This is a genomic window from Geodermatophilus sp. SYSU D01180, assembly GCF_054050415.1.
This window is the reverse complement of the sequence record NZ_JBJGZH010000006.1, coordinates 57,672-114,095: the sequence shown is the minus strand read 5'-3', so window position 1 is coordinate 114,095 and position 56,424 is coordinate 57,672. Positions and strand designations below refer to the sequence as shown.

General features: G+C 74.9%; 53 protein-coding genes and 5 tRNA genes (2 of these 58 running past the window's edge). 16 read left to right on the top strand and 42 right to left on the bottom strand.

The genetic code is table 11. The annotated features are described in order from the left end of the window. The 15 genes from ruvB to ACI8AA_RS07930 all read right to left on the bottom strand — a co-directional run. Positions 1-617, bottom strand: partial view of a Holliday junction branch migration DNA helicase RuvB gene (gene ruvB / locus ACI8AA_RS08000; protein ID WP_457043957.1) — the 5' portion only. It extends 508 nt beyond the left edge of the window; 617 of the gene's 1,125 nt are visible here — the first part of the coding sequence; the start codon lies at positions 615-617; the stop codon falls past the left edge of the window. Further along, positions 614-1,252 carry a Holliday junction branch migration protein RuvA gene (gene ruvA, locus ACI8AA_RS07995; protein ID WP_457043956.1) on the bottom strand — a complete coding sequence of 213 codons (639 nt, stop codon included), beginning with the start codon at positions 1,250-1,252 and terminating at the stop codon, positions 614-616. Before ruvA ends, ruvB begins: the two co-directional genes overlap by 4 nt. Beyond that, positions 1,249-1,815 (bottom strand): crossover junction endodeoxyribonuclease RuvC, encoded by a 567-nt coding sequence (gene ruvC / locus ACI8AA_RS07990; RefSeq protein WP_456926739.1) that lies wholly within the window; start codon positions 1,813-1,815, stop codon positions 1,249-1,251. Before ruvC ends, ruvA begins: the two co-directional genes overlap by 4 nt. Positions 1,816-1,909: 94 nt before the next feature. Next, entirely contained in the window at positions 1,910-2,770 is an 861-nt protein-coding gene (locus tag ACI8AA_RS07985) for a L,D-transpeptidase family protein (protein WP_457043955.1), read from the bottom strand. Positions 2,771-2,927: 157 nt separating this feature from the next. Continuing rightward, a complete protein-coding gene (locus ACI8AA_RS07980) occupies positions 2,928-3,680 on the bottom strand; it encodes a YebC/PmpR family DNA-binding transcriptional regulator (RefSeq protein ID WP_457043954.1) in 753 nt (250 codons plus the stop codon). An 88-nt stretch (positions 3,681-3,768) separates the two neighbouring features. Continuing rightward, positions 3,769-4,890 (bottom strand): heparan-alpha-glucosaminide N-acetyltransferase domain-containing protein, encoded by a 1,122-nt coding sequence (locus tag ACI8AA_RS07975; protein ID WP_457043953.1) that lies wholly within the window; start codon positions 4,888-4,890, stop codon positions 3,769-3,771. Between the two features lie 22 nt (positions 4,891-4,912). Continuing rightward, complete coding sequence (locus ACI8AA_RS07970; protein WP_457043952.1) at positions 4,913-5,452, bottom strand: hypothetical protein; 540 nt, start codon at positions 5,450-5,452, stop codon at positions 4,913-4,915. 10 nt (positions 5,453-5,462) lie between these two features. Next, on the bottom strand, positions 5,463-6,674 hold the full coding sequence (locus ACI8AA_RS07965) for a glycosyltransferase family 4 protein (RefSeq protein WP_457043951.1): 1,212 nt from the start codon (positions 6,672-6,674) through the stop codon (positions 5,463-5,465). Then, on the bottom strand, positions 6,674-7,609 hold the full coding sequence (locus tag ACI8AA_RS07960) for a phosphatidylinositol mannoside acyltransferase (protein WP_457043950.1): 936 nt from the start codon (positions 7,607-7,609) through the stop codon (positions 6,674-6,676). Before ACI8AA_RS07960 ends, ACI8AA_RS07965 begins: the two co-directional genes overlap by 1 nt. Continuing rightward, on the bottom strand, positions 7,606-8,238 hold the full coding sequence (pgsA, locus tag ACI8AA_RS07955) for a phosphatidylinositol phosphate synthase (protein WP_457043949.1): 633 nt from the start codon (positions 8,236-8,238) through the stop codon (positions 7,606-7,608). Before pgsA ends, ACI8AA_RS07960 begins: the two co-directional genes overlap by 4 nt. A 2-nt stretch (positions 8,239-8,240) precedes the next feature. Then, on the bottom strand, positions 8,241-8,834 hold the full coding sequence (locus ACI8AA_RS07950; protein WP_457043948.1) for an HIT family protein: 594 nt from the start codon (positions 8,832-8,834) through the stop codon (positions 8,241-8,243). Next, positions 8,831-10,903 (bottom strand): threonine--tRNA ligase, encoded by a 2,073-nt coding sequence (gene thrS / locus ACI8AA_RS07945; protein WP_457043947.1) that lies wholly within the window; start codon positions 10,901-10,903, stop codon positions 8,831-8,833. Before thrS ends, ACI8AA_RS07950 begins: the two co-directional genes overlap by 4 nt. Positions 10,904-11,004: 101 nt before the next feature. Beyond that, on the bottom strand, positions 11,005-11,544 hold the full coding sequence (locus tag ACI8AA_RS07940; RefSeq protein ID WP_457043946.1) for an MOSC N-terminal beta barrel domain-containing protein: 540 nt from the start codon (positions 11,542-11,544) through the stop codon (positions 11,005-11,007). 10 nt (positions 11,545-11,554) lie between these two features. Further along, positions 11,555-11,944, bottom strand: a complete 390-nt coding sequence (locus ACI8AA_RS07935; RefSeq protein ID WP_457043945.1) for an HNH endonuclease — start codon at positions 11,942-11,944, stop codon at positions 11,555-11,557. 44 nt (positions 11,945-11,988) lie between these two features. Further along, positions 11,989-12,420, bottom strand: coding sequence for a hypothetical protein (locus ACI8AA_RS07930; protein ID WP_457043944.1), 432 nt, complete (start codon positions 12,418-12,420; stop codon positions 11,989-11,991). Positions 12,421-12,531: 111 nt separating this feature from the next. On the opposite strand from ACI8AA_RS07930, the gene ACI8AA_RS07925 reads away from it, so the two are divergent. Then, positions 12,532-13,077 (top strand): dihydrofolate reductase family protein, encoded by a 546-nt coding sequence (locus ACI8AA_RS07925; RefSeq protein WP_457043943.1) that lies wholly within the window; start codon positions 12,532-12,534, stop codon positions 13,075-13,077. Positions 13,078-13,452: 375 nt separating this feature from the next. Here the strand turns inward: ACI8AA_RS07925 and ACI8AA_RS07920 are convergent. From ACI8AA_RS07920 to ACI8AA_RS07905, 4 genes are all read right to left on the bottom strand, one after another. Further along, positions 13,453-13,524, bottom strand: a tRNA-Val gene (locus tag ACI8AA_RS07920). Positions 13,525-13,550: 26 nt separating this feature from the next. Continuing rightward, positions 13,551-14,024, bottom strand: coding sequence for a TIGR02611 family protein (locus ACI8AA_RS07915; protein ID WP_457043942.1), 474 nt, complete (start codon positions 14,022-14,024; stop codon positions 13,551-13,553). Positions 14,025-14,038: 14 nt separating this feature from the next. Then, a complete protein-coding gene (locus ACI8AA_RS07910) occupies positions 14,039-14,932 on the bottom strand; it encodes an anti-sigma factor domain-containing protein (RefSeq protein WP_457043941.1) in 894 nt (297 codons plus the stop codon). Continuing rightward, entirely contained in the window at positions 14,929-15,579 is a 651-nt protein-coding gene (locus ACI8AA_RS07905) for a sigma-70 family RNA polymerase sigma factor (protein ID WP_457043940.1), read from the bottom strand. Before ACI8AA_RS07905 ends, ACI8AA_RS07910 begins: the two co-directional genes overlap by 4 nt. 215 nt (positions 15,580-15,794) lie before the next feature. Here ACI8AA_RS07905 and ACI8AA_RS07900 point away from each other — a divergent pair, with 215 nt between their 5' ends. From ACI8AA_RS07900 to ACI8AA_RS07885, 4 genes are all read left to right on the top strand, one after another. Further along, positions 15,795-16,244, top strand: coding sequence for an SsgA family sporulation/cell division regulator (locus tag ACI8AA_RS07900; protein ID WP_457043939.1), 450 nt, complete (start codon positions 15,795-15,797; stop codon positions 16,242-16,244). A gap of 102 nt (positions 16,245-16,346) precedes the next feature. Further along, a tRNA-Gly gene (locus tag ACI8AA_RS07895) sits at positions 16,347-16,419 on the top strand. A gap of 43 nt (positions 16,420-16,462) precedes the next feature. Next, positions 16,463-16,533, top strand: a tRNA-Cys gene (locus ACI8AA_RS07890). A 48-nt stretch (positions 16,534-16,581) separates the two neighbouring features. Continuing rightward, positions 16,582-16,656, top strand: a tRNA-Val gene (locus ACI8AA_RS07885). Between the two features lie 53 nt (positions 16,657-16,709). Here the strand turns inward: ACI8AA_RS07885 and coaE are convergent. Further along, positions 16,710-17,327 (bottom strand): dephospho-CoA kinase, encoded by a 618-nt coding sequence (gene coaE / locus ACI8AA_RS07880; protein ID WP_457043938.1) that lies wholly within the window; start codon positions 17,325-17,327, stop codon positions 16,710-16,712. 158 nt (positions 17,328-17,485) lie between these two features. Here coaE and ACI8AA_RS07875 point away from each other — a divergent pair, with 158 nt between their 5' ends. Next, on the top strand, positions 17,486-17,755 hold the full coding sequence (locus tag ACI8AA_RS07875) for a hypothetical protein (protein WP_457043937.1): 270 nt from the start codon (positions 17,486-17,488) through the stop codon (positions 17,753-17,755). Between the two features lie 228 nt (positions 17,756-17,983). Here ACI8AA_RS07875 and rpsA read toward each other — a convergent pair whose 3' ends face one another. Then, positions 17,984-19,450, bottom strand: coding sequence for a 30S ribosomal protein S1 (rpsA, locus tag ACI8AA_RS07870; protein WP_456902752.1), 1,467 nt, complete (start codon positions 19,448-19,450; stop codon positions 17,984-17,986). Between the two features lie 214 nt (positions 19,451-19,664). Here rpsA and ACI8AA_RS07865 point away from each other — a divergent pair, with 214 nt between their 5' ends. Continuing rightward, a complete protein-coding gene (locus ACI8AA_RS07865) occupies positions 19,665-20,507 on the top strand; it encodes a class I SAM-dependent methyltransferase (RefSeq protein ID WP_457043936.1) in 843 nt (280 codons plus the stop codon). 96 nt (positions 20,508-20,603) lie between these two features. On the opposite strand, the gene polA is transcribed toward ACI8AA_RS07865, so the two are convergent. Continuing rightward, complete coding sequence (gene polA / locus ACI8AA_RS07860) at positions 20,604-23,342, bottom strand: DNA polymerase I (protein WP_457043935.1); 2,739 nt, start codon at positions 23,340-23,342, stop codon at positions 20,604-20,606. Positions 23,343-23,424: 82 nt separating this feature from the next. On the opposite strand from polA, the gene ACI8AA_RS07855 reads away from it, so the two are divergent. Next, positions 23,425-23,829 (top strand): PaaI family thioesterase, encoded by a 405-nt coding sequence (locus tag ACI8AA_RS07855; protein WP_456926715.1) that lies wholly within the window; start codon positions 23,425-23,427, stop codon positions 23,827-23,829. Here ACI8AA_RS07855 and ACI8AA_RS07850 read toward each other — a convergent pair whose 3' ends face one another. Further along, entirely contained in the window at positions 23,830-24,450 is a 621-nt protein-coding gene (locus ACI8AA_RS07850; protein WP_457043934.1) for a GNAT family N-acetyltransferase, read from the bottom strand. It lies immediately after the preceding gene. A 344-nt stretch (positions 24,451-24,794) separates the two neighbouring features. Here ACI8AA_RS07850 and ACI8AA_RS07845 point away from each other — a divergent pair, with 344 nt between their 5' ends. The 5 genes from ACI8AA_RS07845 (at position 24,795) to ACI8AA_RS07825 (ending at position 29,402) form a co-directional block, all read left to right on the top strand. Next, entirely contained in the window at positions 24,795-26,048 is a 1,254-nt protein-coding gene (locus ACI8AA_RS07845; RefSeq protein WP_457043933.1) for a branched-chain amino acid ABC transporter permease, read from the top strand. A gap of 3 nt (positions 26,049-26,051) precedes the next feature. Next, entirely contained in the window at positions 26,052-27,050 is a 999-nt protein-coding gene (locus ACI8AA_RS07840; protein WP_457043932.1) for a branched-chain amino acid ABC transporter permease, read from the top strand. Then, a complete protein-coding gene (locus ACI8AA_RS07835; protein ID WP_457043931.1) occupies positions 27,040-28,053 on the top strand; it encodes an ABC transporter ATP-binding protein in 1,014 nt (337 codons plus the stop codon). The genes ACI8AA_RS07840 and ACI8AA_RS07835 overlap by 11 nt, the downstream gene beginning before the upstream one ends. Beyond that, positions 28,050-28,907, top strand: coding sequence for an ABC transporter ATP-binding protein (locus ACI8AA_RS07830; protein WP_457043930.1), 858 nt, complete (start codon positions 28,050-28,052; stop codon positions 28,905-28,907). The genes ACI8AA_RS07835 and ACI8AA_RS07830 overlap by 4 nt, the downstream gene beginning before the upstream one ends. Before the next feature lie 75 nt (positions 28,908-28,982). Further along, positions 28,983-29,402 (top strand): DUF7712 family protein, encoded by a 420-nt coding sequence (locus ACI8AA_RS07825; RefSeq protein WP_457043929.1) that lies wholly within the window; start codon positions 28,983-28,985, stop codon positions 29,400-29,402. Positions 29,403-29,467: 65 nt separating this feature from the next. On the opposite strand, the gene ACI8AA_RS07820 is transcribed toward ACI8AA_RS07825, so the two are convergent. Together ACI8AA_RS07820 and ACI8AA_RS07815 are read right to left on the bottom strand one after the other, a co-directional pair. After that, positions 29,468-30,805, bottom strand: coding sequence for an ABC transporter substrate-binding protein (locus ACI8AA_RS07820; protein ID WP_457043928.1), 1,338 nt, complete (start codon positions 30,803-30,805; stop codon positions 29,468-29,470). 150 nt (positions 30,806-30,955) lie between these two features. Further along, positions 30,956-31,570, bottom strand: a complete 615-nt coding sequence (locus tag ACI8AA_RS07815; protein ID WP_457043927.1) for an ANTAR domain-containing response regulator — start codon at positions 31,568-31,570, stop codon at positions 30,956-30,958. Between the two features lie 78 nt (positions 31,571-31,648). Between ACI8AA_RS07815 and ACI8AA_RS07810 the strand changes: the two genes are divergently transcribed. Next, a tRNA-Leu gene (locus ACI8AA_RS07810) sits at positions 31,649-31,722 on the top strand. 162 nt (positions 31,723-31,884) lie between these two features. Beyond that, the gene (locus ACI8AA_RS07805; protein WP_457043926.1) at positions 31,885-33,534 is read left to right on the top strand and encodes an aminotransferase class V-fold PLP-dependent enzyme; all 1,650 of its coding nucleotides are present in this window, start codon (positions 31,885-31,887) and stop codon (positions 33,532-33,534) included. Here ACI8AA_RS07805 and ACI8AA_RS07800 read toward each other — a convergent pair. From ACI8AA_RS07800 to ACI8AA_RS07720, 17 genes are all read right to left on the bottom strand, one after another. Further along, the gene (locus ACI8AA_RS07800) at positions 33,512-34,387 is read right to left on the bottom strand and encodes an acyl-CoA thioesterase (protein WP_457043925.1); all 876 of its coding nucleotides are present in this window, start codon (positions 34,385-34,387) and stop codon (positions 33,512-33,514) included. The two genes, ACI8AA_RS07805 and ACI8AA_RS07800, sit on opposite strands and share 23 nt — an antisense overlap. Further along, complete coding sequence (gene pyk, locus ACI8AA_RS07795) at positions 34,384-35,799, bottom strand: pyruvate kinase (protein ID WP_457043924.1); 1,416 nt, start codon at positions 35,797-35,799, stop codon at positions 34,384-34,386. Before pyk ends, ACI8AA_RS07800 begins: the two co-directional genes overlap by 4 nt. A 110-nt stretch (positions 35,800-35,909) precedes the next feature. Then, positions 35,910-37,397, bottom strand: a complete 1,488-nt coding sequence (locus tag ACI8AA_RS07790) for a glutamate synthase subunit beta (protein ID WP_457043923.1) — start codon at positions 37,395-37,397, stop codon at positions 35,910-35,912. Then, positions 37,390-42,054, bottom strand: a complete 4,665-nt coding sequence (gltB, locus tag ACI8AA_RS07785; protein ID WP_457043922.1) for a glutamate synthase large subunit — start codon at positions 42,052-42,054, stop codon at positions 37,390-37,392. Before gltB ends, ACI8AA_RS07790 begins: the two co-directional genes overlap by 8 nt. 316 nt (positions 42,055-42,370) lie before the next feature. Then, positions 42,371-43,321, bottom strand: a complete 951-nt coding sequence (gene lgt / locus ACI8AA_RS07780) for a prolipoprotein diacylglyceryl transferase (protein WP_457043921.1) — start codon at positions 43,319-43,321, stop codon at positions 42,371-42,373. Then, positions 43,318-44,115 carry a tryptophan synthase subunit alpha gene (trpA, locus tag ACI8AA_RS07775; protein ID WP_457043920.1) on the bottom strand — a complete coding sequence of 266 codons (798 nt, stop codon included), beginning with the start codon at positions 44,113-44,115 and terminating at the stop codon, positions 43,318-43,320. The genes lgt and trpA overlap by 4 nt, the downstream gene beginning before the upstream one ends. A gap of 68 nt (positions 44,116-44,183) precedes the next feature. Next, positions 44,184-45,533: a tryptophan synthase subunit beta gene (gene trpB / locus ACI8AA_RS07770; RefSeq protein ID WP_457043919.1), complete on the bottom strand. Its 1,350-nt coding sequence runs from the start codon at positions 45,531-45,533 to the stop codon at positions 44,184-44,186. Between the two features lie 125 nt (positions 45,534-45,658). Then, on the bottom strand, positions 45,659-46,468 hold the full coding sequence (gene trpC, locus ACI8AA_RS07765) for an indole-3-glycerol phosphate synthase TrpC (protein WP_457043918.1): 810 nt from the start codon (positions 46,466-46,468) through the stop codon (positions 45,659-45,661). Between the two features lie 57 nt (positions 46,469-46,525). After that, positions 46,526-47,200 carry a Trp biosynthesis-associated membrane protein gene (locus ACI8AA_RS07760; RefSeq protein ID WP_457043917.1) on the bottom strand — a complete coding sequence of 225 codons (675 nt, stop codon included), beginning with the start codon at positions 47,198-47,200 and terminating at the stop codon, positions 46,526-46,528. Continuing rightward, positions 47,197-48,705: an anthranilate synthase component I gene (locus ACI8AA_RS07755; protein ID WP_457043916.1), complete on the bottom strand. Its 1,509-nt coding sequence runs from the start codon at positions 48,703-48,705 to the stop codon at positions 47,197-47,199. Before ACI8AA_RS07755 ends, ACI8AA_RS07760 begins: the two co-directional genes overlap by 4 nt. Beyond that, positions 48,692-49,066 (bottom strand): phosphoribosyl-AMP cyclohydrolase, encoded by a 375-nt coding sequence (gene hisI / locus ACI8AA_RS07750; protein ID WP_457043915.1) that lies wholly within the window; start codon positions 49,064-49,066, stop codon positions 48,692-48,694. The genes ACI8AA_RS07755 and hisI overlap by 14 nt, the downstream gene beginning before the upstream one ends. A gap of 53 nt (positions 49,067-49,119) precedes the next feature. Further along, on the bottom strand, positions 49,120-49,782 hold the full coding sequence (locus ACI8AA_RS07745; RefSeq protein ID WP_457043914.1) for a hypothetical protein: 663 nt from the start codon (positions 49,780-49,782) through the stop codon (positions 49,120-49,122). Next, a complete protein-coding gene (locus ACI8AA_RS07740; protein WP_457043913.1) occupies positions 49,779-51,431 on the bottom strand; it encodes an FAD-binding dehydrogenase in 1,653 nt (550 codons plus the stop codon). Before ACI8AA_RS07740 ends, ACI8AA_RS07745 begins: the two co-directional genes overlap by 4 nt. A 10-nt stretch (positions 51,432-51,441) precedes the next feature. After that, complete coding sequence (locus tag ACI8AA_RS07735; protein ID WP_457043912.1) at positions 51,442-51,972, bottom strand: hypothetical protein; 531 nt, start codon at positions 51,970-51,972, stop codon at positions 51,442-51,444. Positions 51,973-52,009: 37 nt separating this feature from the next. After that, complete coding sequence (locus ACI8AA_RS07730; RefSeq protein ID WP_457043911.1) at positions 52,010-52,423, bottom strand: hypothetical protein; 414 nt, start codon at positions 52,421-52,423, stop codon at positions 52,010-52,012. 27 nt (positions 52,424-52,450) lie between these two features. Further along, positions 52,451-54,271 carry an ABC transporter ATP-binding protein gene (locus ACI8AA_RS07725; protein ID WP_457043910.1) on the bottom strand — a complete coding sequence of 607 codons (1,821 nt, stop codon included), beginning with the start codon at positions 54,269-54,271 and terminating at the stop codon, positions 52,451-52,453. Beyond that, positions 54,268-56,043 carry an ABC transporter ATP-binding protein gene (locus ACI8AA_RS07720; protein ID WP_457043909.1) on the bottom strand — a complete coding sequence of 592 codons (1,776 nt, stop codon included), beginning with the start codon at positions 56,041-56,043 and terminating at the stop codon, positions 54,268-54,270. Before ACI8AA_RS07720 ends, ACI8AA_RS07725 begins: the two co-directional genes overlap by 4 nt. Before the next feature lie 114 nt (positions 56,044-56,157). On the opposite strand from ACI8AA_RS07720, the gene ACI8AA_RS07715 reads away from it, so the two are divergent. After that, positions 56,158-56,424, top strand: partial view of a TIGR03085 family metal-binding protein gene (locus ACI8AA_RS07715; RefSeq protein WP_457043908.1) — the 5' end (the start) only. The gene runs 375 nt beyond the window's last position; 267 of the gene's 642 nt are visible here — the first part of the coding sequence; its start codon is at positions 56,158-56,160; the stop codon falls past the right edge of the window.

Here is a 56,424-nt window from a genome sequence, read left to right as displayed (position 1 = left end):
AGCTGCAGCTCGGCCGGCTCGTAGAACTCCATCTGCCCGACGAAGCCGAACCGGTCGCGCAGCGGCCCCGTGAGCAGCCCCGCGCGGGTGGTGGCGCCGACCAGGGTGAACGGGTTGATGTCCAGCGGGATCGCGGTGGCGCCGGGACCCTTGCCGACGACGACGTCGACCCGGAAGTCCTCCATCGCCATGTACAGCAGTTCCTCGGCGGGCCGCGCGATGCGGTGGATCTCGTCGATGAACAGCACGTCGCCGGGGCCGAGGTTGGACAGCATCGCGGCGAGGTCGCCGGAGCGCTCGATCGCCGGGCCGCTGGTGATCTTCACCGAGGTGCCGAGCTCCGAGCCGATGATCAGCGCGAGGCTGGTCTTGCCGAGCCCGGGCGGGCCGGACAGCAGCACGTGGTCCGGCGGCCGGCCCCGGCGCCTGGCGCCCTCGAGGACCAGCGCGAGCTGGCGGGCGACCTTGGGCTGGCCGATGAAGTCGGTCAGCGAGTGCGGCCGCAGCGCGGACTCGACCACCCGCTCCTCGTCCCCGGCCTGCGGGGAGACGGCGAAGTCGCGGCTGATGCCGGACTCCACCTCGCCGGTCAGCGACCGGTCGAACGGGGCGCTCACGACCGGCCCAGCAGCTGCAGCGCCTGGCGCAGCAGCAGTGCGACGTCGACCCGGCCGGTGCTGGTGAGCTGCTCGTCGGCGACCGGCGCGAGGGCGGTGAGCGCGGTGTCGGCCTCCTTGGTGGACCAGCCGAGCCCGACCAGCGCCGAGGACAGCTGGTCGCGCCACGGCGCCACCGGGGTGACCGGCGCGAGGCCGGCCGGGGCGGGCCCGTCCAGCTGCGTGTCGGTGGTGGTCGAGCCCAGCCGGTCGCGCAGCTCGAGGATCAGCCGCTCGGCGCCCTTCTTGCCGATGCCGGGCACCTGGATGAGCGCCTTGACGTCGGCCATGGACACCGCGCGGCGGACCTCGCGCGGCGGGTGGATGGCCAGCACCGCCTGCGCCAGCCGCGGGCCGACGCCGTTGGCGGTCTGCAGCAGCTCGAACAGCTGCCGCTCGTCGTCGTCGGCGAAGCCGTAGAGGGTGAGGGAGTCCTCGCGCACCACCAGGCTGGTGGCCAGGCGGGCGTCCTCCCCGACGGTGAGCCGGGCGATGGTGCCCGGCGTGCACTGCACGGCCAGGCCGATGCCGCCGACCTCGACGACCGCGCCCTCGGGGCCGACCGCGGCGACCCGGCCGCTCACCGAGGCGATCACCGCGACACCCCCTGCCAGCGCGGCAGCGTCCGCTGCACCACCGGCGCGCCGATGCCGCCGGCGATCGCCGCGACCCGCAGCCGGTCCTGGGCCGGGCCGCGCCACACGTGGCAGACCGCCAGCGCCAGCGCGTCGGCGGCGTCGGCCGGCTTGGGGGCCGACGCCAGCCCCAGCACCCGGGTGACCATGAGGGTGACCTGCTCCTTGTCCGCGCGGCCGTTGCCGGAGATGGCCGCCTTGACCTCGCTGGGCGTGTGCCAGGCGACCGGCCGGTCGGCCTGGGCCGCGGCCAGCGCCGCGACCCCGGCCGCCTGGGCGGTCCCGGTGGCGGTGCCCTTGTTGTTCTGGGTGAACACCCGCTCGATGGCCACGACGTCGGGCCGGTGCTCACGCAGCAGCGCGGTGACCTGGGTGTGCAGCTCCAGCAGCCGCAGCTCCAGGTCCAGGTCCGCGGAGCTGCGGATCACGCCGACGCCCACGGCGGCGGGGCGCGCACCGGGACGGCCGTCCACCACACCCCAGCCGCACCGGGTCAGCCCCGGGTCGATGCCGAGCACCCGCATGCCCGCTCCCCCTCTCACCGAACGCGTGTTCGACCGCAACCGTAACCGTCCCGGACGACGGCCCCGCGGCGCAACACGCGCGCGCGGCGGCGGGTCACGAGACGCCGATCGCCACCAGCGGCGCCGCGCCCGGGTCCAGCCAACGCAGCAGCTCCTGCAGCCGCCCGCGCTCGAGGGCCACACAGCCCGCGGTCGGGGCGCCGTTCGAGACGTGCAGGAAGAACGCCGACCCCACGCCCGGCGTCCCCGCGGGGTTGTGGCCGATGACCACGGCGTGGTCGTAGACGGCGCCGGCCGCGAGCAGGTTCTCCCCCGCGGCCTCGTCGAACGGGCAGGTGCCGGGGGCGCACCGGGCGTGCCGGTTGTACAGCGGGCTGGCGACGTCGGAGACCCACCAGTCCTGCTCGTCCACCTGCCGGTAGGCCAGGCCGGTGCCCGGGTCCGCGGCGCGGCCGAACGCCTCGGTGAGCGGGAAGGTGCCGGCCGGGGTGCGGGTGCTGCCCTCGCGCGCGACGCCGACGCCGGACGCGCCGACCCGGGCCGGCCACGGGCCGAGCACCGCCGTCCAGCCGCCGGGCCCGAGCTCCCACGCGGTGAGCTGCGCGGAGGTCGCGCCGGAGGAGGGGGCCACGACGGTGACGACCTGGGCCGACCCGCCGGCGTCGACGTCCAGCGGCAGGGCGGCGGGCATCGGCTCCGGCGCGGGCTCCGCGACGGCGGGCACCGTGGCCTCCGGGGTCTCGGACGGCACCGGCTGCGCGGTGGGCCCGGCGGCCGGCGCGGCGGGCGCCGGTGCGGCGGTCACCCGGGGCACCAGCCCCACCGGGGCGCGGCGGCCGACCGGGTCGCCGTCGGCCGGCGCGGCCTGGGCCGCCGGCGGGCGGACCGTCGCCGCGGCGCCGGGGGTGGGCGGCGCGACGACACCCAGCACGACGGCGGCCAGCAGCAGGACCACGCCGGCACGGAGCCCCCGCGCGTTGCCTGCCGCCACCTGCCCACCCGCGTCCACCGGGCGCCGCGGGAGGCGGCGCGTCGCCCCATGCTGGGGCCGGCGGTCCGGATGGGGCCGCCACCGCTGGGGTGTCCGGGACGCGTGGGGCGCCGGAGGCGCCTCAGCCGACCTTCTCGAGCACCTCGTCGGAGACGTCGTAGTTGGCGTAGACGTTCTGCACGTCGTCGAGGTCCTCGAGCGCGTCGATGAGGCGGAACACCTTGCCGGCGCCCTCCTCGTCGAGCTCGACGGTGACGCTGGGCACGAACCCGGCCTCGGCGGAGTCGTAGTCGATGCCGGCGTCCTGCAGCGCGGTGCGGACGGCGACCAGGTCACCCGGCTCGGAGACGACCTCGAAGGTGTCGCCCAGGTCGCGGACCTCCTCCGCACCCGCGTCGAGGACCGCCATGAGCACGGTGTCCTCGTCGGCGCCCTCGGCCTTCGGGACGACGACGACGCCCTTGCGGGTGAACAGGTAGGACACCGAGCCCGGGTCGGCCATCGAGCCGCCGTTGCGGGTCATCGCGGTCCGCACCTCGGACGCCGACCGGTTGCGGTTGTCGGTGAGGCACTCGACGAGCACCGCGACGCCGCCGGAGGCGTAGCCCTCGTAGGTGATCGACTGGTACTCGACGCCGCCGGCCTCGGCGCCCGAGCCGCGCTTGACCGCGCGGTCGATGTTGTCGTTGGGGACCGAGGACTTCTTCGCCTTCTGGATGGCGTCGTAGAGCGTCGGGTTTCCCGCCGGGTCACCGCCGCCGGTCCGGGCGGCGACCTCGATGTTCTTGATCAGCTTCGCGAACAGCTTGCCGCGCTTGGCGTCGATCGCGGCCTTCTTGTGCTTGGTGGTCGCCCACTTGGAATGGCCGCTCACGGCTGTCCTCCCTCGTCCCGGCGCCCGGCACCGGCACCCGGACGCACCGGTCGATCCTACCGGCGGGGCGCCGGCGCCCGTTCCCGAGTCAGGACCCGGCCGCCCGCCGCGAGCTCCAGGCCAGCAACCGCTCCAGCGGCCCGCGGCCCAGCTGGGAGCGCCACGCCGTCGCGAGCAGCAGAGCGGTGAGGCTGAAGCGCGCCCACTGCCCCCAGTCCTGCCCGTGCCCGACGTCGAGCGCGGCGATGGCCACGATCTGTGCGGTGTAGACCGACAGGGCCAGCGCCCCCACCGAGGCGACCGGGTAGGTGAGCCGCGGCAGCAGGTCGGCGACGACCAGGCACACGCCGAGCACCGCGACGGCGACCCCGCCGGACCCGACCACCTCGAACGGCGTGCTGCTGTGCGGCTCGGCGCCGGCGAACCAGGCCGGGTCCCAGCCGCCCGCGGCGCCGAAGCCCTCCTCGATCCCGGCCGTCCGCTCCCCCGGCGCGAACGCCCGGGTGGTCAGGCGGCCGCCGAGGTAGCCGAGCACCGCCGCGACCGCCCCGCCGGCGACCAGGCCCGCCCGCACCCGGGCGGCACCGAGGTCCAGCCGCCCGACCGCGAGCCCGACGAGCAGGAAGGCCAGCCACACCGCCGCCGGGTAGTAGCCGGTGAACAGCAGGAAGGCGAACGCGCTGTCCTCCTCGCCCTGCCCGGTGGCGTACCGCCCGGCCGCGAGGGTGAGCGGCGGCCCGGCCAGGGCGACGACGGTCGCGGCGGCCAGCAGCCGCGCCGGGGACCAGCGCAGGAACGGCAGTGCGAGCACGAACAGGACGGCGTAGACGCCGAGGATGATCGCGACGAACGTGTCCAGCAGCTCCAGGACGCCGCCGATGGCGAACACCCAGGCGGCGCGGACGAGGACGCGGGTCCGGGCCGGCGCGAGCTCGTCGTCCGCGGGCGGGGTGCGGCCGCCGGACAGCAGCGCGATGGAGACCCCGGCCAGGGTGGCGAACAGGATCGACGAGCGGCCGTCGACCACCGCCCGCCAGGTGGCCGGGTCCCAGCCGAGGTACCCGGTCTCGCCGAGGTGCGCGCCGAACATCCCGAGGACGGCGAGCCCGCGGGCCAGGTCGACGCCGCGCAGCCGCCGCCCGGGCGACCGCACCCGGTCCGGGCCGGCGGCGGGACGCGCGTCGCCGGCCCCGTCCCGCCCCGTCGTCATGGGGTCCACCGCCCGGGGACGCTCAGCCGCGGGGCGTCCCGGCGCCGGTCGGGACGGCGTCCAGGCCGTCCTCGACGTCGAAGAACCGCGGCAGCGGCCGGTCGGCGTGCAGCCGCAGCAGCCGGGGCAGCCGCCGCTGGCGCAGCAGCGCGGTGTCCCGGACGGCGTCGTTGTAGAAGCGCCGGGCCAGGGCCATGCGGGCCTCGGCCTCGGCCAGCCCGGCCAGCAGCTCCGCCGGGACCCCCGGCAGGTCCGCCGGCAGCGCGCGCAGCTCCCGGCCCAGGGCGTTCTCGGCCAGTTCCCGGTCGCCGGCCGGGGTCCGCCGCGCCTCGTAGGCGGCGGTCTTCAGCCGGGACGCGCGGTCCTCACCGAGCGCGGCGCTGTACCCGGAGGCCAGGTCCTCGGCCAGCGCCGCGCGGGAGCGCAGCCGGTCCTCGAGCACCGTCCGCGCGCGGGCGACGCGGGCCTCGAGCCGCCGCAGCCGGGTGAGCGTCCAGGCGGTCCACGCCAGCACGAGGACGACGACGACCGCGGCGACGAGCAACCAGGCGCCGGGTGTCACCCGAGGCACGCTAGCGGCGGACGCGCCTCAGCAGGGAGGGCAACACCCCGTCGGTGGTGGCCGTCACCTCCGGCCACGCCTCGTCGTCGCCGGCCGTGACCTCCCCTGCGCCGGGGAGCACGACGGTCTCGTAGACGGCGAGCACCCGGCGGGCGACCACCTGCCAGTCGTAGCCCGCGGCCACCTCGCGGCCGGTCGCCGACAGCACCGCGCGGCGGGCGGGGTCGGCGAGCAGGTCCGACAGCGCCCGCGCCAGCGCCGCGCTGTCCCCGCGGCGCACCAGCACCCCGGCCGCGCCGTCCTCGAGCACCCGCGCGAACGCGTCGAGGTCGCTGGCCACGATCGGCGCGCCGGCGGCCATGGCCTCGATGAGCACCACGCCGAAGGACTCGCCGAGCAGGTTGGGCGCGCAGTAGACGTCCACCGAGCGCAGGAAGGCGGCCTTGTCGGCCTCGGGGATCTCGCCGAGCAGGGCCACGTGCGCGCGCAGGTCCTCCCCCACCGCCTCGCGCAGGGCGTCGGGGTCGCCGCGGCCGGCGACCAGCAGCCGGGCGCCGGGGTGCTCGCGGGCGACGGTCCGCATCGCCTCCAGCAGCACCGGCAGGCCCTTGCGCGGCTCGTCGTAGCGGCCGAGGAACCCGATCGTCGGCCCGTCGACGCCGCGCGCGGCCCCGGGCAGGGGCGGGCCCTCGGCGAAGAACCCCACGTGCACGCCGTTGGGGATGATCACCGCGTCGCCGCCGAGGTGCTCGACCTGCACGCGCCGGGCGAAGTCGGAGACGGCGATCCGGCCGGTGATCTTCTCCAGCCACGGGCGCACGACCGGCCCCCAGGCGGCCAGCCACTTCGACCGCACGGTGGCGGCGTGGAAGGTGGCCACGATCGGTCCGGTGGCGATCATGCAGACCAGCAGGCCGATCGACGGCGGCGCCGGGTCGTGCACGTGGACGACGTCGAAGTGCCCCTCGCGGAGCCAGCGGCGCACCCGCGCCGCGGACACCGGCCCGAACTGCACGCTGGCCATCGAGCCGTTGTACGGGATGGGCACGGTGCGCCCGGCCCAGGTGAGCCAGGGGTCGGTGAGCGACTCCTCGCGCTCGGCGGGGGTGAGCACCTCGACGTGGTGGCCGAGCCCGCGCAACGTCTCGGCGAGGTCGCGCACGTGGTACTGGACGCCCCCGGGGACGTCCCACTGGTAGGGGCAGACCAGGCCGATCCGCATCAGCGACGCTCCCCCGCCGGCGGGTCGGGCGGCACGTCGGCCCAGATGCGGCCGAGGACGTGCCAGTCCTCCGGCTGTCGCGCGATGTCGGCGGTGAACGCGTCGGCCACGCCCTGCATCGCCGTCGCCACCCGGTCCCGCAGCCGGGTCCCGCCGTCGAGCGGCACCTCCTCGCCGACCTGCAGCACCCAGCCGCGCTCGCTGAACCGGCAGGTGACCGGGTGCAGCGAGGCGCCGGTCTGCGCGGCCAGCAGCGCGGGGCCGCCGGGCATGGTGGACGGCCGGCCGAAGAACTCGACGGGCACGCCGGCGGAGCCGAGGTCGCGGTCGACCAGCAGGCACACCGAGCGCCCGGCCTCCAGCCACTCGCGCAGCACCGCCGAGCTCGGCCGCTCCCCGCCGGTCAGGGGCACCACCCGCATGCCGAGGGTCTCCCGGTAGGCGAGGAACCGCTCGTACAGCGACTCCGGCCGCAGCCGCTCGGCGACGGTCATGAACGGCTCGCCGAGCCAGTCGAGGAACCACACCCCGGCGGCGTCCCAGTTGCCGCTGTGCGGCAGCGCCAGGATCACCGGCCGGCCCTGCGCGCGGGCGCGGGCCAGGTGGTCGATCCCGGGGACGACGGTGTCGCGCACCACCCGCGCGGTGCCCAGGCGGGGCAGCCGGAAGGCCTCCTGCCAGTAGCGGGCGTAGGAGCGCAGCGCGCGGGCGGTGAGCGCGTCGAGCTCGTCCTCGGCGAGCTTGCCGCCGGTGGCCACGCGCAGGTTGGCCCGCAGCTGGCGGGTGCCCCGGCCCTGGCGGCCGGCGGCGAAGCGGGCGACCGCGTCGAACGCCCCGCGGGCCACCGGCTCGGGCAGCCACTGCACCGCCTGCCAGCCCGCGGCGTAGCCGAGGTCGGTGGCCTGCGCGGCCGCCCGCGCCCGCAGCCCGCTCACGGGGCCGGCGCCGTCGGCGTCAGCGACTTCCCGCGGGCGCCGCGGTGGACGGCGGCCACCCGCTGCGCGACGGTCACCGCGCCGCCCACCACCAGCAGCCACAGCCCCACGTCGACGGCGTAGGGCAGGCCCAGGCCGGTGAGCCCGGTGCCGGTGAGCACCAGGATCAGCCGCTCGGTGCGCTCGACCAGGCCGACGTCGCACGGGATGCCCACGCCCTCGGCCCGCGCCTTGATGTAGCTGGTCAGCACGCCGAGGACGAGCCCCACCAGGGCCAGCAGCGCGAGCAGCCGGTCGTCACCCGCGCCGGTGTACCACCACACCAGCGCCCCGAAGACCGCGGCGTCGACGGCGCGGTCGCAGGTCGAGTCCAGCACCGCGCCGAACGCCGACCCGCCGCCGCGGGCCCGGGCGAGCGCGCCGTCGAGCATGTCGAGGAGGACGAACAGCGTGACGGCGAACGCACCCCAGAACAGGACGCCGGAGGCGATGAGCGTGACCGCCGCCGCGATCGCGCCGACGGTCCCGGTGACCGTGATCGCGTCCGGCGTCACCCCGGCCCGCGCCAGCCGGGTGACCACCGGTGCCCAGAACCGGCCGACGGCCGCCCGGGCACCCGACCCCAGCACGGTCAGTCCCCCGTCGGCGCGGTCGGCGGTGCCGACGACGCCGCGCCCGGCCAGGCCGCGGCCAGCAGCGTGCGCGTCTCGGCCAGCACCTGCGGCAGCACCCGGGTGAGGCCGATGACCGGCATGAAGTTCGTGTCGCCGCCCCAGCGCGGCACCGCGTGCTGGTGCAGGTGGTCGGCGATCCCGGCCCCCGCCACCGACCCCTGGTTCATCCCGATGTTGAAACCGTGTGCTCCGGTCACCTGCCGCACCACCCGCATCGCCGTCTGCGTGAACGCGCCCAGCTCGGCGACCTCGGTGTCGGTCAGGTCGGTGTAGTCGGGCACGTGCCGGTACGGCACCACCATGAGGTGCCCGGCGTTGTAGGGATAGAGGTTCAGCACCGCGAAGACGGTCGCGCCGCGCGCCACCACCAGTCCCTGCTCGTCCGGCATGGTCGGGATGAGGCAGAACGGGCAGTCGTGCTCGCCGGTGGGCTTCCCCGAGCCCCGGATGTAGGCCATCCGGTAGGGCGTCCACAGGTGCTCGAACACGGCGGCCGGCCCGCCGTCGTCGGCGGAGACGGGGACCGTGAAGCCGTCGGGCCCCACGGTCACCGCGACTCCAGCGGCGCGTCCGCCGTCGGGTCGGCGTTGTGCCGCGCGGCCACCCAGGCGACGACGGCGTCGACGGCCTCGTCGACCGGCACGCCGTTGCGCTGGCTGCCGTCGCGGTAGCGGAAGGAGACCGCACCGGCCTCGGCGTCGGTGGCCCCGGCGATGAGCACGAAGGGCACCTTCTGCTTGCTGGCGTTGCGGATCTTCTTCTGCATGCGGTCGTCGGAGTCGTCGACCTCGACCCGGATGCCGCGGGCCCGCAGCTTCAGCGCGACGTCGGTCAGGTAGCCGACCTGGTCGTCGGTGACCGGGATGCCGACCACCTGCACCGGCGCCAGCCACGCGGGGAACGCCCCGGCGTAGTGCTCGGTGAGGACGGCGAAGAAGCGCTCGATCGAGCCGAACAGCGCCCGGTGCAGCATGACCGGCCGCTGGCGGGAGCCGTCGGCGGCGGTGTACTCCAGGCCGAACCGCTCGGGCAGGTTGAAGTCCACCTGGATGGTCGACATCTGCCAGCTGCGGCCGATGGCGTCGCGGGCCTGCACGGAGATCTTCGGGCCGTAGAACGCCGCGCCGCCCGGGTCGGGGACGAGCTCGAGGCCGGAGTCCAGCGCCGCCTGCCGCAGCGCCTCGGTGGCGACCTCCCAGCTCTCGTCCGACCCGACGGACTTGTCCGGGTTGCGGGTGGACAGCTCCAGGTGGAAGTCGGAGAGGCCGTAGTCGGCGAGCAGGCCGAGCACGAAGTCGAGCAGCCCGCGCAGCTCCCCGGCCATCTGCTCGGGGGTGCAGTAGATGTGCGCGTCGTCCTGCGTGAAGCCGCGGGCGCGGGTGAGCCCGTGGATGACGCCGGACTTCTCGTACCGGTAGACGGTGCCGAACTCGAACAGCCGCAGCGGCAGCTCCCGGTAGGACCGGCCGCGGGACCCGAACACCAGGTTGTGCATCGGGCAGTTCATCGGCTTGAGGTAGTAGTCCTGCCCCTGCCGGCGGACGGTGCCGTCGGCGTCGCGCTCCTCGTCGAGCTGCATGGGCGGGTACATGCCCTCGGCGTACCAGTCGAGGTGGCCGGAGATCTCGAACAGCCGGCCCTTGGTGATGTGCGGGGTGTTGACGAAGGAGTAGCCGCCCTCCTCGTGCCGCTGCCGGCTGTAGGCCTCCAGCTCCCGCCGGACGACGCCGCCCTTGGGGTGGAACACCGCCAGGCCCGACCCGATCTCGTCGGGGAAGCTGAACAGGTCCAGCTCGGCGCCCAGCCGGCGGTGGTCGCGGCGCTCGGCCTCGGCGACCTGCTCCAGGTACGCCTTGTGCGCCTCGCGGCTCTCCCACGCGGTGCCGTAGACCCGCTGCAGCTGCGGGTTCTTCTCGCTGCCCCGCCAGTAGGCCGCGGCCGACCGGGTGAGGCTGAACGCGGGGATGCTCGAGGTGCGCGGCAGGTGCGGGCCGCGGCACAGGTCGGTCCACAGCCGCTCGCCGGTGCGCGGGTCGAGGTTGTCGTACATGGTCAGCTGCGCGCCGCCGACCTCGACGTCGGCGCCCTCGGCGGCCGGGTGGGCCGGGTCAGCAGCAGAGCCCTTGAGGCCGATCAGCTCGAGCTTGTACGGCTCGTGCGCGAGCTCGGCGCGGGCGTCGTCGTCGCTGATCTCCCGGCGCGAGAAGCGCTGCCCCGCCTTGACGATCTGCTGCATGCGCTTCTCCAGCGCCTGCAGGTCCTCCGGGGTGAACGGCTTCTCCGGGTCGAAGTCGTAGTAGAAGCCGTTCTCCACCGGCGGGCCGATGCCCAGCCGGGTGCCGGGGAACAGGTCCTGCACGGCCTGGGCGAGCACGTGCGCGGTGGAGTGCCGGATGACCGCGCGGCCCTCGGGGCTGGCGGCGACGACGGGCTCGACCTCGGCGTCGGCGTCGGGGGCCCAGGCGAGGTCGCGCAGGTCGCCGGTGCCGAGGTCGCGGACGACGACGGCGCCGTCGGGGCCCTTGAGCCCGACCCCGGCCTCCTTGAGCGCCTGCTCGGCCGTCGTCCCGGCCGGCACCCGGATCGGGGCGGTTGCGGCAGGGGTGGGCGCGGCGGACACGGGGGCTCCTGGGGGTCGCGAGGTGCTCGGACGGCGCCCGGCCGGAGGCGGACGCGCACCGGCCAGCCTAACGAGCGTCCGCGGCGGCCCCGGGGACGCGACTACGTGGGGAGGACCTCGTCGCCGACCGCGACCGTCCCCGGCTCGGCCACCTCGGCGTAGACGCCCAGGCAGTGCTTCGGCAGCCGCGTGACCTGCAGCACGGCCGAGCCCAGCCGCAGCCGGCGGCCCACCCAGGTCCGCTCGTCGTCGGCGGGCAGGTCGAGGAGGAGGTTGGCCCGCGGGTCCTCGGTGCCGCAGCCGGCCGGGACGACGCCGGCCGCCGCCCGGTCCAGCGCCTGCCGGGAGACCAGGTGCACCGCCGCGGCGCCCGCGGGGCGGCCGGTCAGCGGCTCGAGCCGCACCGGCCGGCCCAGCGCCGCGGCGACGGCGGCGGCGTCGAGGTCGGGGTGGCCGGTGGGGACGACACGGGCCAGCGCGGGGGCGTCCCTGCCGCGCAGCACCCGCCCGTCGGGGTCGACGACGGCGCTCTCGCGGTCCCCGGCCAGCCCGGCGGGGCCGACGTCGGCGGACCGCAGGGGCGTCCCGGCGCAGCCGCGGACGGGGTAGACCGAGATGCCGACGACCGTCCCCGCGCTCACGCGGGCCAGGCTAGGCGGACCGGGCGACGACGACACCGCGGCGGCGCAGCCGGCGCAGCTGGGACTCCAGGTACGGCCGGGCCCGGCGCTGCCCGCCGCGGACGGCGATCGCCTCGGCCAGCCCGGTCAGGACGCGGGCCAGCCGCTGCTCGTCGGCGGGCCAGCCGCGGCGCAGGCACTCCTCCAGCCACTCGACCGGTGCGGTGTGCCCGCGCTCGCCGTTGCACCGGCGGCAGGCGGCCACCTCGTTCTCCAGCCACGACGGACCGCCCTTGACCCGCGGCACGACGTGCTCGGTGGTCGGGGTGACGTGCCCGGTGAGCGCGCGGCCGCACCAGATGCAGGTGGGGCCGTCCCGCTCCACGGCCGCGTCCAGCCGGGCGACCCTGTCCAGTGCCATCACCCCCATGGTGCGCCCGATCCGGACCCGGGCGGCGGGTGCGCTCAGTCGCGGCGGGCACGCCCGGCCACCCGCGGGGGCCGCGGCAGCAGCGCGGCGGTCAGCGCGGAGTGCCGGCGGCGGCGGACCGCCCGCCGGAACCGCTCCCGGCTCGGGTCGGCACCGGGCGGGGACGCGGACCACACGAGATCGCCCGCCCCGGCGCCGGCGTCACCGGCGCGGTCCCGCAGGTGCGCGAGGACCCGGCCGGCGAGGTCGTCGTCGGCGAGCAGCGCCGCCCAGTCCTCGGGGTCCCGGCCCTCGGCGGCCAGCGCCTCGCCGATCCAGCCGAACATCCCAGGGCCGAAGGCCCGCACCGCCAGGTCCCCGACGACGGCGTGCGCGGCGTCGACCGCCGTCCCCGCCTCGAGCGCCACCTCCAGCTCGACGACGGCGCGCAGCGTGTACGCATCGGGCACCGGCGGGATCGACTCCACTCCCGCATCGTGCAGCACGGCGGGTCCCCCACCGATGAGAAACGGGATCGGCCAGTGTCTGACCCGACGAGACCGGCCGACAGGGGCCGGCCGACCGACCGAGGAGCAGACATGGGCGTCATCCGGGTGCACGAGTTCACCACCGTCGACGGGGTCGTCGACGCACCGATGTGGACGGTCGACTACGGGTTCCCCGACGACCTGGCCGCCTCCATCGGGGCGATCACCGCGCCGGCGACGGGCATCCTGCTCGGCCGCACGACCTTCGAGATGTTCGCGCCGGCGTGGTCCACCCGGACCGTCGAGGACGACCCCGGCGCGCCGTTCTTCAACGACACGACCAAGTACGTCGTCTCCTCGACACTGGCCGACGCCGAGGGCGTGTGGCGGAACTCCACCTCCCTCGGCGGCTACGACGCCGACCGGATCCGGGAGCTCAAGGCCGACCGGGACCTCTACGTCAGCGGCAGCGCCACCCTGGTGCGGGCGCTGGTGGCCGACGGCCTGGTCGACGAGCTGCACCTGTACGTCTACCCGGTCGCCGTCGGCGAGGGCATCCACCTGTTCCCCGAGGGCACGAAGCAGAAGCTGTCGCTGGTCGGCGTCGAGGCGTTGAGCAACGGCGTGGCGCACCTCACCTACGGCCCGGCCGCCTGAGCCGCCGGGACCGGCGCGAGAGGGCCGGGCTCCCCGTCGTCGGGAGCCCGGCCCTCCCGTCGTCTCCGGGGACGGCAGCACGCGGAACTCGTCGCCATCGGGGTCGGCCGGCACCACCCAGCCGACGTCCCCCTGGCCCACGTCGGCCCGGGTCGCCCCCCAGCGCGAGCAGCCGCTCCAGCTCGGCCCGCTGGTCCCGCCGGCGGGCACCCAGGAGCGGGCGAGCCGGGCGGGGTCGGCCGCGTCGACGGTGAGGGCGGCCAGGGGGCAGGGCACCCGCGACGCCAGGGCGGCCGGGCCGGGGCGACGACGCGGTCTCCCCCGGGACGACGAGAGGGCCGGGCCCCCGTCGGGAGCCCGGCCCTCTCGTGCCGGTGGGCGATACTGGGTTCGAACCAGTGACCTCTTCGGTGTGAACGAAGCGCTCTACCACTGAGCCAATCGCCCGTTGCGCCGTCCATGATGCCAGACGGTCAGCGCCACAGGGGCACCCACCCCGGCACCCAGTCCGGGACGCCGGTGATGTGCAGGGTCACGACCAGGACGCCGTAGACGAACGCCGCCGTCAGCACGCCGATGCCGAGGCGCACCCACACCGGCTGGCGGCCCAGCCAGTCGGTCCAGGCCTTGACGTGCCGCTTGGTGAACTCCAGCAGCCGCTCGGCCCAGGTGAACTCGGTGGCGAGCACGAACAGGCCGGCGATGACGGTGAGCCAGCCGGGCCCCGGCAGCGGGATGGTGGCCAGGCCGACGGCGACGACGAGGCCGCCGACGACGCCGACGACCACCCGGTAGGCGTGGTCCACCGAGCGGCGGGCGGCCAGGCGCTGCCGCCACCGGGACTCCGCGACCCGCTCCCGCAGGCTGTGGACGCCGTCGTGGTCGAAGTGCTCCCGCCGCTCCTCCGCGGTCGGCCGTGCCCGCCGCTCCCGCGGGGGCGGCGTCACCGTGTCCTGTCCGCTCAGCTGGTCACCTGCCCGTTCGCCACCACGTCCGACGGTCCCGCCGGAGCCTGCCGCCCGGGCTCGATGCTGATCGCGTACGCCGCGTAGTCGTCGAGACCGGTCGAGGCGGAGCCTACGGTCCGCAGGTCGGTCTGTGGGGAGACGACGTCGAAGGTGCCGAGCGCCACGGGCGCGTCGTCGGCCACCCCCCACACCACGTAGACGCTGTCGCTGCTGTCGTTGACCCGCAGGCCGTGCGCGACGACCTCCAGCTGCGCGTCGCGGGCGACGACGGTGGCCACCGGGTCGCCGTCGCCGTCCTGGACGGGGGCGATGGTCGCCCGGCCCGGCTGCAGCAGCGCCTCGAGGACCTGCTGCTGCTCCGCGGCGGCGGTGCGGGCGTCGTCCCGGGCGGAGCTCAGCACGACGTTCCAGGTGCCGAGCGCCAGGATCGCGGCGACGGCCGCGGCGACCAGGGCGTTGGGCAGCACCCGCCGCCACACCGGGCGCGGGTCCAGCGCGGGCTCGCCCGCCGTGGGCACGTAACCGGGGAAGCCGGTCGCGACGGGACGGTCGGTGCGGCGGCGCCCGCCGGGGGTGTCCGGCACCGGCGGCGGCACGGGCGCCGCGGCCGGTGCGGCGGGGTCGACGCCGGCCGGCGGCGGGAGCTGCTCGGTCTCCTCGACCGCGGCCCGCAGCCGCTCGCGCAGCCGGTCGTCCGGCTCGGCCTGCGGCAGGTCCGCGGCCAGCGCCGCCATCACCTCGGAGGTCTCGGCGACGGTCCGGGTGCACCGCGGGCAGGTGGGCAGGTGGGCGCCGAACAGCGCCTCGTCCTCGGGCTCGAGCGCGTGCAGCGCCCAGCCGACGGCCAACTCGTCGAAGGGCTCGTGGGAGTCGGGGCGCGGGCTCACCGGGCACCTCCGTCGACCGCGGCGGGACCGCTGAGCGCGCCGCCGGCGGTGGGCCCGGCGACCCCGCCGAGCTCCTCCTTCAGCCGGCGCATGCCGGCCAGCATGCGGGTCTTGACCGTCCCCAGGGGCGCGCGGGTCAGGGCCGCGACCTCCCGCTGGGTGTACCCGCCGTAGTAGGCGAGGGTGAGCGCCTCCCGCTGGGCGTCGGGGAGCGCCCCGAGCGCGGTGCGCACCCGCTCGGACACCACCCGGTCCCACGCCTCGTCCTCGACGTCGCGGGCGCTGGTGGGGGCGGTCAGCGCGAGGTCGTCCTCGGCGCGGGCCCGGCGGCGGCGGTGCGACTCCTCCCGGCGGACGGCGTCGACGGCCTTATGGTGGACCATCGCCATCAGCCAGGCGGAGAAGCTGCCGCGGGCGCCGTCGTAGGCGTGCGGGTCGCGCCAGACCGTGAGGAACACGTCCTGGACGACGTCCTCGGCGAGGGTGTCGTCGGCGAGCACCCGCCTGGCCAGCGCGAACGCCGGCCGGCGGAACCGGCCGTAGAGGTCGTCCACGGCACCCCGGTCGCCCGCCCGCACGCGCGCCACGAGGTCCAGGTCACCGGGGTCGCCCTCCGGACGTCGTGCCGGACGCGTCACGGTTCCCATGGTCACACGTCGCATTCGCGACAGCGCGCTTCGCGGTTCACCACGCCGGGTAGGGGCATCCACAGACGGTCCCGCCCCTGAACCCGGCGGGACCGCGCGGACCGGTCGGGAAGATGACCGCCCGCGGCCGGCCCGGCCGCGGCGACACGCCCGGCAGCAGGTCGGCGCAACATCGGACTCCGCTCGTCGTTACACGTGACATGGATCGAGGCGACATGGCACACCGCTCCCCGTCCGGGTACTCCGTCCCGACGACGCTGTACCTGGTCGGACCCACCTCGTGGACCGAGGTGCCGGCCGCCCTCTCCTACGCGGTGCACGACCCCTTCGCGGTGCGGATCGGCTTCGGCGAGGGCGGGGAGGTCGCCGACGACGGCATCACCTGGCTGCTGGGCCGCGAGCTGCTCGCCGCCGGGCTCGAGCGGCCGGCCGGCGACGGCGACGTGCGCATCTGGCCGGCCCGCACCAGCGGTGACGTGCTGTACCTGCACCTGCGCGCCCCGTCCGGGGAGGCGCTGTTCGAGCTGTCCCGCGCCACGGTGGCCGCGTTCCTGCAGCGGACCGAGGAGCTCGTGCCCTCCGGGCAGGAGACGGCTGCGCTCGACGTCGACGACGAGCTGGCCGCGCTGCTGTCCGGCGGCGGGGCCGATCCCGGGGCCCGGTGAACCACGGGGGGACCCCCCGTGAAACCCCGTCCCCGGGTCGGGTATGGTTCTCCCTGCAAGACAGCGACACCGCAGGACAGAGACACAACAGAACACAGCAACGCGGACGTGGCTCAGTTGGTAGAGCATCACCTTGCCAAGGTGAGGGTCGCGGGTTCGAATCCCGTCGTCCGCTCGGGACCTCGGGCGCTGGTCGCGAGACCGGCGCCCGTGTGTGCGGTGGAGTGGCCGAGAGGCGAGGCAACGGCCTGCAAAGCCGTCTACACGGGTTCAAATCCCGTCTCCACCTCGGCTCCTCGCCGAGCGCGTGGAGCGGGCCGGTCGGCAGGCCGGACTCGGGCGATTGGCTCAGTGGTAGAGCGCTACCTTGACACGGTAGAGGTCACTGGTTCGAACCCAGTATCGCCCACCAGCACGCGGAGCCCCGGACCAGCGGTCCGGGGCTCTCGTCGTCTCCGGGGCCGGTCATCCCCCGCCGTCCGGACGGGCGCCCACCGCCGGCGCCACCCGCTCCGCCCAGAACCGCTCCACCTGGGCGGCGAGCGCCTCGGGGGCGCCGCTGTTGTCGAGGACGACGTCGGCCACCGCCCGGCGCTGCTCGTCAGTGGCCTGGGCGGCGATGCGGGCGCGCGCGTCGTCCTCGGTGAGCCCGCGCAGGACCAGCCGGGCGACGCGGGTGTCCAGGTCGGCCTCGACGACCAGCACGAGGTCGTACGCGCCGGCCTGACCGGTCTCCACCAGCAGCGGGACGTCCTGGACGACGACGGCGTCCTCCGGAGCCGCCTGGACGACCTCCAGCGCCCGGGCGCGCACCAGCGGGTGCACGATGCCGTCCAGCCGCGCCCGCGCCTGCGGATCGGCGAAGACGACCGCGGCCAGCGCCGGGCGGTCCAGCGCCCCGTCGGGGGTGAGCACGTCCGGCCCGAACGCGTCGACGACGGCGGCCAACCCCGGCGTGCCGGGCTCCACGACCTCCCGGGCGATGCGGTCGGCGTCCACGACCAGCGCCCCGCGGGCCGCCAGCAGCGCGGCCACCGTGCTCTTCCCCGACCCGATCCCGCCGGTCAACCCGATCCGCAGCACGTACGGACGGTAACGAGCGCGCGGACGGCGGTCACGGACGGGTAACACCCGTCCCCCGTGTCCGGCGCGTCGCACCAGTCACACCCGTCACTCCTCATAACGTCCGCCCCGTCGGTTCCCCATGGAGGGGGACGCAGCCGAGGAAGGCAGGCAGCCCGATGTCGCAGCCCCGTACCGCCGTCGCGACGGTCCCCGCCGGTCCCCGCACCCCGGGCCGGCACCGGGCGGAGCGTGCGGGCGGGGTCCGGGTGGCCGACATCCCCGCCGTCCGCGCGCGCATGGCGCTGCAGCAGGCGGAGTCACCGCGCCGCGGGGCGTTCCTCCGCTGGCTGCTCGACGCCGCCCCGGCCGGCCGCCACACCTGGCAGTCGCTGGCCGCGGCCGGCGGCCGCCCGCGCTCGGCGTTCGCGATCATCCTCAGCCTCTGAGGGAGGGCCTCCTCGCCCCACTGCCCGCACGCTCGCAGCGGGCCCCTGCGGGGAGGCCGGTCCGGCGCTCCCCTCGGAGCGGCGCCGGACGAGACCGGGTGCCCGCCCGGACGGGGACGGCGGGCGGGCACCCCCGGCGCCACCCGGTGCGCGAACGACAGAGGCCCAGGACCTCGCGGGTCCTGGGCCTCTGTCGTTCGTTCAGACCGTCACTGCACGGTCAGCGGGTCACTCCCCGCCGGCGAGCTTGGCCCGCAGTGCGGCGAGCGCCTCGTCGCTGGCCAGCGTGCCGCCACCGGTGGTGGTGTCCGCGGGGGCGTCACCGCCGGAGGAGTAGTTGCCCCCGGCAGCGGCCTCCGCGTCGGCCGCGCGGGCCTCGGCGATCTGCTTCCGGTGCGCCTCGAAGCGGGCCTGGGCCTCGGCGTACTGCCGCTCCCAGGTCTCCCGGGCCTCCTCGTAGCCCTCGAGCCACTCACCGGTCTCCGGGTCGAAGCCCTCGGGGTAGATGTAGTTGCCCTGCTCGTCGTACGAGGCGGCCATGCCGTAGGCGGCCGGGTCGAACTGCTCCTCGTCGCCGATGACGCCCTCGTTGGCCTGCTTGAGCGACAGGCTGATGCGGCGCCGGTCGAGGTCGATGTCGATGACCTTGACGAGGATCTCGTCGCCGACCTGCACGACCTGCTCCGGGATCTCCACGTGGCGCTCGGCCAGCTCGGAGATGTGGACCAGGCCCTCGATGCCCTCGTCGACCCGGACGAACGCACCGAAGGGCACCAGCTTGGTGACCTTGCCCGGCACGACCTGGCCGATCTGGTGGGTGCGGGCGAACTGGCGCCACGGGTCCTCCTGCGTCGCCTTCAGCGACAGGGAGACCCGCTCGCGGTCGAGGTCGACGTCGAGGACCTCGACGGTGACCTCCTGGCCCACCTCGACGACCTCGGACGGGTGGTCGATGTGCTTCCAGGACAGCTCGGAGACGTGCACGAGGCCGTCCACGCCGCCCAGGTCGACGAACGCGCCGAAGTTGACGATCGAGGAGACGACGCCGGTGCGCACCTGGCCGCGGGCGAGCTTGTTGAGGAACTCGCTGCGGACCTCGGACTGCGTCTGCTCCAGCCACTGCCGGCGGGACAGGACGACGTTGTTGCGGTTCTTGTCGAGCTCGATGATCTTCGCCTCGAGCTCGCGGCCCACGTAGGGCTGCAGGTCGCGGACGCGGCGCATCTCGACCAGCGACGCGGGGAGGAAGCCGCGCAGGCCGATGTCGAGGATGAGACCGCCCTTGACGACCTCGATGACGGTGCCGGTGACGACCTCGTCGGCTTCCTTCTTGGCCTCGATCGTGCCCCAGGCGCGCTCGTACTGGGCGCGCTTCTTGGACAGGATCAGGCGGCCTTCCTTGTCCTCCTTCTGGAGGACGAGAGCTTCCACCTCGTCGCCGACCTTGACGACCTCGTTGGGGTCGACGTCGTGCTTGATGGACAGCTCGCGCGAGGGGATGACGCCCTCGGTCTTGTAGCCGATGTCCAGCAGCACCTCGTCCCGGTCGACCTTGACGATGACGCCTTCGACGATGTCGCCGTCGTTGAAGTACTTGATCGTCTGGTCGATCGCGGCGAGGAAGTCCTCGGCGGTGCCGATGTCGTTCACCGCGATCTGGGGGGTGCTGTCGGGACGGACCTGGGTGGAGGTCATGTGGTCGAGTGCTCCGGACGGGGGATGCGTAGGGACAGGTGGACCGCGGCCGGGTGACCGCGGGAGCGGGGAGAGCCGGCGCGCGCCGATCCCTTGCGGGTAACAGCACTGACAGACCTCTGGCGCATCCCCATGGTACGGACGCGCGCGCACCGGGGTCCACCGGGTGGGCGACCTCTGCCGGTCCGGAGCGGCGTGTCACGCTGGGCGTGTCATGATGCCGCCGCCCGCGCTCCCCCTCGGGCCCGACGGCTACCCCGCCGCCGGCGGCGTCGAACGCCGGCCGGCCGGGTCCGCCGAGTCGGTCCGGGCCAACCGCGGCTGGTGGGACGCCGCCGCGCCGGCCTATCTCGCCGAGCACGGCGAGGACCTCGGCGACGTCGATTTCCTGTGGTGCCCGGAGGGGCTGCGCGAGGCCGACGCGCACCTGCTCGGCGACGTCGCCGGCCGCCGGGTGCTCGAGGTCGGCTGCGGCTCGGCGCCGTGCGCCCGCTGGCTACGGCGGGCCGGGGCCGACGTCGTCGCCCTGGACCTGTCGGCCGGGATGCTCGCCCGCGCGGCGGAGCTCGGGCGGACCACCGGCGTCGACGTGCCGCTGCTGCAGGCCGACGTCGGCGCGCTGCCGCTGGCCGGCGGGTCGTTCGACGTCGTCTGCTCGGCGTTCGGCGGGCTGCCGTTCGTCGCCGACGTCGAGGGGGCGCTGGCGGAGGTGGCGCGGGTGCTGCGCCCGGGCGGGCGGTTCGCCGCGTCGGTCAACCACCCGTTCCGCTGGCCGCTGCCGGACTCCCCCGACCCCGAGGACCTGCGGGTCGTCTCGTCCTACTTCGACCGCCGGCCCTACGTGGAGACCGACGGCGCCGGGCGGACGGTCTACGTCGAGCACCACCGCACCGTCGGTGACTGGGTGCGCGCCGTCGTCGGCGCCGGCCTGGTCCTCGAGGACCTGGTCGAGCCGGAGTGGACGCCGGGCCGCACGCAGGAGTGGGGCCAGTGGTCGCCGGCCCGCGGCGCCCTCGTCCCCGGCACGCTCGTCCTCGTCGCCCACCGCCCCTGCTGAAGGGCCCCGGTGCCCCCCACGCCTCGCAGGCTCGGCGCGGGCCCCTGCACCGGGGCCGCCGGTGTCGACACCTGACCCTCTGCTCGAGGTCGAGGCTCAGTGGGCGGCGGCGTCCCAGCTGCGGCCGACGCCGACCGAGACCTCCAGCGGCACCGACAGCTGCGCGGCCCCGGACATCCCGCGGCGGACCAGCTCCTCCAGCGCCTCCCGCTCCCCCGGCGCCACCTCGAGCACGAGCTCGTCGTGCACCTGCAGCAGCATCCGCGAGCGCAGCCCCTCGGCCTCGATCGCGCGCTCCACGCCGAGCATCGCGACCTTGATGACGTCGGCCGCCGAGCCCTGGATCGGGGCGTTGAGCGCCATCCGCTCGGCCATCTGCCGCCGCTGCCCGTTGTCGCTGGTGAGGTCGGGCAGGTAGCGGCGCCGGCCGAGGGTGGTCTCGGTGTAGCCGCGCAGCCGGGCCTCCTCGACGACGCCGTCGAGGTACTCGCGGATCCCGCCGAAGCGCTCGAAGTAGGCGTGCATCTGCTCGCGCGCCTCCTCGACCGAGATCCGCAGCTGCCCCGCCAGCCCGTAGGCGCTCAGCCCGTAGGCCAGGCCGTAGCTCATCGCCTTGATCCGGCGCCGCATCTCCGGGTCGACGTCCTCGATCGGGATGTCGTAGGCCCGCGAGGCGACGAAGGAGTGCAGGTCCTCCCCCGAGGTGAAGGCCTCGATGAGCCCCTCGTCCCCGGACAGGTGGGCCATGATCCGCATCTCGATCTGGCTGTAGTCGGCCGTCATCAGCGACTCGAAGCCCGGCCCGACGACGAACGCCTGCCGGATCCGGCGCCCCTCGGCGGTGCGGATCGGGATGTTCTGCAGGTTCGGGTCGGTCGAGGACAGCCGGCCGGTGGCGGCGATCGTCTGCTGGAAGGTCGTGTGGATGCGGCCGGCGTCGTCGACCATCGGGATCAGCCCGTCGATGACCGTGCGCAGCCGGGTGACGTCGCGGTGGCGCATCAGGTGCTCGAGGAACGGGTGCCCGGTCTGGGCGAGCAGACCGGTGAGCGCGTCGGCGTCGGTGGTGTACCCGCTCTTGATCTTCTTGGTCTTCGGCAGGCCCAGCTCGTCGAACAGCACCGCCTGCAGCTGCTTGGGCGAGCCGAGGTTGATCTCCCGGCCGATGACGGCGTACGCCTCGGCGGCCGCGGCGGCCACGCCCTCGGCGAACTCGCGCTGCAGCTCGCCGAGCAGGTCCGTGTCGACGGCGATGCCGCGGTGCTCCATCCGTGCCAGCACGCGGGTGAGCGGCAGCTCCATCCCCTGCAGCAGGTGGTCCCCGCCCTTCTGGGCGAGCACCTGCTCGAGGGCGTCGGAGAGGTCGTTGACCGCGACCGCCTTGACGACGTCGGCGTGCGCGGCCTCGGCGGCGAGGTCGGCCTCGCTCGGGCCCAGCCCGTCGAGGGTCATCTGGCCCTCGGGCTCGGCGGCGTCCTTGAGCTCGCGCTTGAGGTAGCGCACCGAGAGGTCGCCGAGGTCGAAGGAGCGCTGCCCCGGCGTCGCCAGGTAGGCGGCCAGCGCGGTGTCGCTGACCAGGCCCTGCAGGTCCCAGCCGCGCGCCCACACCGCCAGCAGCGGGCCCTTGACGTCGTGCGCCACCTTCTCGGCGGCCGGGTCGGCCAGCCAGTCGTCCAGGGCCTGCTCGTCGGCGACGTCGAGGTCGGGGCCGAGGTCGACGAACACGGCGTGGTCGTCGGCGGCGGCCAGGCCCAGCCCGGCCAGCTCACCGGTCCCCCGCCCCCAGGTGCCGCGGAAGACCACGCCGGTCCGCCCGGTGCGGGCGTGCGCGTCCAGCCACGCGGACAGCCCGCCGGCCGGGACGTCGTCGGCGGTGACGTCGAAGCCGCCCTCGACCTCGGGCTCGGCGCTGCTCAGCGTGGCGAACAGCCGCTCGCGCAGCACCCGGAACTGCAGGTTGTCGAAGAGCGTGTGCACCTCGTTGCGGTCCCACGCGCGGACGGCGAGGTCCTGCGGGCCGAGCTCCAGCGCCACCTGCCGGTCCAGCTCGGTCAGCCGCCGGTTCTGCAGCACCGAGGACAGGTGCTCGCGCAGCTTCTCCCCGACCTTGCCCTTGACCGTGTCGACCCGGTCGACCAGCTCGTCGAGGGAGCCGTACTCGCGGACCCACTTGGCCGCGGTCTTCTCCCCCACGCTCGGGATGCTCGGCAGGTTGTCGCTCGGGTCGCCGCGCAGCGCGGCGAAGTCCGGGTACTGCTGCGGCGTCAGGCCGTACTTGGCCTCGACCTCCTCCGGCGTGAACCGGGTGAGGTCCGAGACGCCCTTGCGCGGGTAGAGCACGGTGACGTGCTCGTCGACCAGCTGCAGCGCGTCGCGGTCGCCGGTGCAGATGAGCACGTCCATGCCCTGCTCGACGGCCTGCACGGTGAGCGTGGCGATGACGTCGTCGGCCTCGTAGCCCGGCGCGGTGATCACCGGGACGCGCAGCGCGGCGAGCACCTCCTGGATGAGGCTGACCTGCCCGCGGAAGTCGGTGGGGCTCTCGGAGCGGTTCGCCTTGTACTCCGCGTAGATCTCGCTGCGGAAGGTCTGCCGGCCGACGTCGAAGGCCACCGCGAGGTGGGTGGGCTGCTCGTCGCGCAGCACGTTGATCAGCATCGACGTGAAGCCGTAGACGGCGTTGGTCGGCTGGCCCGTCGTCGTGGAGAAGTTCTCCACCGGCAGCGCGAAGAAGGCGCGGTAGGCCAGCGAGTGCCCGTCGAGGAGGAGCAGTCGCGGCCGCGTCCCCGGGCTCGAGGGGGCGGTGGGCGCGGGGGTGGTCACCGGAGCGGACATCGCGCACGATCCTAGGTGCGCTCGCCCACGGTTCCGAGGCCCCGCACGGAGGGCCGGCCCACCCGCCGCTACGGTGCCCGGCGTGACCTCCGCTCCCCCGGACTGGCTGGCGCCCAGCGCGAGCAGCCCGCTCGACGACAAGCTCGGCATCACGATCGTCGACTACGACCCGGCCCGGTTGGTGGCGACGATGCCGGTGGAGGGCAACCAGCAGCCCTTCGGCCTGCTGCACGGCGGGGCCACGTGCTCACTGGTCGAGACGATCGGCTCCTGGGCGGCGATGCTCAACGCCGGCCCGGGCAGGAAGGCCGTCGGGGTGGAGCTGAACGCCAGCTACCTGCGCGCGGCGACGTCGGGCACGGTCACCGCCGTCTGCACGCCGGCCCGCGTCGGCCGCACGCTGTCGACGTTCCTCATCGAGGTGACCGACGACCGGGGGCGGACCACCGCCACCGCGCGGCTGACCTGCGCGATCCTCCCCGCTTGATCAGGCGGGGAGGGCCGGCACCGCCCGGGACACCGGGCGCCGGCGTGGCGGCCGGGGCAGCGGGACGCCGCCGCGCTGCCAGGCGGCCAGCGACCGGGCCAGGGTCTCCCGCGGCACGATCCGGCGGGTGGTGAGCGGCGCGAAGCCCATCCGCGCGAAGAACCGCTGCCGCTCGGCCTCGTGCCCGCCGACCGCGGCGACGACGTGCTCGGCGCCGACCTCCGCGGCGTGGTCGGCGGCCGCGGCCAGCAGTGCGGCCCCGGCCCCGCACCGGCGGTGGTCCCGGTGGACGACGAGGTTGTCCACGGTGACCTGCGGGACGCCGAGCACCGCCGACAGCGGGTCCAGCCCGAGCACGGCCAGGCCGACGGCGACCTCACCGACGGTGGCCGCGGTCGCGGCGTTGGCGCCGGGGAGGACGGCGAGCACCACCCGGTGCGCGGGGTCGGCCAGCAGCCGCCGGAAGCCCGCCGCCGCGGCCGCCCCCGGTGTCTGCCCGGTGAGGACGCCCTCCGCGTGCGCCTCGGCGCGGTGCTGGCGCACCAGGGCGAGGACGGCGGGCAGGTCGTCGGGGCGCGCCGTGCGCGTGACGACGCGGGACCGCTGGCCGGTAGCAGACACGTGAGCCCTCCCTGGACGGCGCCGCCGAGCGTGCACCTCCCGCCGCCCGCGGCCACGCCGACGCGCCGGTCCTGGGACGGGAGTGATCACCAGGACGGGTGCGTCGGCGCGTCGCGCTTCGGTCACAGTGCGGCGACGAGGGAACGGGGACGCAACACGCCTGGGTTACCGTCACGCCTCCACTGCCCGCGTTGTGTCGCGCGACGCCCACCGTGCCGATCGACGCCACGCCCCCAGAGCAGTGCCACGAACAGGGAGGTTGTGTGAGGCACCCGTCAGCCACTGCCGGGCCACCTCGGCCGCACCGGAGCGCAGTCCGCCCGGGCCCGGGGACCGCCCGGAGGGTGCTGCTCCGGCTCCTGCTGGTGCTCGTCGCCGCCACCGGGCTCGCCGTGCTGGTCCCCGGCGTCGCCGGCGCCGAGGGCGAGCAGGTCATCGGGACGCTGCAGACCAGCCGCAGCGGTCCCATCGAGGGCATCGAGGTCACGGTCACCACCGCCGCCGGTGACGAGGTCGGCAGCGTCGAGACCGACGAGGACGGGCGGTTCGCCGTCGACGTCCCCGGGCCCGGCCAGTACACCGTGACCATCGACGCCGACTCCCTGCCCGACGGCGTCGTCATCACGGGTGAGGCCAGCCGCACGGTCACCGTCGACGAGGGCCGGCGCCAGCCGGTCCAGTTCGGCCTGAACGACGGCAGCACCGGCTCGGGCGGCGGCAACGTCCAGGCCGTCCAGCTCCTGGTCGACGGCCTGCGCTTCGGGCTGCTGATCGCCATCTCCGCCGTCGGCCTGTCGCTGATCTTCGGCACCACCGGACTGACCAACTTCGCCCACGGCGAGCTCGTCACCATCGGCGCCCTCTTCGCCTGGTGGGTCAACACCGGCCTCGGCGTGCCCATCATCCCCGCCGCGATCATCGCCATGATCGGGGGCGCGGCCTTCGGCGCGCTGAACGAACTGGGCCTGTGGCGCCCGCTGCGCCGCCGCGGCACCGGCCTGGTGGCAGCGCTCGTCGTCTCCATCGGGCTGTCGCTGCTGCTCCGCTACCTGATCCAGATCCTCTACGGCGGCGACTCCAACCCCTACTCGGGTCTGGGCACCTCACGGGCGGTCGACTACGGGCTGTTCCGGCTCACCAACCAGTCGCTGGTGTCGATCATCGTCTCGGTGGTCGTCCTGGTGCTGGTCGCGGTCATGCTGCAGCGCACGAAGATCGGCAAGGCGATGCGCGCGGTCGCCGACAACCGCGACCTGGCGGCCTCCTCCGGCATCAACGTCAACCGGGTGATCCTGGTCGTCTGGATGATGGGCGGCGCCCTGGCCGCGCTGGGCGGCGTCCTCCTGGGCCTCTCCGACCAGGTCCGCTGGGACATGGGCTTCCAGCTGCTGCTGCTCATGTTCGCCGGCGTCACACTCGGCGGTCTCGGCACGGCCTACGGTGCCCTGCTGGGCAGCGTCATCGTCGGCGTCTTCGTCCAGATGTCGACGCTGGTCATCCCGAACGACGTCAAGTACGTCGGGGGGCTCCTGCTGTTGATCGTCATCCTCGTCATCCGGCCCCAGGGGATCCTGGGCAGCCGCGCACGGATCGGCTGAGCCATGGGCGACCTCCTCAACGCTTTCGCCGTCGCCGGCAAGTCGGCGCTCGGCTTCCAGGCGGTGTTCTTCGCACTGCTGGCGATCGGCCTCAACATCCACTTCGGGTACACCGGCCTGCTCAACTTCGGGCAGATCGGCTTCGCCCTGCTCGGGGGCTTCGGCATCGCCATCTCGGTGTCGCAGTGGGGCCTGAACTTCTGGGTCGGTGTGCTCGTCGGCCTGGGCGCGTCCGTCGTCCTCGCGCTGCTCCTGGGTCTGCCGACCCTGCGGCTGCGTGCGGACTACCTGGCGATCGCGACGATCGCCGCGGCCGAGGGGCTACGACTGCTCTTCCGGTCGGTGTCGGCCAGCGAGGTCACCGGGGGAACCCGCGGCCTGGCGGCCTTCAACGGCGACTTCGTCTCCCTCGCCCCGTGGGACACCGGCAAGCGCTACTCGATCCTCGGCACCCGGTGGAGCGGCGGCGAGTTGTGGGTGGCCCTGGTCGGCTGGGTCCTCGTGGCCCTGCTCTGCCTGCTGGTGTGGGCGCTCGTGCGCAGCCCCTGGGGCCGCGTGCTCAAGGCGATCCGCGAGGACGAGGACGCCGTCCGCGCGCTGGGCAAGAACGTCTACCTGTACAAGATGCAGTCGCTGGTGCTCGGCGGCGTCATCGGTGGTCTCGGGGGCATGGTGTACGTGGTGGCCACCGGTGCGGCGAACCCCGACCAGTTCCAGAACGCCAACACGTTCCTCGCCTACGCCGCACTCATCCTCGGCGGCGCTGCGCGGGTGCTCGGACCGGTGGTCGGTGCGGTGATCCTGATGTTCGTCATCCAGTTCGCCGACACCGCCCTGCGGGCGCTGATCGACAACGGCGTCATCCCGGAGGGGCTGCTGTCGGCCACGGACGTGGCGCAGATCCGGTTCGTGCTCGTGGGCCTGGGTCTGATGCTGTTGCTGGTCTTCCGCCCGCAGGGCATCTTCGGTGACCGACGAGAGGTGATGCTCGATGCCCGCTGAGAACACCCCGAGCGGCGCCTCCGCGGCGTCGCTGGGCAAGAGCGGCTCCGGCCGCGTCCCGCAGCGGTTGGCCCAGGCAGCGCTGCGCGACGTGCCCTGGGAGGTCGGTGTCGCCAAGCCGGACCCGGTGATCGTCGTCGAGAACGTCACCCGCACCTTCGGCGGCCTGACCGCGGTGTCGGTCGACCACCTCGAGGTGCAGCGCGGCGGCATCACCGGCCTGATCGGGCCCAACGGCGCCGGCAAGACGACGCTGTTCAACCTGCTCACCGGGTTCGACCAGCCCAACACCGGCACGTGGAGCTTCGACGGCCGGCCGCTGGGCAAGCTCGCGCCGCACCAGGTGGCCCGGCTCGGCGTCGTCCGAACCTTCCAGCTCACCAAGGCACTGTCCCGGCTCACCGTGCTGCAGAACATGCTGCTCGGCGCCCAGGGCCAGCGCGGCGAGAGCTTCTGGCGGGCGCTCGTGCCCGGGACCTGGCGGTCGCAGGAGAAGGCCAACACCGACAAGGCGCTCGACCTGCTCCGGCGGTTCAAGCTCGACGCGAAGAAGGACGACTTCGCCGGCACCCTGTCCGGCGGTCAGCGCAAGCTGCTGGAGATGGCCCGTGCGCTGATGAGCGATCCCAAGGTCGTCATGCTCGACGAGCCCATGGCCGGCGTGAACCCGGCGCTGACGCAGAGCCTGCTCGGCCACGTCAAGGACCTCCGCGAGGAGGGCATGACGGTGATCTTCGTCGAGCACGACATGGACGTCGTCCGCGACATCAGCGACTGGGTGGTCGTCATGGCCGCCGGCCGGGTGATCGCCGAGGGGCCGCCCGAGTCCATCAGCCAGAACCAGGCCGTGGTCGACGCCTACCTCGGCGCGCACCACGATGCCCCGCTGACCGTCGAGGAGGAGGACCAGGTCCTCGCCCAGGCCTCGGCGCAGATCGCCGCCGAGGAGCACGGCGGCGGCGAGGTCCTGGGCTCCGACACCAGCAGGGAGACCGACCGATGAGCGAGCCGCTGTTCCAGGTCGACGAGTCCGGCGAGGAGGTCACCCGCGCCGAGGAGGCCGCAGCGAGCACCACGGAGCTGTCGCCGGCGGAGAAGGCGGCCACCCGCGAGGAGCACCTGCGCCTGGCCGAGGGCGCCCTGGTGCGGGCCGACGACCTCGTCGCCGGCTACGTGCCCGGCGTCAACATCCTCCGGGGCTGCGACTTCTACCTGCAGGAGGGCGAGCTCGTCGGCATCATCGGCCCGAACGGGGCCGGCAAGTCGACGCTGCTCAAGACGTTGTTCGGGCTCATCCCGGTCCGCTCGGGCTCGGTGTCGCTGCGCGGCGAGGACATCACCTCCGCCCCCGCGCACCGGCTGGTGTCCCTCGGCGTCGGATACGTCCCGCAGAACAACAACGTGTTCCCCTCGCTCACCATCGAGGAGAACATGCAGATGGGCGTCTACCTGCGGTCGAAGACGTTCAAGGAGCGCTTCGAGTACGTCGTCGACCTCTTCCCGCTGCTCGGCGAGCGGCGCAAGGGCAAGGCCGGGTCGCTGTCCGGCGGCGAGCGGCAGATGGTGGCCATGGGCCGGGCGCTGATGATGGACCCGTCGGTGCTGCTGCTCGACGAGCCCTCGGCGGGCCTGTCACCGGCCTACCAGGACGAGGTCTTCATCCGCTGCCGGCGGATCAACGCCACCGGCGTCTCCATCATCATGGTCGAGCAGAACGCCCGGCGCTGCCTGCAGATCTGCGACCGCGGCTACGTGCTCGACCAGGGCCGCAACGCCTACACCGACACCGGCCAGTCGCTGATGAACGACCCGAAGGTCATCGAGCTCTACCTGGGGACCCTCGCCAAGGCGCAGTGACCGCCTGAGGCCCGCGACGAGGCCGGCGTCCCCTCTCGGGGGCGCCGGCCTCGTCGCGTGGGTAGGGCCGTGCCCGTGAACTGGACCTGGGACCTCCGCAGCCGCGACGGCGGCATGAACGGCCTGGACTTCTGCCGGGCGCTGACCGCCGGCGGCTTCTCCCGCGTGCTCGTGCACGCCGCGCCCGCCCGCCTGGCGGTGCAGGTCACCGCCGACGACGACACGGTCGTGCTCCGCGGCGACGCCGACCGCAACGGTGACTACTCCCCCGTCACCCTGCTCGAGGTGACCGACGGCGGCCTGCGGCGCAGCGAGGTGTGGCCCGACGAGAGCCACCTGGGCCTGCCGGTGCTGCTGCCCGGCGGGGAGGTCGGCGTCCTGCTGCGCTGGCAGCACGCCCCCGATCGCAGCTGGTGGCGGTGGGCCGTGGAGTTCTCCAACCACCGCGGCCGGCCGGCCGACTGGGCGCCCGGAGACCAGCACCTCCAACGGTGATCACACGACAGCGGCCCGGTACCCCGCGAGGGGTACCGGGCCGCTGCCGGAGAGCGACGGCTACATCAGCGCTGCGGGCCGATGCCGTTCTCGTTGAGCCCCTCGATGATCCGCGAGGACTCGTTGAACCCGATGACGACGATGCCGTCGGGGTTGAGGTCCACCATCTCCTGGACGATGTCGTCGAAGTTGGCGGCGTTCGGGTCGTAGATCACGTTCACGACCTGGTCCTCGCTCAGACCGCCGGCGAGCAGGTTCTCGCGGGTGTTCTCCGCGAGGCCGTTCCCGTAGGAGTCGTTGCGGGCGAGGATGCCGATGGTGTTGTTGCCGTCGGCGGCGAGCAGGTCGGCCAGGGCGCGGGCCTGCAGGACGTCCGGCGGGGCGGTGCGGAAGTACAGCCCGTTGTCGTTGTACGTCGTGAACTGGTCCGACGTGTTCGCGGGGCTGATCTGCATGACACCGGCCGCGGTGATCCGGTCGATGACGTTGAGGCTGACGGTCGAGGACGCCGCACCGACGATCGCGTTGACGCCGGCCTGCAGCAGACGGTCGACGGTCTGGGTGGCGGTGTCGGTCGTGGCGTCGCCGGAGTCACCCTCCTCGAGGCGGACCTCCTGGCCGAGGACACCGCCGGCGGCGTTGATCTCCTGGACGGCCAGCCGGGCGCCGGCGACCTCCGGGGGGCCGAGGAAGGCGAGGTCACCGGTCAGCGGCAGCAGGGTCCCGACGACCAGCTGCTCGGCCGTGGCGCCAGGAGCCGCGGGGGCCGGCCCCTCGTCGGTGGTGGCGTTGGCCTCGTCGCCGGCGAGGACGAACTCGGTCTGCGAGTCGTCGATCGCGTTGTCCTCACCGAACTGCTGGATGCCGAAGCTCGCGGCGGCCGGCTCACCGGCGTCGACGAAGGCCAGCGGGCCGCTGATGCCGTCGTAGTCGGGGTTGCCCCCGGCGTTGACGATGTCGATGCAGGCCTGGAAGGTGTCGCACTTCTCGCCGCCGGTGGTGGTCCCGTTGACGTAGGCCTTGAAGACGTTCGCGTCGTTGGTGCCGGCCAGCTGAGCGGCCAGCGCCGTGATCACGATGGCGTCGTAGGTCTCACCGGCGTAGTTGAAGGTGTTGCCCAGGTTCGGGTCGACCTGCAGGAGCCGCTCGGTGAAGTCCCCGGACAGCTCGGTGAGGGGCAGCGTGCCGCTCATCCCGGCCAGGGCGCCCGGCTCCTCGAAGTCCTCACCGAGGGTGGAACCCATGTTGCCGTCGGTGCCGTAGATGTTGACCTGCTTCTCGCCGCCGCCCGAGGCGTCGCCGCCCGAGCCGCTGCCACCGTCGTCGCCGCCACCGCAGGCGGTGAGGGCGACGAGCGCGGCGGAGGTGACGGCGATGCTGCGGGCGTAGGTACGCGTGCGCATCCAGCAACTCCCAGTTGTCGTACGTAGGTCCGGCGGGCCCCGGACGTGCCGGGGCCCCGTCAGTCCGCAGAACGTAACTGCTGGGTACGAGTAAGGATGCGGGTCCGCGGAGACCGTGATGGGGTCGTGACCTGGTCTGTTCCGGTCGGGTTACGGGTTCCCCCGGGAGGGTGCACCCTCCGCAGCAGCCTCGTCCGTGGCGAGGATCCGCTCGGCGAGCGCCTTCATCGACGTCCGCTCGTTCATGGCCGTGCGCTGGATCCAGCGGAAGGCCTCGGCCTCGGTCATCCCCTGCTCGGCCATGAGCCGGCCCTTGGCCTTCTCCACGACCTTGCGGGCCTCCAGCCGCTCCTCGAGCGTGCGCACCTCGCCGTCCAATGCGGCGATCTCGGTGAACCGGGCGCGGGCCACCTCGATGGCCGGCACGAGGTCGTTCTTGGAGAACGGCTTGACCAGGTAGGCCATCGCGCCGGCGTCGCGCGCCCGCTCGACCAGCTCGCGCTGGCTGAAGGCGGTGAGCACGATGACCGGCGCGATCCGCGCCGAGGCGATCTGCTCGGCGGCCGCCAGCCCGTCGAGGACCGGCATCTGGATGTCGAGGATGACGAGGTCCGGCGTCAGCTCCCGGGCGCGGTCGACGGCGGTCTGCCCGTCCCCGGCCTCGGCGACGACGACGTACCCCTCCTCCTCGAGCATCTCCTTGAGGTCGAGGCGGATGAGGGCCTCGTCCTCGGCGATGAGGACCCGGGTCGGCTCGCTGCTCACGCGGAGGAGCCTAGCGACGACGGCTGGGAGCGGCGTCCCGGTTACGCTGACCGGGTCGTGACGTCGGTCGCGGCGCCTGCCCCCGTACCCCAATCGGCAGAGGGAGCGGATTCAAAACCCGCGCAGTGTGCGTTCGAGTCGCACCGGGGGCACCCCGACGTCGTCGTCCTGCCGGACGACACCGTCACCACGTGCCGTGCCCGCCGCGCGGAGCCCGTCCCGGCGCTCGTCGCGGAGGCCTCCGGCCCCCACTCCTCCCACCGCCTCGCGGGGCGGCTCACGTGGTCGTCGCGGCAGCGCCATACGGTGTCGGGGTGAGCGAGCCCGTGCCCCACATGACCCCCGAGCAGTTCCGGCAGCACGGTCACGAGGTGGTCGACTGGATCGCCGACTACTGGGCGCGCGTCGAGTCCTTCCCCGTCCGCTCGCGGGTCGCCCCCGGCGACGTCCGCGCGGCGCTCCCGCCGTCGGCGCCGGAGCAGGGCGAGCCGTTCTCCGCCGTCCTCGCGGACCTCGAGCAGGTCGTCCTGCCGGGGATCACCCACTGGCAGCACCCCGGCTTCCTCGCCTACTTCCCGGCCAACACCTCCGGCCCCTCGGTGCTCGGCGACCTGCTCTCGGCGGGCCTGGGCGTCCAGGGCATGTCGTGGGTGACCAGCCCGGCGGCCACCGAGCTCGAGCAGCACGTCCTGGACTGGTTCGCCGACCTGCTCGGGCTGCCGGAGGCGTTCCGCTCCACGGGCAGCGGCGGCGGCGTCGTCCAGGACTCCAGCTCCGGGGCCAACCTGGTCGCCCTCCTCGCGGCGCTGCACCGGGCCAGCGGCGGGGCCACCGTCCGGCACGGCGTGGTGCCGGAGGAGTACACGGTCTACGTCTCCTCCGAGACCCACTCGTCGATGGAGAAGGCCGTCCGGATCGCCGGGCTGGGCACCGACGCCATCCGGGTCGTGGAGGTCGACGGCGACCTGGCGATGCGCCCGGGCGCGCTGGCCGCCCGGCTGGAGCGCGACACCGCCCGGGGGCTGAGGCCGGTGCTGGTCTGCGCCACGGTCGGGACGACGTCGACCACCGCGGTGGACCCGCTGGCCGAGATCGGGCGGATCTGCCGCCGCTACGGCGCCTGGCTGCACGTCGACGCCGCGTACGCGGGCGTGAGCGCCGTCGCCCCGGAGCTGCGGCACCTGCAGGCCGGCGTCGAGGAGGCCGACAGCTACACCACCGACGCGCACAAGTGGCTGCTCACCGGCTTCGACGCGACCCTGTTCTGGGTCGCCGACCGGGCGGCGCTCACCGGCGCGCTGTCGATCCTCCCCGAGTACCTGCGCAACGCCGCCACCGAGGCCGGCGCGGTCGTCGACTACCGCGACTGGCAGATCGAGCTGGGCCGCCGGTTCCGCGCGCTCAAGCTGTGGACCGTGCTGCGCTGGTACGGCGCCGAGGGGCTGCGCGCGCACGTCCGGTCCGGTGTCGCGCTCGCGCAGGAGCTCGCCGGCTGGGCCGAGGCCGACGACCGCTTCGACGTCGCCGCCCCGCACCCGCTGTCGCTGGTGTGCCTGCGGCCGCGCTGGCCGGCCGACGTCGACGCCGACGTCGCGACCATGACGCTGCTGGAGCGGCTCAACGACGGCGGCGAGGTGTACCTCACCCACACGACCGTGCGCGGCGCGGTGGTGCTGCGGGTGGCGATCGGCGCGCCGGCGACGACGCGGACGCACGTCGAGCGGGCGTGGGCGCTGCTGTGCGAGGGCCACGAATGGCTGGCCGCCGACTTCGCCGAGCAGGCCGCCGAGCGCGCCCGCGCCGAGGCCGAGCGCAAGGAGGCCGAGCGGCGGGCGGCCGAGGAGGAGACGGCCCGGCGGCACGCCGCCGAGCAGGCGGCCCCGGAGGAGACCCCGGCCGAGGACGTGCCGGCCGACGTCGTGCCGGCCGAGGCGGTGCCGGCTACTCCCCCAGTGACCGGATGAGCCCCTCCTGGGCCACCGTGGCCACGTGCCGGCCGTCGGCGGCCCAGATGCTGCCGAAGCACAGCGCGCGGCCCTCGGAGGCCGCCGGGCTGTCGGTCTCGTAGAGGAACCACTCGTCGGCGCGGAACGGCGCGTGGAACCAGATCGCGTGGTCGAGGCTGGCGCCGACGTAGCGCCCGCCCCACCCGCCGCCGACCCGCGCCAGCCCCGCGGACAGCAGCGTCAGGTCGCTGACGAAGGTCAGCGCCGCCGCCTGCACCCCGGCGTCGTCGGGGAGCCGGCCGGCCACCCGGAACCAGGCGTGCGACTGGGTGGCCGGCGGGGTCTTCGGGTCCGGCGCGAACGGGTTGACCAGCGGCCGCTGCTCCACGGCCCGGCTGATCTCCAGCGCCGGGGCCGCCAGGTCGCCGTACCCGGCGGCGTGGTCGGCCAGCGACAGCAGCTCCTCGGGCCGCGGCACCTCCGGCATCGGCCGCGAGTGCGCGACGACGCCCGGCTCGCCGGCGTGGAAGTCCGCGGTCAGCGCGAAGACGGCGACGTCCTCACCGCGCCGGGTCTGGCAGGCGATGACCCGGCGGGTGGAGAAGGACCGGCCGTCGCGGATCCGCTCGACGGTGTAGCGCAGCTCCTCGTGCGGGTCACCGGGCCGCAGGAAGTACGAGTGCAGCGAGTGCACGCCGCGGCCGCCCGGCACCGTGCGCGTGGCCGCCATCAGCGCCTGCCCGGCCACCTGCCCGCCGAAGATGCGCTGCAGCGTGGTGGTCGGGGTCTGCCCCACGAAGACGTCGGGCGAGCGCTCCTCCAGGTCGAGGACGCTCATCAGCGCGGCGGCCTGGGTCCCGCCGCCGGTCACGAGTCGGTGCCGACTTCGTGCACCCGGATGAGGTTGGTCGACCCGACCGTGTTCGGCGGGCTGCCCGCGACGACGACGACGCGGTCGCCGACCTTGAGCCGGCCGATGGACAGCAGCGAGAAGTCCACCTGCTCGACCATGTCGTCGGTGTGCTGCACCGAGGGCACGAGGAAGGTCTCCACGCCCCAGGACAGCGCCAGCTGGCTGCGGACCCGGCCGTCGACGGTGAAGGCCAGCAGCGGCTGGCGGGGGTGCAGGGCGGCCAGCCGGCGGGTGGTCTCGCCGGTCTGGGTGAAGGTGCACAGCGCCTTGACGTCCAGCGCCTCGCCGATGTCCCGGGCCGCGCGGACGATCGCGCCGGAGCGGGACCGGGACCGCCGGGTGATCTCCGGGGCGCGCGCGTCGGAGCTCTCGACGGCGTCGATGATCCGCTCCATCGTGCGCACCGCCGCGATCGGGTAGCGCCCGACCGAGGTCTCGCCGGAGAGCATCACCGCGTCGGCGCCGTCGAGGACGGCGTTGGCGACGTCGGAGGCCTCGGCGCGGGTGGGCCGCGAGTTGGTGATCATCGACTCGAGCATCTGGGTGGCGACGATGACCGGCTTGTTGCGCTCCCGGGCGGCCTGCACGGCGCGCTTCTGCACCAGCGGCACCTTCTCGAGCGGCAGCTCCACGCCGAGGTCCCCGCGGGCCACCATGACCCCGTCGAAGGCCTCGACGATCGCCTCCAGGTTCGCCACCGCCTCGGGCTTCTCCAGCTTGGCGACGACGGGGACGTGCACGTCCTCCTGGCGCATGATGTCGCGGACCAGCTCGACGTCGGCGGGCGAGCGGACGAACGACAGCGCGACGAAGTCGACCGACAGGTGCAGGGCGAAGCGGAGGTCCTCCTCGTCCTTCCCCGACAGCGCCGGCACGCTCACGGCGACACCGGGCAGCGACAGGCCCTTGTTGTTGGAGACCTCGCCGCCCTCGACGACCAGGCACCAGACGTCGGGCCCGTCGACGGAGACGACCGAGAGGGCGAGCTTGCCGTCGTCGACCAGCAGCCGGTCGCCGACGCGGGCGTCGTTGGCCAGGCCCTTGTAGGTGGTCGAGACACGCTCGGCGGTGCCCTCGACGTCCTCGACGGTGATGCAGACGCGGCTGCCGGTGGCCCAGTGGACCGGGCCGTCGGCGAACGTGCCGAGGCGGATCTTGGGCCCCTGCAGGTCGGCCAGGACGGCGACGGCGCGGCCGGTGCGGTCCGACGCCTGGCGCACGTGGAGGTAGGCCTTCTCGTGGTCGGCGTGCGATCCGTGACTGAAGTTGAGCCGGGCGACGTCCATCCCCGACTCGACCAGGGCGGTGATCTGCTCGAGGGAGCTGGTGGCCGGGCCCAGGGTGCAGACGATCTTCGCGCGGCGGGACATGGGGAGAACGCTAGTGCGCCGCCTCGGGGCGGAACGGACGGGGGCCGGGTCCCGCGGGTGTCGCGGGGACCCGGCCCCTGTCCGGAGCGCTTCGACGGGCTACCGGGGTGTCAGCGCAGCGCCACGGCGGTCGGGGTGACCGGCCGGGGCAGCATGGAGGCACCGGTCAGCCACTGGTCGACCGCACCGGCGGCGGCGCGGCCCTCGGCGATGGCCCACACGATCAGCGACTGGCCGCGGCCGGCGTCGCCGGCCACGAACACGCCGGGCACGGTGGACATGAACTCGCCGTCACGGGCGACGTTGCCGCGCCCGTCGACGTCGAGGCCCAGCGCCTCGACCAGGCCCTCGCGCTGCACACCGGTGAAGCCCATGGCCAGCAGCACCAGCTGGGCCGGCAGCTCGCGCTCGGTGCCCTCGACCTTCTGGAACCGGCCGTCGACCCGCTCCACCTCGTGGATGACCAGGGCGCGCACGCGGCCCTCGTCGTCGCCGAGGAAGCGCTCGGTGTTCACCGAGTACAGCCGCTCGCCGCCCTCCTCGTGCGCCGAGGAGACCCGCATGATCATCGGGTAGGTCGGCCAGGGGTTGCCCTCGGCCCGCTTGTCCGGTGGCGCGGGCATGATCTCCAGCTGGGTGACCGAGCGGGCGCCCTGCCGGTGCGAGGTGCCCAGGCAGTCCGCGCCGGTGTCGCCGCCGCCGATGATCACGACGTCCTTGCCCCGGGCGGTGATCGGCGGGTCGTCGAGCTCGCCGAGCGCCTGCCGGTTGCCGAAGGGCAGGAACTCCATGGCCAGGTGGATGCCGGCGAGCTCCCGCCCGGGGGCGGGCAGGTCGCGGCCGACGGTGGCGCCCGCGGCGATCACGACGGCGTCGAACTCCCCGCGCAGCTGCTCGGCCGACAGGTCGTCCGGGCCGTTGCCGCCGACCTCGACGCCCGTGACGAAGCGGGTGCCCTCGGCGCGCATCTGGTCCAGCCGCCGGTCCAGGACGGCCTTCTCCATCTTGAACTCGGGGATGCCGTACCGGAGCAGCCCGCCGACCTTGTCCGCCCGCTCGTAGACGGTGACGTCGTGCCCGGCGCGGGTGAGCTGCTGTGCGGCGGCCAGGCCCGCCGGCCCGGACCCGACGACGGCGACCTTCTTGCCGGTGCGCTCGGCCGGGGCCTGCGGCTCGACGTAGCCGTGTTCGAAGGCCTGGTCGATGATCTCCCACTCGATCTGCTTGATCGTGACCGGCGAGTCCTGCAGGTTCAGCACGCAGGCGCCCTCGCAGGGAGCCGGGCACAGCTTCCCGGTGAACTCCGGGAAGTTGTTGGTCGCGTGCAGCCGCTCGATCGCGTCGCGCCAGTCGTCCCGGCGGGCGAGGTCGTTCCACTCCGGGATCAGGTTGCCCAGCGGGCAGCCGTGGTGGCAGAACGGGATGCCGCAGTCCATGCACCGCGCGGCCTGCTGGCGCAGCGCGGCGACCGGGTAGACGCCGTCCTCCCCGTTCTGCCGGGAGAGGTAGACGTCCTTCCAGTCGAGGATGCGGACGTCGACCGGCCGCCGGGGCGGCAGCGCCCGCTCGTACTTCAGGAACCCCGTGGAGTCAGCCACGTGCGGCCTCCATCACTGCTCGATCCACATCCGTGCCGGCGGCCTCGGCGGCGCGCCGGGCCTCGAGGGCGCGACGGTAGTCGCGCGGCATGATCACGCTGAACTGCTCGGACCAGCGGCCCCAGTCGGCCAGCAGGGCCGCCGCGACCGGCGACTCGGTCTCGGCGTGGTACCGGACCAGCACGTCGCGCAGCCACTGCGCGGACTCGCCGTCCAGCGCCTCGACGTCGACCATCTCGGGGTTCACCCGGTGCCGGGCGAGGTCCAGGACGTAGCCGATGCCGCCGGACATGCCGGCCGCGACGTTGCGCCCGGTGGGCCCGAGGATCACCGCGCGGCCGCCGGTCATGTACTCCAGCGCGTGGTCGCCGACGCCCTCGACGACGGCCAGCGCGCCGGAGTTGCGCACGCAGAACCGCTCGCCGACCCGCCCGCGCAGGAAGACCTCCCCGCTGGTGGCGCCGTAGCCGATGACGTTGCCGGCGATGACGTTGTCCTCGGCGGCGAAGGTCGCCTCCCGGGCCGGGCGGACGACGATCCGCCCGCCGGACAGGCCCTTGCCGACGTAGTCGTTGGCGTCGCCGAGCAGCCGCATGGTGATGCCGCGCGGCACGAAGGCGCCGAAGGACTGGCCGGCCGACCCGGTGAAGGTCAGGTCGATCGTGTCGTCGGGCAGGCCCTCGCCGCCGAAGCGGCGGGTCACCATCGAGCCGAGCATCGTGCCGACGGTGCGGTTGACGTTGCGCACCGGCAGCTCCAGGCGCACCGGCCGCGCGTCGAGCAGGGCGCCCTCGCACAGCTGGATCAGCGTCTGGTCCAGCGCGACGTCGAGGCCGTGGTCCTGGGTGCGGACCGCCCGACGGGACGCGCCCTCGGGGAGCTCGGGCTGCGCGAGCATCGGCGAGAGGTCCAGGCCGCTGGCCTTCCAGTGGTCGACCGCGCGCCGGGTGTCGAGCAGCTCGGTGTGGCCGACGGCCTCGTCGACCGAGCGGAAGCCCAGCTCGGCGAGGTACTGCCGGACCTGCTCGGCGAGGAACTCGAAGAAGGTGACGACGAACTCCGGCCGCCCGGTGAACCGCTTGCGCAGCTCCGGGTTCTGGGTGGCCACGCCGACCGGGCAGGTGTCCAGGTGGCAGACCCGCATCATGATGCAGCCCGACACCACCAGCGGAGCGGTGGCGAAGCCGTACTCCTCGGCGCCGAGCAGCATCGCGACGAGCACGTCGCGGCCGGTCTTCATCTGGCCGTCGGCCTGCACCACGATCCGGTCGCGCAGGCCGTTGGCCAGCAGCGTCTGCTGCGTCTCGGCCAGGCCCAGCTCCCACGGCGAGCCGGCGTGCTTGAGCGAGGTCAGCGGGGCGGCACCGGTGCCGCCGTCGTGCCCGGAGATCAGGACGACGTCGGCGTGCGCCTTGCTGACGCCGGCCGCGACCGTCCCGACCCCGACCTCGGCGACCAGCTTGACGTTGATCCGCGCCTCGGTGTTCGCGTTCTTGAGGTCGTGGATGAGCTGCTTGAGGTCCTCGATCGAGTAGATGTCGTGGTGCGGCGGCGGGCTGATCAGGCCGACGCCCGGCGTCGAGTGCCGGGTGCGGGCCACCCACGGGTAGACCTTGCCGCCGGGCAGCTGGCCGCCCTCGCCGGGCTTGGCGCCCTGCGCCATCTTGATCTGGATGTCGTCGGAGTTGACCAGGTACTCGCTGGTCACGCCGAAGCGGCCGCTGGCCACCTGCTTGATCGCCGAGCGGCGCAGGTCGCCGTTCGGGTCGGGCACGTAGCGGTCGGGGTCCTCCCCGCCCTCACCGGTGTTCGACTTGCCGCCGAGCCGGTTCATGGCGATGGCGAGGGTCTCGTGCGCCTCCTGCGAGATGGAGCCGTAGCTCATCGCGCCGGTCTGGAAGCGCTTGACGATCTCGCTGGCCGGCTCGACCTCCTCGAGCGGCACCGGCGGGCGCACGCCCTTCCTGATCTCGAACAGGCCGCGCAGCGTGGCGGCCTCCTCCGAGAGCGCGTCGACGGTGTCGGTGTAGCGCTGGAACACCTCGAACTGCCGCGAGCGGGTGGAGTGCTGGAGCAGGAACACCGTCTCGGGGTTGAACAGGTGCACCTCGCCCTCGCGGCGCCACTGGTACTCGCCGCCGGTCTCCAGCCGCCGGTGCGCGCGCTCGGTCGGGTTCTCCGGGTAGGCGCGCCGGTGCCGCATGGCGACCTCCTCGGCGAGGACGTCCATGCCGACGCCGCCGAGAGGACACGAGGTGCCGGTGAAGTACTCGTCGACGACGTCCTGCGACAGGCCGACGGCCTCGAAGATCTGCGCCATCGTGTACGAGCCGACGGTGCTGATGCCCATCTTGCTCATGACCTTGAGGACGCCCTTGCCGAGCGCCTTGACGACGTTGCGCACCGCCTGGGCGGGCTGCACGCCGGTGAGGACGCCGTCGCGGATGAGGTCCTCGATGGACTCGAAGGCCAGGTACGGGTTGACCGCGGCCGCGCCGTAGCCGAGCAGCAGCGCGACGTGGTGCACCTCGCGGCAGTCGCCGGACTCGACGACCAGGCCGACCTCCATGCGGGTGCGCTCGCGCACCAGGTGGTGGTGGACGGCGGCGGTCATGAGCAGCGACGGGATCGGCGCGCGCTTCTCGTCGCAGTCGCGGTCGGAGAGCACGATGACCCGCGCGCCGGCCGCGATCGCCTTGCTGACCTTGTTCCGCAGCTCCTCGACCGCCTGCACCAGCGCGGGGCCGCCGCCGGTGACGTCGAAGTGGCCGGTGATCCGGACGGCGGCGAAGCCGGGCAGGTCGCCGTCGTCGTCGATGTGCAGGATCTTGGCCAGCTCGTCGTTGTCGATGACCGGGTAGGGCAGGTACACCTGCCGGCAGGAGGCCGGGGTGGCCGTGAGCAGGTTCTGCTCCGGGCCGAAGGTGCGCCCGAGGCTGGTGACCAGCTCCTCGCGGATGGCGTCCAGCGGCGGGTTGGTCACCTGGGCGAACAGCTGCCCGAAGTAGTCGTAGAGCTGCCGCGAGCGGTCCGACAGCGCCGCGATCGGGGTGTCGGTGCCCATGGAGCCGATCGGCTCGGCGCCGGTGGCGGCCATCGGCGTGAGGAGGACGCGCAGCTCCTCCTCGGTGTAGCCGAACAGCTGCTGGCGGCGCACCACCGACTCGTGGCTGGGCCGCGCGCGCCGCCGCTCGGGGAGCGAGGGCAGGTGCACCAGGCCGGCGTGCAGCCAGTCCTCGTAGGGGTGCTCGGCGGCCAGGGCGCCCTTGACGTCCTCGTCGGAGACGATCGCACCCGACGCGGTGTCGACGAGGAACATCCGGCCCGGCTGCAGCCGGCCCTTGGCGACGACGTCGCCAGCCGGGATGTCGAGGACGCCGGCCTCGCTGGCGAGGACGACGAGGTCGTCCTTGGTGTGCCACCAGCGGCCCGGGCGCAGGCCGTTGCGGTCGAGGACGGCGCCGATGAGCGTGCCGTCGGTGAACGCGACGCAGGCCGGCCCGTCCCAGGGCTCCATGATCGAGGAGTGGAACCGGTAGAAGGCCCGGCGGGCCGGGTCCATCTCGTCGTGGTTCTCCCACGCCTCCGGGATCATCATGAGCACCGCGTGCGGCAGCGAGCGGCCGGACAGGTGCAGCAGCTCGAGCACCTCGTCGAAGGTCGCCGAGTCGCTGAAGTCGCTCGCGGTGACCGGGAAGACCCGGTCCAGGCCGAGCTCGGAGGCCGGGCCGGCGGGGCCGTCGAACAGCTCGGTCTCGAGCTTGGCCTCGCGGGCGCGCATCCGGTTGCGGTTGCCCTTGATGGTGTTGATCTCGCCGTTGTGGGCGATGAACCGGAACGGGTGCGCCAGCGGCCAGCTCGGGAAGGTGTTGGTGGAGAACCGGCTGTGCACCAGCGCGATCGCCGACTCGTAGCGCTCGTCGCGCAGGTCGGGGAAGAACGCGGGCAGCTGGTCGGTGGTCAGCATGCCCTTGTAGGTGATGGTGCGGCTGGACAGCGAGACGACGTAGAGCGAGCTGCCGGCCTCGCGGGCCTCCCGCTCGGCGCGCTTGCGCAGCACGAACGAGCGCCGCTCCAGCCGGGTGACGCCGTTGACCTCGCGCGGGCCGCCGAAGGCCTGCTCGTCGGCGCGGGCGCCCATGGTCTCGGCGACGAACAGCTGCCCGAAGTGCGGCATGACCGCGCGGGCGGTGGGGCCGAGGTCGGCGCCGTCGGGGTCGACCGGCACGTCGCGCCACCCGAGGACGGTCAGGCCCTCCTCGGCGGCGATCCGCTCGACGTCGGCGTAGCGGGCGGCCCGCTCCTGCTCGTCGACCGGGAGGAAGGCGACGCCGACGGAGTACTCACCCAGCGGGGGCAGGTCGAAGTCGACGCTGGCCCGCAGCAGCGCGTCGGGCACCTGGGTCAGGATGCCGGCGCCGTCCCCGGAGTTGGGCTCGGAGCCGGCGGCCCCGCGGTGGTCGAGGTTGTGCAGCGCGGTCAGGCCGGCGGCCACGATCGCGCGGGAGCGGCGGCCGCGGGCGTCGGCCACGAAGGCGACGCCGCAGGCATCCGAGTCGTTCGCCGGGTCGTAGAGACCGGAGGCCGCCGGCGTCGCCGAGAAGGGGACGGCCGAGCCGGCGGTGGTGCGGGGGGCGGGGGTGCGGGACCCGGACATGATCACTCCCGTCGTCGGCCTGCGCGCGGTCCCCGGAGGACGTCGCGGGGCGCGGGGCCCGGCCGGTGGTCAGAGGGTGCGGTGCACGGAAGCAGTGGCGGACAGCGGAGCCGGTGACCGGCCGGGACACGGTGGCCCGGACAGGCGGAGGACCGGCGGCCCCGCGGGTGGTTGCGCGGGGTCGTCGTCCCGCGGGGCAGCGCTGGCCCGGTTTCGACGCGAACGACACACCAGGATCACCGGCGGGTCTGGACAGGAGGGTACACAGCGGTGACACCCGGCCCACCGGTGGAAACCGATCCGTCGGCGCGTCCTCTCAGGTGGTGCCCGGCGCGTCGTGAGACCGGTCACCCCGCCGCTCCTGGGCGGGCGCGTCGGTGCTGGTCGGGGCGTCGTCGGCGGTGCCGGCGTCGGCGGCCGGGGTGTCGTCGTCGTCACGTCCGGCGGGGGCGTCCGGGTGGATCACCTCCCGCGGGCGGCCGCGCTGCCAGACCATGTAGGCCACGGCGAGCAGCCCCACCACGATGCAGGTGAACACGTTGAGCCGGACGCCGAGGAAGCGGTTGGCGTCGTCGATGCGCAGCACCTCGATCCACAGCCGGCCGGCGCAGTACAGCGCGACGTAGAGCGCGAACGCGCGGCCGTGGGACAGCCGGAACCGGCGGTCGGCCCAGACGACGACCGCGGCCGCGGCGAGGTTCCACAGCAGCTCGTAGAGGAACGCCGGGTGGAAGGTGGCGAACGCCCCGTAGCCGTCGGGGCGGTGCGCCAGGTCGATCTCCAGGCCCCAGGGCAGCGTGGTGGGCCGGCCGAACAGCTCCTGGTTGAACCAGTTGCCCAGCCGGCCGACCGCCTGGGCCACCAGCAGGCCGGGGGCGATGGCGTCACCGAACGCCGGCAGCGGGATGCCGCGGCGGCGGCAGGCGATCCAGGCGCCGACGCCGCCGAGGGCGATGGCGCCCCAGATGCCGAGGCCGCCCTCCCAGATGGCGAACGCCTTGACCGGGTCGCCGTTCTCGCCGAAGTAGGGCTGCGGCGTGCTGATCACGTGGTAGAGCCGGCCGCCGATGATCCCGAAGGGCACCGCCCACATCGCGATGTCGAGCACCTCGCCGGGCCGGCCGCCGCGGGCGACCCAGCGCCTCTCGGCGATCCAGCAGGCCGCGACGATGCCGGCGATGATGCACAGCGCGTAGGCGCGCAGCGGGAACGGCCCGAGGTGCCACACCCCCTGCGCCGGGCTGGGGATGCTCGCGAGGACGGTCACGGCACGGCCACCCGGCGGCGCACGCCCGCGGCGAGCTCCCCGGACAGCCGGCGCACGCCGTCGGCGCCCCGGCCCTCGAGCAGCTCCCGCACGTAGGCCGACCCGACGATGACGCCGTCGGCGAAGCCCGCCACCTCGGCGGCCTGGTCGCCGTCGGAGACGCCCAGACCCACGCACACCGGGGTGTCGGTGACCGCGCGGGTGCGGGCGACCAGCCGCTCGGCGGCGTCGCCGACGGTGGCGCGGGTGCCGGTGACGCCCATCGTGGACGCGGCGTAGACGAACCCGCGGCAGGCCGCGGTGGTCGACGCCAGCCGCGCGTCGGTGGACGACGGCGCGACGAGGAACACCCGGTCCAGGTCGTGTTCCTCCGACGCCGCGAGCCACGCGGCGGCCTCGTCGGGGATGAGGTCGGGCGTGATCGCGCCCGCTCCCCCGGCGGCGGCCAGGTCGGCGGCGAACCGCTCGACGCCGTAGCGCTCGACCGGGTTCCAGTAGCTCATGACCACCGGCACCGCGCCCGCGGCGTCGACGGCCTCGACGGCGCGCAGCACGTCGCGCATGCCGACGCCGGCGCGCACGGCGGGGTCGACCGCCTGCTGGATGACCGGGCCGTCCATGCCGGGGTCGGAGTAGGGGACGCCGATCTCCACGACGTCGGCCCCGCCCTCCACCGCCGCGACCATGGCCGCGATCGAGTCGTCCACGCTGGGGTAGCCGACCGGCAGGTAGGCGACCAGCGCGGCGCGGCCCTCGGCGCGGGCGGCGCGGATGCGCTGCTCCAGGCGGCTCACTGGCACTCCTCGCTGGCGCTCGTCGGCCGCTCGCGGCTGCTGTGCCCTTGCTGAGCTCGCGAGCTCGCTCACGACGGGCTCCCCGCGGCCCGGCCGGGCACCGCGTCGCCGGAGGCGACGGCGCCCTCGGTGGGCTGCTGGTGGGTGTCCATTCCGGGGCCGGGGTCGACCTCGTCGCGGTCGCCGAGGCCGAACCAGCGCGACGCGGTCTCGACGTCCTTGTCCCCCCGGCCGGAGAGGTTGACCAGCAGGAGGGCGTCGGGTCCCAGCTCGCGGCCGAGCCGCATGGCACCGGCGAGGGCGTGCGCGGACTCGATCGCCGGGATGATGCCCTCGGTCCGGCACAGCAGCGCGAAGGCCTCCATGGCCTCGGCGTCGGTGACCGGGCGGTACTCGGCCCGGCCGACGTCGTGCAGGAAGCTGTGCTCGGGCCCGACGCCGGGGTAGTCCAGCCCGGCGCTGATCGAGTGCGACTCGATCGTCTGGCCGTTGTCGTCCTGCAGCAGGTAGGAGCGGGCGCCGTGCAGCACGCCGGGCGCTCCCCCGGTGATCGTCGCGGCGTGCCGGCCGGTCTCGACGCCGTCGCCGCCGGCCTCCAGGCCGACCAGGCGGACGCCCTCGTCGGGCACGAACGCGGTGAAGATGCCGATGGCGTTGGAGCCGCCGCCGACGCAGGCGAGGACGGCGTCGGGCAGCCGGCCCTCGCGCTCGAGCACCTGGGCGCGGGCCTCGTCGCCGATCACCCGCTGGAAGTCGCGGACCATCGCCGGGAACGGGTGCGGGCCGGCGACGGTGCCGAAGACGTAGTTGGTGGTCTCGACGTTGGTCACCCAGTCGCGGAACGCCTCGTTGATCGCGTCCTTGAGGGTGCGCGAGCCGGTGGTCACCGGCACCACCTCGGCGCCGAGCAGCCGCATGCGGGCGACGTTGAGCGCCTGCCGGCGGGTGTCCTCCTCGCCCATGTAGATCGTGCAGGACAGGCCCATGAGCGCCGCGGCGGTCGCGGTGGCGACGCCGTGCTGGCCGGCGCCGGTCTCGGCGATGACCCGCTGCTTCCCGATCCGCCGCGTGAGCAGCGCCTGGCCCAGCACGTTGTTGATCTTGTGCGAGCCGGTGTGGTTGAGGTCCTCGCGCTTGAGCAGCACGCGGGCGCCGCCGCAGTGCTCGGCGAAGCGCGGCACCTCGGTGACCGGGCTCGGGCGGCCGGTGTAGTCGCGCTGCAGGGCGGCGAACTCGGCGACGAACGCGGGGTCGACCCGCATGGCCTCGTAGGCCTCGGTGAGCTCGTCGAGGGCGGCGATCAGCGCCTCGGGGACGAACCGGCCGCCGAAGACGCCGAAGTGACCGGTGGCGTCGGGCCACGCCGGGCGCGCCGGGTCGCTGCGCTGCTCGGGCGGGTGGACGGCACTCGTGGTCATGCCCCCCAGTGTCCCGCGCCGGGGCGCGCTGGTGGCGTAGGGGGTCCACGTGCCGCGCCCGCGAGCGGCTCCTCTGCAGGGGCCCGCCCCGAGCCTGCGAGGGGTGGGGGCAGAGGGGTCCTTCCTCAGCGCGCGGTGCGGGGGACCGCGGGGTGCGACCCGGCGGTGACCAGGTCGGCGACCGCCTGGCGCGGGTCGCCGGCGGTGACCAGGCCCTCGCCGACCAGGACGGCGTCGGCGCCGGCGGAGGCGTAGGCGATGAGCTCGCGCGGGCCGCGGACGCCGGACTCGGCGACCTTGACCACGCCCGAGGGCAGCCCGGGCGCGATCCGCTCGAAGGTGCCGAGGTCGACGTCGAGGGTGGTGAGGTCGCGGGCGTTGACGCCGATCACCGAGGCGCCGGCGGCCAGCGCGCGGTCGGCCTCGGCCTCGGTGTGCACCTCGACCAGGGCGGTCATGCCGAGCGACTCGACCCGCTCGAGCAGGCCCAGCAGCGCGTTCTGCTCCAGGGCCGCGACGATCAGCAGGACGACGTCGGCGCCGTGGGCGCGGGCCTCGTGCACCTGGTAGCTGCTGACCACGAAGTCCTTGCACAGAACCGGCACGTCGACGGCGGCGCGGACGGCGGCCAGGTCGGCATGCGACCCGCCGAAGCGGCGCCGCTCGGTGAGGACGCTGATCACCCGGGCGCCGCCGGCGGCGTACTGGGCGGCGAGGACGGCGGGGTCGGGGATGTCGGCCAGCGCGCCCTTGCTGGGGCTGCGGCGCTTGACCTCCGCGATCACGCCGACACCGGGCTCGCGGAGCGCGGCCAGGGCGTCGCGGGCGGGGCGGGCGTCGCGGGCGGCGGCCCGGACCTCGGCCAGCGGGGTGGCCGCCTCGCGCGCCGCGACGTCCTCGCGGACGCCGGCGACGATGTCGTCGAGGACGGTCACACCGCCTCCTCGCTGCTCGGTCGGCCGGTCCGGTGCCGGTCGGACGGTGGACCCACCCTAGCGACGGCGGCCCCGGGGTCCGGCCGCCGGGTCACCGGCCGGGCCGGGCGCCGGGTCGTCGGCGGGGTCGCCGGCAGGGTCGGCCGTGGGGTCGGCCGTGGGGTCGTCGCCGCGGTCGAGGGCGCGCCAGGCGTCCAGCGCCCGGTCCTCCGCGGTGCGGGCCCGCGCCGGGGCCGGCGCGGTGGCCGCGCCGGGTGCCCGCTCGTAGCGGCGGCCCATGGCCGGCCAGCGGCGGCCGCGGACGGCGACGAGCACCCCGGCGGCCAGCGCGACGACCGCGGCGACCAGGCACAGCACCGGCCAGGCGGCCGCGAGGTCGGCGGTGCGCCGCTCCCCCGGCGCCGCCGCGGTGGTGTCCGCCCCGCCGGCCAGCACGCGCACCGCCGACCAGGCCAGCGCCGCGCCCGCCAGCGCCACGAGCACCCCCACCGCGACCCGCCCGGCGCCGCGGACCGCGAGGACGGCGACCGCCGCGGCGAGCAGCAGCAGCCCGGCGGCGGGCACCAGCGGCGCCAGCGACGACCCGGTCAGCGTCTCGGTGACCGGCGGCAGCGGCGGGCGCCGGGTGACCGTGACCGTCGCCCAGGTCTGCCCGCCCGCCGACAGCGCCAGCCCGCCGGCGAGCGCGCAGCCGGCGAGCGCCGTCCCCAGCTCCCGCCGCGCCGCGCTCACCGCACCTCCCGCATGCCCTCCGCGGTCGCGATCGCCGAGAGCACCGCCCGCGCCTTGTGCCGGGTCTCGGCCTCCTCGGTGGCGGGGTCGCTGTCGGCGACGATCCCGGCGCCGGCCTGGACGTACGCCCGGCCCTGGTGGAGCACCGCGGTGCGGATGGCGATCGCCATGTCCAGGTCCCCGCCGGCGTCGACGTACCCGACGGTGCCCGCGTACAGCGCCCGCCGGGTGGGCTCCAGCGACTCGATGATCTCCATCGCCCGCGGCTTCGGGGCGCCGGAGACGGTGCCGGCCGGGAAGGTCGCGTCGAAGACGTCGAGCGCGTCGCGGCCGGGCGCCACCTCGCCGCCGACGGTGGAGACCAGGTGCATGACGTGGCTGTAGTACTCGATCCGCATGAAGTCGGGCACCTCGACGGTGCCCGGCACGCACACCCGGCCCAGGTCGTTGCGCGCGAGGTCGACGAGCATGACGTGCTCGGCGCGCTCCTTGGGGTCGGCGAGCAGCCCCTCGGCCAGCCGCAGGTCCTCCTCCTCGGTCGCGCCGCGCGGGCGCGTGCCGGCCGGCGGGTGGACGACGGCCGAGCTGCCGGTCACGGTCACCAGCGCCTCCGGCGAGGAGCCGACGACGTCGAACGGCGTCTCCCGGCCGGCGAAGCGCAGCAGGTACATGTACGGCGAAGGGTTGGTGGCCCGCAGCACCCGGTAGAGGTCGAGCGCGTCGACGTCGGTGTCGGTCTCGAACCGCTGCGCCAGCACGACCTGGAAGGCGTCGCCGGCGCGGATGTGCTCGCGCACCGTCTCCACCCCGGCCTCGTACTCCCCCGGCGCCATCGTGCTGCGCACCGGCGGCGGCTCGGCGGGGGTGAACGTGGCCACGCCCGGCGGCACCGCCTTGGTGAGGTCGGCGGCCATGGCGTCGAGGCGGGCGACGGCGTCGTCCCAGGCCGTGTCGGCGTCGCCGGACCCGGTCAGGGCGTTGGCGATGAGCAGCACCGTGCCGTCGGTGTGGTCGAGGACGGCGAGGTCGGTGACCAGCGCCAGCGACAGCTCGGGCATGCCGAGGTCGTCGGCGGCGGTGACCGGCAGCCGCTCCAGCCGCCGTACGACGTCGTAGCCCAGGTAGCCGACCAGCCCGCCGGTCAGCCGCGGCAGGTCCTCCCGGCGCGGCGAGCGCAGCCGGCGGGCCAGCGTGCGGACCGCGGCCAGCGGGTCCTCGGGCAGGTCGTCGGTGAGCCCGGGCAGCGGGTCGCCGAGCCACAGCGTCCGGCCGTCGCGCTCGGTGAGCACCCCGGCGCTGCGCACGCCGACGAAGCTGTAGCGCGACCAGCGCTTGCCCTGCTCGGCCGACTCGAGCAGCACGGTGCCGGGCCGGTTGCCGGCCAGCTTGCGGTAGATGCCCACCGCGGTCTCGCCGTCGGCCAGCAGCCGCCGGGTGACCGGCACGACCGGCTGGTCCAGGGCGGCGAACGCCTCGCGCGAGGGGCTGGTCTCACCGAGCCGCACGGGTGACCTCCAGGTCGCGGTGGAAGCAGCTGCGCTCGCCGGTGTGGCAGGCCGGGCCCTCCTGGTCGACGAGCACCAGCAGCGCGTCGCCGTCGCAGTCCAGCCGCACGTCGCGGACCCACTGCCGGTGCCCGGAGGTATCGCCCTTCACCCAGTACTCCTCGCGGCTGCGCGACCAGTAGGTGGCCCGGCCGCTGGTCAGGGTGCGGTGCAGCGCCTCGTCGTCCATCCAGGCGACCATGAGGACCTCGCCGGTGTCGTGCTGCTGCACGACGGCGGCGACCAGCCCCGCCGGGTCGCGGCGCAGCAGCGCGGCGACGGCGGGGTCGAGGGCGGAGTCGACGGCGGGCACGGCGGGCATGCCGGCGATTCTCCCCCGCCGCGGGGACCGGCCGGGTCAGCGGCCCCTCGCGGTCACCCCGTGGCCGGCGGCGCGTCCGCGCCGGCGGCCCACCGGCGGACGGCGCCGGCCAGCAGCAGGCCCAGGCCCACGGCCGGGGCGGCGGCGTAGAACAGCACGCCGACGACGAGCACGCCGGTGGGGTCGAAGCCCGCGAGGTCGGCGAGGGAGGTCAGCCGGACCAGCCAGTAGACCGCCAGGGCGAGCTGCACGCCGAAGCCGAGGAGCAGTGTCGACCACACCGCCCGGCTGCGCCGGTTGAGCACCAGCACCCCCGCGACGACCAGCAGGACCGCCGAGAGCAGCTGGACCGCCGAGACCACCGTGACCTCGGTGACCAGGCCGTACAGGTCGTCGGCCCCGGTGGTGGCGTCGGGGATCGAGGCGAAGACGCCGAACGTGCTCGCCAGCAGCAGCACGTAGGCCGACGACAGCGCGACGACGGCGGCCTGCACGAAGGCGAGGACCGCGGCGGCGACCACCAGCCCCGGCCGGCGCGGCCGCTGCGGCACCGGCGGGCCGTAGGCCGGCCAGTACGGCGCGGCCGGCCAGCCCGGCGGGTACCCGCCGTACACCGGGGGCGGCGCGGCGTACGGCGCGGTGACCGGCGGCCCCGCGTAGGCGACCGGTTCGGTCCCCGCGGCCGGGTCGGCCCAGGGGCTGCCGGGCGAGCTCACAGGGCCGCCGCCAGCGCCCGGCCCGCGACCCGGCCGGAGAACAGGCAGCCGCCGAGGAAGGTGCCCTCCAGCGACCGGTAGCCGTGCATGCCGCCGCCACCGAAGCCCGACGCCTCCCCGGCCGCGTACAGGCCGGGGAACGGCTCGCCGCTGGCGCGCAGCACCCGGCCGGACAGGTCGGTCTCCAGCCCGCCGAGGGTCTTGCGGGTGAGCAGGTTGAGCCGGACGGCGATCAGCGGGCCGGCCTCGGGGTCGAGCAGCCGGTGCGGCGGGGCCACCCGGATGAGCTTGTCGCCGAGGTAGCTGCGCGCGCCGCGGACCGCGGTGATCTGCAGGTCCTTGGTGAACGGGTGGGCCACCTCGCGGTCGCGGGCGACGACCTCGCGCTCCACGGTCTCCAGCGACACCTCGGGCGCCCCGCCGGTGATCCGGTTCATCCCGGTGACCAGCTCGGGCAGCGACGTCGCCGTCACGAAGTCCTCGCCGCGGTCGAGGAAGGCCTGCACGGGCGCCGAGACGCCGGACCGGACCCGGCCCACGAGCAGCTTGAGGTCCCTGCCCGTCAGGTCGGGGTTCTGCTCGGAGCCCGACAGCGCGAACTCCTTCTCGACGATCTTCTTCGTCGTCACGAACCAGGTGTGCTCGTACCCGGTCTGCCCGATGTGGGCGAGGGTGCCGAGGGTGTCGAAGCCGGGGAACAGCGGGACCGGCAGCCGCTGCCCGGTCGCGTCCAGCCACAGCGAGGAGGGCCCGGGCAGGATCCGGATGCCGTGCCGCTCCCACACCGGGGAGTGGTTGGCGATCCCCTCGGTGTAGTGCCACATGCGGTCGCGGTTGATCAGGTTGGCGCCGGCGGCCTCGGTGGCCTGGAGCATGAGCCCGTCGACGTGCGCGGGGACGCCGGACAGCAGCCGCTGCGGTGCGGGGCCCAGCCGGGCCGGCCAGTTCTGCCGGACCAGGTCGTGGTTGCCCCCGATGCCGCCGGAGGTGACGACGACGGCCTGCGCGGCGATCTCGAAGTCCCCGACGGCGGTGCGCGAGCTGGCCTCCCCGCGGGCGGCGCCGCTGGGCTCGAGCACCTCGCCGCGGACGCCGGTGACCGCGCCGTCGGTGACGACCAGCGAGGTCACCCGGTGCCGGAAGCGCAGCTCGACCAGCCCGCGCTCGACGGCGGCGCGCACCCGGCGGGCGAACGGCTCGACGATGCCGGGGCCGGTGCCCCAGACGATGTGGAAGCGGGGCACGGAGTTGCCGTGGCCGGTGGCGGTGTAGCCGCCGCGCTCGGCCCAGCCGACGACGGGGAAGAAGCCGACGCCCTGCTCGCGCAGCCAGGCCCGCTTCTCCCCCGCCGCGAACTCCAGGTACGCCTCGGCCCACTGCCGGGGCCAGTGGTCCTCGGCGCGGTCGAAGGCGGCGGTGCCGAACCAGTCCTGGCGGGCCAGCTCCAGCGAGTCGCGGACGCGCAGGCGGCGCTGCTCGGGCGAGTCGACGAGGAACAGCCCGCCGAAGGACCACCACGCCTGCCCGCCGAAGGACGCCTCCGGCTCCTGCTCGACGAGCACCACCCGCCGGCCGGCGTCGGCCAGCTCGGCGGTGGCCACCAGCCCGGCCAGGCCGGACCCCACCACGACGACGTCTGTGTCGATCACGGCGGGCACGCTAGCGGGCGCGGCCGCCCCGGGGGGTCCGCCCCGGCTGCACCCGGGGCGGTGTCGCCCGGCCGGGACGGGTCCACTCCCGGATCGGGCGGCGCACCGTCAGCGCCAGACAGCCGACCGGGCCGACGAGCAGCGCCAGCGCCCAGCCGACCGACGAGCCGTCGCCGAGGGCGCCGAAGAGCAGGGCCACGCCGAGCAGCAGGAGCAGCGGCAGCACCGCGGCCACGGCGAGCACCAGCCAGCCGCGGCCCCGGCCCAGCCACACCAGCGCCGCCCCGGCGACCGCGAGCACCGCCAGGACCGCGGAGGCCGCCAGGTACCGCCCCCAGCCCGGGGGCAGGCCCTCCCAGAGCAGCCGGCCGAGGTAGAGGTCCTCGGCGGCGACGAGCAGGCCGAACACGGCGGCGAACGGCGCGGTCAGCGGGCGGCCGGACGCGGCCGGCGGGGCGGTCCGCCGGACGACCGAGGACGACGCGGGCGCCGCCCGCGGGGAGCGGCGGGTCGTCGTCCGGCGGGGCGGGGACGGCGGCATGCCGCGCAGCGTATGTCCGGTTCCTGGCCGGACCCCGTCAGCCGGCCCGGCGCCGCCCGGCCAGCCAGGCCGTCACCCGGGGGCTGAGCGCGAGGCCCGCGGCGACCAGGGGGCAGACGGCGACGACGACCGGCGCGACGCCCACGTCCTCGCCGACCGCGGCCGCCGTCGCCATGACGAGCAGGGCGAACACCACGGAGCCCACGGCGCCCAGGAGCAGCGGCCACCGGCCCCGGCGGGAGACCAGCCAGACGACGCCGAAGAGCTGCACCACGGGCAGCAGGAGCAGCGCGTAGACCCACCAGTCCCGGACGTCGTCGGACTGCACGCCGCCGAGGACGAAGGGCAGGACGGTGACCAGGGCCAGCGGCAACACGCCGAGGGCGCCGACCGCCGCGGCGGCGATCGCCGTGCCGGGCATGCGGGAGGGGCTCGTGGACGACGCGGTCACACCGCGGAGCCTAGGGCCGGCGCCCGCTCAGGCGACGCGCTCGGGCTCCCCCGCCGACGACCGGCGCCACGAGGCGTGCAGCCGGGCGTAGGGGCCGACGGCGTCGACCAGGTCCGCGTGCGTGCCGCGCTGCACGACCCGCCCGGCGTCGACGACGAGCACCTCGTCGGCCCGCTCGGCGGTGGACAGCCGGTGCGCGATGGTGAGCGTGGTGCGGCCCTCGGTGAGCCGGTCCAGCGCCAGGGTCAGCCGCCGCTCGGTGGCCGGGTCGACGGCGCTGGTGGCCTCGTCGAGCACCAGCAGGTCGGGCGCGGCCACGTGCGCGCGGGCGATGGCGACCAGCTGCCGCTCCCCCGCCGACAGCGACTCCCCGCGCTGGCCCACCGCCGTCGCGACGCCGTCGGCCAGGCCGGCCAGCCAGTCGCCGAGGCCGAGCTCGGCGAACGCCGCGGTGACCTGCTCGTCGGTGAGGTCCGGGCGGCCGTAGCGGACGTTGTCGGCGACGGTGGCGTCGAACAGGAAGCCGTCCTGCGGCACCATGCCGACCCGCCGGCGCAGCGAGGCGAACGCCACGTCGGGCAGCGGCACCCAGCCGGAGGCGTCGGAGCCGAGCAGCACCCGCCCCTCGGTGGGGTCCATGAGCCGGGTGACCATCTTGGCGAACGTCGTCTTCCCCGACCCGGTCTCCCCGACGACGGCGTAGCGGCGGCGCGGCGCGAGCGCGAGGTCGACGTCGTCGAGGGCCGCCCGCGCGCCCGGGGCGTAGCGGAAGGTGACGTGCTCGAGCCGGACGCCGAGCGGCCCGCCCGGCAGCTCGCGCGCCGTGCCGGTGGCGGCGGGGTCGCGGACGTCGGGCTCGGTGTCGAGGACGTCGAGCACCCGGCGGAACCCGGCGATCGCGTTCTGCCCCTCGTTGAGCACCTCGCTGGCGGTCTGCACCGGCGCGACGAACAGCGTGACGAGGAACAGGAAGGCGACGAGCGTGCCGGCGCTGACCTCCCCGGCCAGGCCGAGCAGCACGCCGACCACGACGACGGCGGCGTTGGCGACCGCGGCCGCGAACTCGCCGGTGACGAAGACGGCCGCGGTGACCTTCTGCGCGTCCACCTGGGCGCGGTAGTGCCGGCCGATGGCCCGGTCCAGGCGGGCCGCCGTCCGCTCGCGGATGCCGTAGGCGCGCACCGTCGGCGCGCCGACGACGGACTCCGAGACGGCGGCGAGCACGTCGCCGACCCGCTCGCGGACCACGCCGTAGGCGACCTGCAGCCGGCGGGCGAACCAGCGGACGGCGAAGGCCAGCGGCAGGAAGCAGACGAGCACCAGCAGGGTCAGCTGCCAGGAGTAGACCGCCATGACGACGGTGGCCACGACCAGCTGGCCGAGGCTGACCACGCCGAGGACGCCGCCCCACTGCATGAAGGTGGACAGCTGGTCGACGTCGCTGGTGACGCGGGAGACCAGGGAACCGCGGCGCTCGCCCTGCTGGTGCAGGACCGACAGGTCGTGCACGTGCCGGAACGCCCGGGAGCGCAGCCCGGCCAGCGCGGTCTCGGTGGTGCGGAACAGCCGGACGTTCATCCGGTAGACCGCCACGCCGGTGACCAGGACGACGACCGCGCAGACCAGCACCAGCGTGCGGACCAGGCCGAGGTCGGGGCCGCCGGGGGCGAGCAGGCCGTGGTCGATGACCTGCTGGACGGCGATCGGCACGACCACCCGCCCGGCGGTGGCGACCAGCGCGAGCGCGAAGGTGGCCGGGAGCCCGCGGCGGAACTCCGGCATCATCCGCAGCCCGCGGCCCAGCGTGGCGAACGCGCCCTCGCGCCGCCCGGCGGTCACGTCGGTCACGCCGCCACCTCCGCCTGCGCGTAGGCGCGGACCAGCGCGGCGTAGCCGGGCACGGTGGCCAGCAGCTCCTCGTGGCTGCCGCGGGCGGTGACCCGGCCGTTCTCCAGCCACACCACCTCGTCGGCGAGGGCGATGGTGGCCTGCCGGTAGGCGACGACGACCACCGTCGAGGGCCGGTCGGCCGAGCGCAGCGCGTCGAGGATGCGCGCCTCGACGGCGGGGTCGACGGCGCTGGTGGCGTCGTCGAGGACGAGCAGCCGGGGACGGCGGATCACGGCGCGGGCCAGGGCCAGCCGCTGCCGCTGGCCACCGGAGAGGGTGGCGCCGCGCTCGCCGACGCGGGTGTCGAGGCCCTCGGGCAGCCGGTCGACGAAGTCCTCGGCGGCGGCCACGCGCAGCGCGGCGCGCACCTCGTCGTCGCCGTACTCCCCGCCCAGGGTCACGTTGCCGCGGACGGTGTCGTCGAAGAGGAAGGTGCCCTGCGGGACGAACGCGGCCTGGCCGCTGACCTCGCCCTCGCGCAGCCGGCGCAGGTCGACGCCGTCGAGCAGCACCTCCCCGCCGGCCGGGTCGACCAGCCGCACCAGCAGCCCGGCCAGCGTGGACTTGCCCGAGCCGGTCGGCCCGACGACGGCGACCGTGCTGCCGGCCGCGACGTCGAAGGTGACCTGCGAGAGCACCGGCTGCGACGCGCCGTCGAAGACGTGGTCGACCGCACGCAGGCCCAGCCGGGCGCCGCCGTCGCCGGCCGGCGCGGTCTCCGGGCCGTGCGGGGTCTCGCCGGTGGCGTCGAGCACGGGGGTGACCCGGTCGAAGCCGGCGAGGGCGCGCGGGAGGTCGGCGAGCACCCAGCCGATCGCGCGGATGGGCAGCGCGAGCAGGGTGAACAGGTAGGCGATGCTCACCAGGTCGCCGGCGTCGGTGGCGCCGGAGGCGACCCGGCCGGCGCCGACCAGCAGCACGGCGAGCGTGCCGAGGTTGGGCAGCGCCTCCATCAGCGGGTCGAACAGCCCGCGCACCCGGCCGACGGACACCAGCCCGTCGCGGAGCTCCTGGGCCCGCTCGGTGAACCGGGCGCTCTCGACGTCCTCGCGGCCCAGGGTCTTGACGACTAGGCCCGCGTCGAAGCTCTCGTGGGCGATCTCGCTGACCTCGGCGCGCAGCTGCTGCGCCCGCTGCATCCGCGGGCTCATCACCTGCGAGTAGACGGCGTTGACCACGAAGACCAGCGGGAAGACGACCAGGCCGACGAGAGCCAGCAGCGGGTCGGTGGCCACCAGCGCGACGACGGTGATGGCGATCATCACGAGCGTCCCGCAGGCGAACGGCAGCGGGGAGACGAAGTACCAGGCGGCCTCGACGTCGGAGTTCGCGTTGGACAGCAGCTGGCCGGTGGGGTGCCGCTGGTGCCAGGCCAGCGGCAGCCGCAGGTACTGCGCGGTGACGCGGCGGCGGTAGTCGGCCTGCAGCCGGTAGGCCATCACGCCCGCGAACAGCCGGCGGCCGAGGATGCCGAGGATCTTGAGCACCGAGACGCCGAGGATCACGACGACGGCGAGGGTGAGCGCACCGGCGGTGGTGTCGCCGTCGGCGAAGGCCGGCAGCACCACCCGGTCGGTGACCTCGCCGACGACGAACGCCGACAGCACGGTCATCGCGGCGTAGAGGCTGCTGGCCAGCAGGGCCAGGGTGAACATCCCGCGCTGCTCGCGGATGGACCGGGCGACATGGCGCAGTCCCCGCCGGACGACGGCGTCTCGGGCGCGGGGCACGGGTCTCCTCGGGGTCGCGACGGCGGGGTCTCCGCAGTCGTTAGTCAGGCTAACCGGCAGCACCGACAGGGGCCTGCGGGTTTTCCGGCTGGACGAGATCGGTAACCCGCCGCGGTGACTCCCTCTTCCCGCCCGCTCGCCGCCCGCGAGCGCGCGGCCCTCGCCGACCTCCTCGACGAGCTCGGCCCCGACGCCCCGACCTGCTGCGAGGGGTGGACGACGGCGCACCTGGCCGCCCACCTGGTGACCCGCGACCGCCGCCCCGACGCGCTGCCCGGCTACGCGCTGGAGCGCACGCCGGTCGGCGGGCGGCTGCACGCCCACGCGGAGCGGGTCGAGGACCGGCTGCGCACCTCGACGGCGTACCCCGAGCTGGTGGCC

Coding starts and splice junctions, on each gene's coding strand:
- ACI8AA_RS07865 (WP_457043936.1), top strand. CDS start 19,665: ATGATGCCGCCGCCCGCGCTCCCCCTCGGGCCCGACGGCTACCCCGCC.
- ACI8AA_RS07935 (WP_457043945.1), bottom strand. CDS start 11,944: ATGGCACTGGACAGGGTCGCCCGGCTGGACGCGGCCGTGGAGCGGGAC.
- pyk (WP_457043924.1), bottom strand. CDS start 35,799: ATGTCCCGCCGCGCGAAGATCGTCTGCACCCTGGGCCCGGCCACCAGC.
- rpsA (WP_456902752.1), bottom strand. CDS start 19,450: ATGACCTCCACCCAGGTCCGTCCCGACAGCACCCCCCAGATCGCGGTG.
- ACI8AA_RS07905 (WP_457043940.1), bottom strand. CDS start 15,579: ATGGGAACCGTGACGCGTCCGGCACGACGTCCGGAGGGCGACCCCGGT.
- ACI8AA_RS07925 (WP_457043943.1), top strand. CDS start 12,532: ATGGGCGTCATCCGGGTGCACGAGTTCACCACCGTCGACGGGGTCGTC.
- ACI8AA_RS07835 (WP_457043931.1), top strand. CDS start 27,040: ATGCCCGCTGAGAACACCCCGAGCGGCGCCTCCGCGGCGTCGCTGGGC.
- polA (WP_457043935.1), bottom strand. CDS start 23,342: ATGTCCGCTCCGGTGACCACCCCCGCGCCCACCGCCCCCTCGAGCCCG.
- trpB (WP_457043919.1), bottom strand. CDS start 45,533: ATGACCACGAGTGCCGTCCACCCGCCCGAGCAGCGCAGCGACCCGGCG.
- hisI (WP_457043915.1), bottom strand. CDS start 49,066: ATGCCCGCCGTGCCCGCCGTCGACTCCGCCCTCGACCCCGCCGTCGCC.
- ACI8AA_RS07975 (WP_457043953.1), bottom strand. CDS start 4,890: ATGACGACGGGGCGGGACGGGGCCGGCGACGCGCGTCCCGCCGCCGGC.
- ACI8AA_RS07965 (WP_457043951.1), bottom strand. CDS start 6,674: ATGCGGATCGGCCTGGTCTGCCCCTACCAGTGGGACGTCCCCGGGGGC.
- ACI8AA_RS07900 (WP_457043939.1), top strand. CDS start 15,795: ATGGCACACCGCTCCCCGTCCGGGTACTCCGTCCCGACGACGCTGTAC.
- ACI8AA_RS07840 (WP_457043932.1), top strand. CDS start 26,052: ATGGGCGACCTCCTCAACGCTTTCGCCGTCGCCGGCAAGTCGGCGCTC.
- ACI8AA_RS07735 (WP_457043912.1), bottom strand. CDS start 51,972: ATGCCGCCGTCCCCGCCCCGCCGGACGACGACCCGCCGCTCCCCGCGG.
- ACI8AA_RS07875 (WP_457043937.1), top strand. CDS start 17,486: ATGTCGCAGCCCCGTACCGCCGTCGCGACGGTCCCCGCCGGTCCCCGC.
- ACI8AA_RS07830 (WP_457043930.1), top strand. CDS start 28,050: ATGAGCGAGCCGCTGTTCCAGGTCGACGAGTCCGGCGAGGAGGTCACC.
- ruvC (WP_456926739.1), bottom strand. CDS start 1,815: ATGCGGGTGCTCGGCATCGACCCGGGGCTGACCCGGTGCGGCTGGGGT.
- ACI8AA_RS07820 (WP_457043928.1), bottom strand. CDS start 30,805: ATGCGCACGCGTACCTACGCCCGCAGCATCGCCGTCACCTCCGCCGCG.
- gltB (WP_457043922.1), bottom strand. CDS start 42,054: ATGTCCGGGTCCCGCACCCCCGCCCCCCGCACCACCGCCGGCTCGGCC.